Raw genomic sequence first — 56,018 nt, 5'->3', positions numbered from 1 at the left:
GCCGACACCGGCGACTACCGGCTGCTCTCGCCGCGGGCCCTCGCGGCGCTGCGCCAGTTGCGCGAGCGCCACCGCTTCATGAAGGGACTCTTCGGCTGGATCGGGTTCAACCGGGTTTCGCTGCCCTACGAGCGCAACGCGCGGCTGGCGGGGCGCACGAAGTTCGGCTTCTGGCGTCTGTGGAACTTCGCGCTCGAAGGGGTGACCAGCTTCTCGACGGCCCCATTGCGGTTGGCCACCTACGTCGGCGTGTTCACCGCGCTCGGGGCCTTCGCGTTCGCCCTGTGGGTCATCGCCAAGGCGATGCTGTTCGGCGACCGCGTGGCCGGATGGCCGACGATGATGGCGGTGATCCTGTTCCTGGGCGGAGTGCAGTTGGTCGCGCTGGGCGTGATCGGCGAATACCTGGGCCGGCTGTACGAGGAGTCCAAGCAGCGGCCGCTGTACTTCGTCCGAGACTGGCACCCCGCCGGCCAGGGCGCGCCGGTGGGCGCGCCCGCGGCGGACGCGTCCCGCATCGCCGGCGCCTGAACCCTCACTTCGCGTATTCGCCGCCGCAGCCGCTGTCCTCGCCGCCGCCCAGTTCCAGGGTCGCCAGCAGCGCGGCCGGCGGCGCGATCGAGCCCAGCGCCAGCGCGACGGCGCCGCGCAGGCCCAGCCGCGCCATGTCGGGACGGAAGCTCGGGTCGGCGAACGTGCCGCCGATGACCAGCGGCGAGCGCAGCGCGAGGATGCTGCGGTCCTTGGGCCGCGGACGCAGCTCCATGTCCAGCGCCTCCTCGCCCAGGTCGATGCGGCCGCTGCCGACGATGATCGTGTCGCTGGTGTCGAATGCGAGCGCACGGCTTTCCATGACGCCCTTCTGCACGCCGAAATCGGCGAACGCGCAGCGCACCGGGATCTGCTTGTCCTTGCCGATCAGGTACTTGAGGGTCTCGTAGATGTCGATGCCGGCCAGCTCGACGAGCATGTTGCTGACGCGCCCCGCCCCCATGCCGACGGCGATGTCGCCGTTGGCGCTGCCGAGCATCGCGGCGACCGAGTTGCCGGTGCCGGCCAGGTTGAAGTCGCCGCCGATCTTGCCGACGGCCTGGTTGGCGAGCGCGGTGTCGGGGAACAGGCCGCCCAGGTCGACGCGGCGGATGCTGGCCTGCAGGCGGGTATCGATCGTGTCGTTGCGCGCGTCCATCCGGATCGTGGAGCGGATGTTGCCGCCGGCGACGCCGAAGTTCAGCGGGTCGAGGCGCAGCAGCCCGGCCTCGAGCTTGAGGTGGGCGTCCATGTCGTCGATCGGCAGCTTCGGCGCGTTGATGCGATGCGCGCGCAGGCGCACGTCCGCATCCATCGCCCGCAGCTTGCCCAGTTCGTAGGGCGTGTCGGGAATCACCTTGCCCTTCGCGGCCAGCGCCTGCTCGCGCTGCACGAGTTCGGGATCCAGCGGCTCGCCGTCTTCCGCGTCCGGGGTGCCGCCGACGAAGCCGGCCAGATCGTCGAAGTCCAGGCGCTTGGAGACCAGGTCGGCCTTCAGGAACGGCCGGTCGCCGCCGACGGTGATCGCGGCCGAGCCGCCCAGATCGCTCTGGCCGACCTTGCCGGTGAAGCCGTCGTAATGCCAGGTCTGGCCGTCCCGGGTCAGGCGCCCGTCGAGCGCGTAGGGCGGAGTGTCGGGCATCGCGACGCCGACCAGCGGATAGAGGTGTTCGAGGTTCTGGCCCGACAGCGCGAACTGCAGGTCGAAGTCGCGCAGCTCCAGCGGCGCGGTGATGCTGCCGCGCACATGCGCGCGCGTCGTGCCCGCGGCGGCGCGCATGTCGAGGTGGTAGGGCTTGTCCTCGTCCTGCAGCGCCAGCGGGGACTCGGCCACGCCCTCGAGCGTGAACCGGTTGCCGCTCCACTGGCCGTCGCCCTCGATGCCGATCGCGGGCGCCGCATCGGCGCCCGCACGCGATTCGCGACTGGCCAGGCGTACGTCGATGCGGGTCCGGCCCGGCGCGTCGACGAAGCGAAGACGCCCGTCGTCGACCCACAGGCGCCGGATCTGCATCGGTTCGCCATCGCCGCCACCCAGGCCGAAATCCCAGTTGCCGCTGCCGCCTTCGGGGTTGGTTTCCAGCAGGAGCACCGGCTGGGCGAGGCGGATCTCCGGCAGGCGGACCTTGCCGCGTAGCAGCGGAAACACCTCGACCTGGATCTCGAGCCGGTCGGCCGCGGCCATGGTGCGTTCTTCGGCCCAGTCGGCGTTGGCGAACCGCAGCGCGTCGGCGCGAACCGTGGTGACCCGGCCCAGGTCGACGTCGAGATCGCCGCCGATCTGCAATGTGCGGCCGGTCTGCGCCTTGACGATGCGCTCGACCGGGCCCTTGAACCAGTTCCAGTCCCACAGCAGGATCAGCAGCAGCAACAGCACCGCCAGGACCGCCAGCACGATGCGCACCGGGTGGCCGGCGAACGCGCCGCGCAGGCGGTCTGCAGGCGGGCGCCGCGTCGGCGACGTGGCAGTGGGCGTGGAATCGGTCATCGCGGTGGGTCCTTTTTACGCGGCACCATCCCGCCGGATCGATCAAGCCCGGGTGAATCCGTTGTCGTGCGTTCAGTCCGTGACGCGCGCGGCGCGGCGCCGCTTCAGGGCGACGGCACGACCTGCGCCAGTACCGCGACGTAGTGGCACACGCTGCCGGCGATGCAGAACAGGTGCCAGATCGCATGCGCGTACGGAATCGAGTCGCGCATGTAGAAGAACGTGCCGAGCGTGTAGAAGACGCCGCCGGCAACGATCCAGCTCAGGGTCCAGGTGTCGAGCGCGGCGGCGACCGGCCCGATCGCGATCACCACCAGCCAGCCCATCGCCACGTAGATCGCGGTCGACAGCCCACGGAAGCGGCCGGTGTAGAACAGCTTGAAGACCACGCCGGCCAGCGCCAGCGTCCAGATCGTGCCGAACAGCCACCAGCCGAGCGTGCCGCGCAGCCCGATCAGCGTGAACGGCGTGTAGGTGCCGGCGATCAGCAGATAGATCGCGCAGTGGTCGAACACCTTCAGCCGGCCCTTGAGGACCGGGTGGTGGACGGCGTGGTACAGCGTGGAGGCCAGGTAGAGCAGCAGCAGCGTGACGCCGAAGACGATCGAGGCGCCGAGCTGCCAGCCGTTGCCGAACAGCGCGGCCAGCGTGATCAGCACCGCGCCGGCGGCCAGCGCGGCGGTGGCGCCCAGGCCATGGGTCAGCGCGCTCGCGAATTCCTCGCGCTTCTCGCGCAGCGAAAGGGCAGGGGTGGTCATGACGTGCGTCCGACGGGGGAGGGACCGGCCGGATTATGACCCCGCGCCGCGGTCCTGTCAGACCGCGACGCGGCGGCGCCCGTCAGGCGGCCGGCATCGCGTGCGCGTGCTCGCGCGTGGCCAGGAACTCGACGCCGGGCGCGCGTTCCTCGGCCAGCTGCAGGTTCACCCGGGTCGGCGCGAGGTAGACCAGCTGGTCGGCGGCGTCGATGGCGAGGTTGCCTGCATGCTTGTCGCGGAAGTCCTCGAGCTTCTTCGCGTCCGCGCAGCGGATCCACCGCGCGGTCGAGACCTGGACCGGCTCGAAGATCGCGTCGACGCCGTATTCGTCCTTGAGCCGGTAGGCCACCACGTCGAACTGCAGCACGCCGACGGCGCCCAGGATCAGGTCGTTGCTCATCATCGGCTTGAAGAACTGCGTCGCGCCCTCCTCGCTGAGCTGCGCCAGGCCCTTCTGCAGCTGCTTGAGCTTGAGCGGATCGCGCAGGCGCGCGCGGCGGAACAGCTCGGGCGCGAAGTTGGGGATGCCGGTGAAGGCGATCGGCTCGCCTTCGGTGAAGGTGTCGCCGATCGAGATCGTGCCGTGGTTGTGGATGCCGATCACGTCGCCCGGGTAGGCCTCGGCGGCGATCTCGCGGTCGCTGGCCATGAAGGTCAGCGCGTTGGCGAGCTTGAGCTCCTTGCCGCTGCGCGGGTGGAAGGCCTTCATGCCGGCGGCGAAGCGTCCCGAGCACACGCGCATGAACGCCACGCGGTCGCGGTGCTGCGGGTCCATGTTCGCCTGGATCTTGAACACGAAGCCGGTCAGCTTGTCCTCCTGCGGCGCCACGACGCGGGTCGTCGTCGCGCGCGGCTGCGGCGGCGGCGCGTGTTCGACGAAGAAGTCGAGCAGCGGCTGCACGCCGAAGTTGTTGACGCCCGAGCCGAAGAACACCGGCGTCTGCCGGCCCGCGCGGTAGGCCTGGAGATCGAACGGATGGCTGGCGCCCTGCACCAGCTCCAGCTCGTCGCGCAGGTCGGCGAGCATCTTCTCGCCGATCCGCCCGGCGAGGCCGGGCGCGTCGAGCGAGGGGAAGATCGTCGAGTCCTGACGGGTGAAGTTGCGCCCCTGCTCGTAGATGTGCACTTCACCGGTGAGCAGGTGCACGACGCCCTTCAGGCGCTGGCCCATGCCGATCGGCCATGTCACCGGTGCGCACTGGATGCCGAGCACGCGCTCGACCTCGTCGAGCAGTTCGACCGGGTCCTTGCCCTCTCGGTCGAGCTTGTTGATGAAGGTCATGATCGGCGTGTCGCGCATGCGGCACACCTCCATCAGCTTGATCGTGCGTTCCTCGACGCCCTTGGCGACGTCGATGACCATCAGCGCCGAGTCGACCGCGGTGAGCACCCGGTAGGTGTCCTCGCCGAAGTCGGCATGGCCGGGCGTGTCGAGCAGGTTGACGATGCGGCCCTCGTAGGGGAACTGCATCACCGAACTGGTGACCGAGATGCCGCGCTCCTTCTCCAGCGCCATCCAGTCGGAGGTCGCATGGCGGGCGGCCTTGCGGCCCTTGACCGAACCGGCCATCTGGATCGCGCCGCCGAACAGCAGCAGTTTCTCGGTGAGGGTGGTCTTGCCGGCGTCCGGGTGCGAGATGATCGCGAAGGTACGGCGGCGGGCGGCTTCGGTGGCGACGTCGGGCATGCGGGCGGCGCACGCGCGCGCGTGCGGTCTCGAGGTGTCGGGAAGCCGGCGATTATACGCGGCGGGCCGGGTCAGTCCGGCCCGGGCTCGGCGAAGCGCAGCACACCGCCGGGGCCGAACATGCGGAACGGCAGCGATTCCAGGCGCAGGCCGCGGTTGGCCTGGACCGCGAAGTGCAGGTGCGGGCCGGTGCTGGCGCCGGTGTCGCCCGAGAAGCCGAGGATGTCGCCGCGGCGCACGCGCTCGCCCGGCGCGACGATCACGCCGCCGCGCTGCAGGTGCGCGTACAGCGCCATCGTGCCGTCGTCGTGCAGCACCCGGACGAAATTCGCGCGGGCCGGGTCGTCGGTCGCCGCGGCCGTGCGCGCATTGCCCCAGACGTCGGCCTCGACCTGCATGACGACGCCGTCGCGCGCCGCCAGCACCGGCGTGCCCTCGTCCACCGCGAAGTCCACGGCATACCGGTGTTCGTCGTGGCGGTGGCTGAAGCCGCCCCCGAAGCCCTGGGCGATCCGAACCGGAGCGCCGCGCAGCGGATAGGCGTACTCGACGTCGCGCGGACGCGCGCCGGGGTGTCCGGGCACGGCGCGCAGCGCCAGCGCGGCCGCGCCGCCGGTGGCATCGGGCAGCCAGGCGACGACGGTGCGGCCATGGGCGGGCACGGTCGCGCGCGCCGGGAGCGGCGGATCGCTGCCCACCGTCGGGCCGTCGGCGGTCAGCAACACCTCGACCGGGCCGGCCAGCGTGTTCTCGGCGACGATGCCGACGCGCCCTGCGGCGGGCTGCCGGCGCAGGCGGACGACCGGCGTCGTCGCCGAGCCGTGGGCGGTCGCTGGCGCGGGCGCCGGCCATGCGCCGGTCGACGGCGTCTGGCCCGCGGCTGCGGGCGGCAGCGCGAGCAGCAGGCCGGCGATCGTGGCCAGGGTGGCCCGGCAGGCCGCGTTGCGGTGGACAGCGCGGCCCGCCGGGGACGGGAGCGGGCGGAGGCGCTGCGATCGGCGGGGCATGCCCTGGATTATGCGGGCGGTCGCGCGGCGGCGCGTCGCTCGCCCCGTGGTCTCGACGCCCGATCGGCCTTGTTGCGGATATCCATCGCTGCATCCGGATGAAGCGATTGACATCGTGCGCAGGCGCTGGCAACCTGCGCGACATCCATCGAGACCGGCGGAGGGACAGGCCCTTTGATGCCGGGGCAACCTGATGGGATCCGCGCACCGTGCGGACCCCCGTCGCGGTGCCAAGTCCTGCGGGGACCTGCGCGTCCACCGGAAGATGGTCATGCGTCGCTTCGGCATCGGGGCGGCGCATCCGCCGAATCGGCGGCTTCCGGCATCCCCCGCAAGACGCGATGGTCCGTTCCCACCTGGACATCGCCATGAGTCTTGTCGACACCGCTCCCCGTCATTCCGACGCCGGCCACGACCCGGCCTTCGTTTCCGCACCGGCACCGACATCCGTCGTGATCGGCGACCGCGCGTCGCGCGGTCGCATCGACGTCGCGCTGCCGATGCGCCACGCGGGCCTGCGGCATGTCGGCCTGCGCTACGAGCTGCGCGGGACCCCCGGCGCGCCGGTGGTGTTCGTCGCCGGCGGGATCTCCGCGCACCGCCACGTCGCTTCGAGCGCGTCGTATCCCGAGCCGGGCTGGGCCGAGGCGCTCGTCGGCGACGGCCGCGCGCTCGACCCGGCGCGCTCGCAGCTGCTGGCCTTCGACTTCGTCGGCGCCGACGGCGCGCTCGACGCGCCGATCGACACCGCCGACCAGGCCGACGCGGTCGCCGCGCTGCTCGACGCGCTCGACATCCCGGTGCTGCACGCCTTCGTCGGCTACTCCTACGGCGCACTGGTCGGGCTACAGTTCGCGGTGCGGCACGGCGGTCGCGTCCGGCGGCTGGTCGCGGTCAGCGGCGCGCATCGCGCGCATCCCTACGCCGCGGCCTGGCGCGCACTGCAACGGCAGACCGTCGCGCTGGGGCAGTTGCAGTGCGCCGATGCGCAGGGCCTGTCGCTGGCGCGGCAGTTCGCGATGCTCAGCTATCGCACGCCCGAGGAGTTCGCCGAACGCTTCGATGCCGCGCCCGAGGTCGTCAACGGCCGCGTACGCGTGGCGGCCGAGGACTATCTCGACGCCGCCGGCGCGCGCTACGTCGCCCGCACGCCGGTCGCCGCGTGGCTGCGGCTGTCGGAATCGATCGACCTGCACCGCATCGCGCCGGCGCAGGTCCGGGTGCCGACCACGGTCGTCGCGGTCGAGGGCGACCGGATCGTGCCGCTGGCCGACGCGGTGACGCTGCTCGAGGGCCTCGGCCCGAACGGCCGGCTGCGCGTGCTGCGCTCGCCCTACGGCCACGACGCCTTCCTCAAGGAAACCGACCGCATCGACGCCATCCTGGCCGTCGCGCTGCGCGACACCGACCACGGAGATCCCGCATGAGCATCCAGAGCCCGTCCTTCGACCCGGCCGCGTGCCGTCCGGGCACGCGCGCGGTGCGCGCCGGCATCGACCGCGACCCGGCCTACGGCGCGGTGACGCCGCCGATCGTGCTGTCGAGCAACTTCAGCTTCGAGGGCTTCGAGCGCAAGCGCGAGTACGACTACACGCGCAGCGGCAATCCCACCCGCGATCTGCTCGGCGAGGCGCTGGCCGGGCTCGAGGGCGGTGCCGGTGCGGTGGTCACGCCGACCGGCATGGCCGCGATCACGCTGGTGCTCAACGCCCTGCTGCAGCCCGGCGACCGGCTGGTCGTGCCGCACGACGCCTACGGCGGCAGTTGGCGGCTGTTCGACGCGCTGGCGCGCAAGGGCCATTTCGAATTGGTCACCGCCGACCTCACCGACCCGCGCTCGCTGGCCGACGCGCTCGCGCGCGGGCCGAAGCTGGTGCTGATCGAGACCCCGTCCAACCCGCTGCTGCGCATCACCGATCTGCGCTTCGTCATCGAGGCCGCGCAGCGCGCCGGTGCGCTGACGGTGGTCGACAACACCTTCCTGTCGCCCGCGCTGCAGCGGCCGATCGCGTTCGGCGCCGACGTGGTGCTGCACTCGACGACCAAGTACATCAACGGCCACAGCGACGTCGTCGGCGGCGCGGTCGTCGCGCGCGATGCCGAGGTGCACGCGCAACTGGCGTGGTGGGCGAACGCGCTGGGCATCACCGGCTCGCCGTTCGACAGCTTCCTGACCCTGCGCGGACTGCGGACGCTCGACGCGCGCCTGCGCGTCCACCAGGAGAACACCGCGGGCATCGTCGATCTGCTGGACGCGCATCCGGCCGTGGCGCGGGTGCACTACCCGGGCCTGGCCTCACACCCCGGCCACGCGGTCGCCGCGCGGCAGCAGTCGGGCTTCGGCGCGATGCTGTCGTTCGAGCTCGCCGGCCGCGACCCGCGCGCGGCGGTGCGCGCGTTCGTCGAGGGCCTGCAGTACTTCACGCTGGCCGAGTCGCTGGGCGGCGTGGAAAGCCTGGTCGCGCATCCGGCGACGATGACGCATGCCGCGATGCGCGCCGAGGCGCGCGCGGCGGCCGGCATTTCCGACGGGCTGCTGCGGTTGTCGGTCGGGATCGAGGCGCTCGACGACCTGGTCGCCGACCTGCGCGCGGCGCTCGAGCGCGCGGCGGACGTGGCGGGTGAGACGCCCGCGATCCGCGCCGGAGCCGACGCATGAGCGCGGTCGTGGCCCTGCGCCGTGCGCGTCGGCCGCAGCCGCAGCCCACCCGGCTCGCGTTGCTGGGCACCGGCACCGTCGGCAGCGCCTTCGTCGGGCGCTACCAGCGCCTGGCCGCACAGGGCGTGGCGTTGCCGGCGGTGTCGTGGATCTGCAACTCGCGCACGCAGATCGCCTGCGACGGCGACCCGGCCGCAGTGCTCGACCAGGTACGCGCGGCGGCGATCCGGCGCGCCGGCTTCCCGCCGTGGGCCGAGGGCGAGAGCCCGCGGCCGGGCGACATCGTGGTCGACGCGACCGCCAGCGAGACCGTCGCCGACTGGCACCCCGAATGGCTCGCGCGCGGGATCCACGTGGTCACCGCCAACAAACTGGGCACCGGCGGCGAGCTCGGCCGCGCGCAGGCGATCGCCGAGGCGGGGGGCGCCGAGGGCGGCGGACGCTACGGCGACAGCGCGACGGTCGGCGCGGGCCTGCCGTTGCTGCGCAGCCTGCGCGCGCTGGTCGCCGGCGGCGACCGCATCCATGCGGTCGAGGGCGTGCTGTCGGGCTCGCTGGCCTGGCTGTTCTCGCATTACGACGGCAGTCGCCCGTTCTCGGCCCTGGTGCGCGAGGCCCGGGCCGCGGGCTTCACCGAACCCGATCCGCGCGTCGACCTGTCGGGCGAGGACGTGCGTCGCAAGCTGCTGATCCTGGCCCGCGCGGCGGGCCTGCCGCTGTCCGCGCACCAGGTCGCGGTCGAATCCCTGGTTCCGGCCGCCCTGGCCGGCTGCGGCGCCGAGGAAGTCGATACGGGGCTCGGCGGACTCGATGCGGCGCTTGCGGCGCGCTGGGCCGCGGCATCGGCCGAGGGTCTGCGGCTGCGCTTCGTGGGCCGCTTCGACGCGCTCGGCGGGGCCAGCGTCGGCCTGCGCGCGCTGCCGGCGCATCATCCGCTGTGCGCCGGAGGCGATACCGACAACCGCGTCGCGATCCACAGCGACCGCTATCTCGAGCAGCCGCTGGTCGTCCAGGGGCCGGGTGCGGGGGCCGAGGTCACCGCGGCCGCGCTGCTCGACGACGTGCTGGGCTGCGTGCAGCGCTGAGCTGCGGGGCTGGGGCGAACCCTAGATGGGGTCCGCCCCGATGGCGCGGAGCCGGACCGCGCGCTGGAATGGCGTCATTCAGTTTCCATTCCAACAACAGGGGTCTCCGCCATGTCCGATCCGTCCTTGAGCCTGTCCGTCTCGCTGAACATCAGTGGCCAGCTGCCGTCGGTGCAGAGCTCGGCCAGCACCCAGCGCACCGGCGACGGGCGCGTGCAGTTCGAGAACGACAACTACCGCATCACCGCCGGCGACAACGACGAGGTGATCGTGTTCAACAAGAACACCGGCGAGAACTACCGGATCTGGGGCGATCCCCACGTCGAGATCGACGGCAAGCACGCGTTCGACTTCTGGGGCCAGACCACGTTCCAGCTCGACGACGGCACCAAGGTCACGATCGAGACGACGCCGTGGGACAAGGGCGGCAACGGCGCGACGGTGGCCTCGGTGGTGACCATCACCGACGGCGACTACGGCGTGCAGATCTCCGGTGTCGACAGCAACACCCACGGCGACCTGTCGTTCCAGGAGTTCGCCGGCGGCGGCCGCGTGCTGGACGCGGCGGTGCGCGACGGCAACGTGCTGCTGGAGAACGAGAACGGCAGCGGCTTCATCGCCGTCGACCAGAACGGCAACATCCAGAACGTCGACCAGGCCTTCATCAACGCGACCGACGAGCTGAAGAACGGCGGCCCGGATTTCCTGGCGCACTTCGCCGAGATCTTCTCGTTCTTCACCGGCCTGATGTCGATCAGCTTCGACGGCGGCCTGTCGCTGGGCAGCGACAACCCGAACCGGGCCCCCGAGCCGGTGGCCCAGCCGATGCCCTGGCAGTTCAGCCTGACGCTGTCGATCCGCGCCTGATCGGCGTATGTCCCGGGACGGCGTGCCGCGACCGCGGCGCGCCGTTTCTTCGCCGGTATCGGCGTACGGCGCTGATGGCCGTCACCGAGACGGCCTCATCCTCGATAGGCGAAGGGGTCGAGCAGCGGCACGCCCAAGGGGCGGAAATCCTTGAGATTCCGCGTGACGACGGTGAGCCCGTGGACGAGGGCGGTCGCGCCGATCAATCCGTCCTCGAGATGATGATCGGAACGGCCGTGCATCAGCCGTGCCCATTGTCGGAAGACCGCGGCATCGGCAGGCAGCACGGCATACGAGCCGGCCAGTTCGTCGAGCCAGGCCTGGATGTCCGATGCCTTGCCCGGATCGAGGTCGCGGTTGATCTCGATGCCGGCCTGGATTTCTCCGATCGTCACTGCCGACAGGTAAAGCCCGCTCTCGGGTGCCTGCTCGATCCAGGCCCGCACGCCGCGGTGCGGCCTGTTCTTGCGCAACTCCGAAACGACGTTCGTGTCCAGCAGGAACATGCCGGTCAGTCGAGTGCCTCGGGGTCGTGCCGCCGCAGACGGCCGCGCCGGGGCAGGATCACGCCGTCCGGCCCATCGGGCGCCTGCAGCAGCGCCTTCAGGCTCCGCGGCCGCTGCTGCAACCGTTGCCACTGTTCCATCGGAACGACGACTGCCGTCGGCCTGCCGTGGCTGACGATCTGCGGGCCATCCTCCACAGTGACGCGCAGAAGTTCGCTGAAGCGCGCCTTCGCTTCCTGGACCTGCCAGGTCTTCATGACATGCTCCGTATCCAGTCTGGTCTGAATTCCGTTCCGGAACCGGGCCCGGGTCAACTCAGCACTCGATGACGTTCACCGCCAGGCCGCCGCGCGAGGTCTCCTTGTACTTGTCGCGCATGTCGCGACCGGTCTCGCGCATCGTGCGGATGACCTTGTCGAGGCTGACCTTGTGCTTGCCGTCGCCGCGGAAGGCCATGCGCGAGGCGTTGATCGCCTTGACCGCGCCCATCGCGTTGCGCTCGATGCACGGGATCTGCACCAGTCCGCCGATCGGGTCGCAGGTCAGGCCCAGGTTGTGCTCCATGCCGATCTCGGCGGCGTTCTCGATCTGGCTGGGCGTGCCGCCGAGCGCGGCGGTCAGGCCGGCCGCGGCCATCGAGCAGGCGACGCCGACCTCGCCCTGGCAGCCGACCTCGGCGCCGGAGATCGAGGCGTTCTCCTTGTACAGGATGCCCACGGCCGCCGCGGTCAGCAGGAAGTCGAACACCCCCTGCTCGTTCGCGTTGGGGATGAAGCGGTCGTAGTAGTGCAGCACCGCGGGCAGGATGCCCGCCGCGCCGTTGGTCGGCGCGGTGACCACGCGGCCGCCGGCGGCGTTCTCCTCGTTGACCGCCAGCGCGTAGAGGTTGACCCAGTCGAGCACGGTCAGCGGGTCGCGCATCGCCGCCTCGGGCTTGGCGGCCAGTTCGGCGTGCAGCGCCGGCGCGCGGCGCGCCACGTGCAGGCCGCCGGGCAGCGTGCCGCCCTCGCGGATGCCGCGCGCCACGCACGACTGCATCGCCGCCCACAGCTCGCGCAGCCCGCCGAGGATCTCGGCCTCGCTGCGCCAGACCTTCTCGTTCTCCAGCATCAGCCGGGCGATGCCCAGCCCGCTGTCCTGCGCCTGGCGGATCAGTTCGTCGCCGCTGGCGAACGGGTAGGGGACCTGGGTGGTGTCGGCGACGATGCGGTCCTCGGCCGCCTCGTCCTGGTTGACGACGAAACCGCCGCCGACCGAGTAGTAGTCGCGCGTGGCGATGACCGCGTCATCGGCCGCGTAGGCGGTGAAGCGCATGCCGTTGGTGTGGAACGGCAGCTTCTGGCGCTTGTTCATGACCAGGTCGCGCTTCTCGTCGAAGCCGATCTCGTGCGTGCCGCCCAGGCGCAGGCGGCGCTCGCCGCGGATGCGCGCCAGCGCGTCGGGGATGATGTCCGGGTCGATGCGGTTGGGCATGTGGCCTTCCAGGCCCATCATCAGCGCCTTGTCGGTGCCGTGGCCGCGACCGGTCAGCGCCAGCGACCCGAACACCTCCGCGCGCACGCGCACGACCTCGTGCAGGCGGCCGGGCTCGGCGAGCCAGCGCGCGACGAAGCGCGCACCGGCGCGCATCGGCCCGACCGTGTGCGAGGAACTCGGCCCGATGCCGATCTTGTAGAGGTCGAAGGTGCTGACGGCCATCGCGCTATTCTACGGGCCGCTCCCCGTCCCACGCCTGACGCGACGCCGCATGACAGCCTCCGTCCTGATCCTGTACCAGCGCGACGACTGCCACCTGTGCGACCTCGCCCTCGACGTGCTGGCGCAGGCGCGGGCGCCCGCGTTCGACAGCGTGTTCATCGACGGCGACGACACCCTCGAAGCGCGTTACGGCATCCGCGTGCCGGTGCTGCGCGACGCCGCGCTCGGGGTCGAGCTGGACTGGCCGTTCGACGCCGCGGCGGTCGGCCGGCTGCTGGGCGCGCGAGCGCAGGACTGACCTGCGGAGCGGACCCCGCGCCGCGGCCTGCGCCGACGTCGCCGGGCGGGTCCGGCGACGCGCGCCCGATGCGTCAGTCCGCCGGCCTGAGGTACACCCGCGTGGCGACCGCGATCTCGTCGGGGATCGTGCCGGTGTCGGCCCACTCGCCGCCGCCGACGCCGAAGTCCAGCCGGCGCACGGTCGCGTTGCCCGACAGCAGCGGCCGCGCGCCCGGGGTCCAGGTGAAGGTCAGCGTGACCGGCTTGCGCACGCCGCGCAGTTCCAGTTCGCCGTCGGCGGCGTAACGGCCCTCGCCGAGGTCGCGGAACCGGGTCGCGGTGTACGTGGCCTGGGCGAAGCGGGCGGCGTCGAAGAACGACGGGCCGCGCATCTCCCCGTCGTAGTCGTCGTTGCGGGTGGTCGCGGTCGCGATCGGGATCGTCACCGCGAGCCGCGCGCCCGACAGGTCGGCCGGATCGAACGCGAACGTGGTGCGGAAGCCGGGGAATGTGCCGCTGAAGACCTCGCCCTGATATTTGCCGGCGAAGGCCAGCGACGAGCCGGCGGCCTGGACGTAGTCGGCGGCGGAGGCGGACAGCGGCAGCGCGGCGGCGAGCGCGGCGGCGATCAGGAAACGCGGGGCGTGCGGCATGGGGTCAGTCCTGGAGGGGCGTCGGGGAGGCGGAACGCGGCCGGCGGCGCGGCAGCATCCGCGTCAGCGTGGCGTCGCGCAGGAACACGTGGTGGTAGAGCGCGGCGGCGACGTGCAGCAGGGCCAGACCGACCAGCGCCCAGAACAGCACCTCGTGCGCCTGGCCGGCGGCGTTTCGCAGCTCCTGGCTGCGCGCGACCAGCGCGGGCAGGTTGAACAGGCCGAACCACTGCAGCGGATAGCCGGCGGCCGAGTTGAACGTCCAGCCGCTGAGCGGGATCGCCAGCAGCAGCGCGTACAGCAGCCAGTGCGTGAGCGCGGCGATGCGGTCCTGCCAGCGCGGGGTGCCGGGCACCGGCGGCGGCGCACCCGCGAACAGCCGCCAGCCCAGGCGCAGGATCGCCAGCGCCAGGATCGTCAGCCCCAGCGACTTGTGCAGCGCGTAGACCTGCACCTTGGCCGGACTGGCGCGCATGTCGCCCATCAGCAGGCCGATCAGGCCGGTGGCCAGGATCAGCAGCACGACGGCCCAGTGCAGCAACTGGCTGACCGGACCCCAGCGGTCGACGTTCCTCAGGGTCATCGCGGGCCGCCTGTGTCGCGCGCGTCGGCCTCGGCGCCGGCGCCCTGCGCCTCCGCCTCCAGGTCGGTGTCCGCGTCGTCGCGCCCGGCGCCACGGTCGCGCACCGCCTCGAGCTCGATCCGCAGGCCGACGGCATCGCCGATCATCGACGGCCAGGCGTCGATGCCGAAGTCCGCGCGCGAGAGCTGCGTGGTCGCCGAGAAGCCGACCATGCGCCGGAACGGCGGCATCGGATGGCGGCGGGCGGCGTTGAACGTCGCGTCGAGCGCGATCTCGCGGGCGACCCCGCGCAGCGTCAGCGTGCCGTGGACGATCGCGCGGTGCGCGTCGATCGGCTCGATACGGGTGGAGACGAACGTCGCCATCGGGTGGCGCTCGGCATCGAGCAGGTTGCGCGCGCGGGTCGCGCTGTTCCACCTGTCGTCGCCGAAGCCGACGCGCTCGACCGGGATCGAGACCTCGACCCGCGCGCTCGACCAGTCCGCGGGATCGAAGACCAGCGTTCCGGTGCTGCCCGACACCGTGCCGATCGCCTTCGACAGCCCGGCGTGATCGATCTCCAGCATCACCCGCGTGTGGACCGGGTCGAGCGCGTAGTGCACAGGCCGCGCGGCCGCCGGCGCGCAGGCCAGCGCCAGCAGCAGGCAGGGGACGAGCAGGCGGCGCGGCAGTCGCATCGTCGTGGTGGTCCGGTCGCCGCGGGGCGGCATGCGGGGATTCTAGGCACGAAACGCGCCGGCGCGCAGCCGCGGGCCGGCTTGCATCCGGGACGATGCGTTGCGAGCATCGACCGCCGCGGGCACGCCGCGCGGAAAGGGATGTCGGGCCTATGTGGAAACGTGTCGCCGCTCTGGCGCTGATCTGGATGCTCGCCTGCAGCGGTCTGGCCGCCACGCCGGAAATGCCGCGCCTGCGCGTGCTCGGCGTCGCCGACGGCCTGCCCACGTCCGACGTCACCGGCATCGCACAGGACAGCGACGGGTTCGTGTGGATCGCCACGGCCGACGGCCTGGCCCGCTACGACGGCGACGGCTTCATCGTCTGGCAGCACGATCCCGAGGCTGCCGACGCGTTCCCGGGCAACCATCTGCAGGCGCTGCACGTCGATCACGAGGACCGGGTGTGGGTGGCGGCGCAGGAGGGCGGGGTCGCGGTCATGGAACGCGACCGCGCCGGCTTCCGGCCCTACCGCATCGACGCCTATCCCGACGCGCGGCTGGGCGATGTGTGGGACTTCGCCAGCCGGCCGGGCGAGATCTGGATGGGCCTGGGCACGGACGGCGTCTACGGCCTGCGCGCCGACGGCAGCCTCGTGCACCTGCGCCACGATCCCGACGACCCGCGCACGCTGCCCAGCGACAACGTCGTGAGCCTGTCGTTCGATGCCGACGGCACGCTGTGGATCGCGACGATGGCCGGCCTGGCCCGCTACGACGGCCGGCGCGTGTGGCGCGAGCCGCTGCCCGGCGGCGACATTCCGCTGACGGTGACCGACGTGCAGGCGATGGGCGACGAGGTCTGGGCCTCGAGCGCGCGCGGGCTGTTCGTGCGGACGCGCGACGGCCAGTGGCACTGGCGCCCGTGGTCGGGCATGTTCGCCCGGCCCAACAACGTGCTGTCGATGCTCGCCGACCCGCGCGGCGGCTACTGGCTGGGCACCCGCCGCGGCCTGTGGCGGCTGTCGGAGGACGGCATCCCGACGCCGGTGCCGGTCGGGCGCGACGCGTCGCGACCGTTCCCGGCACGCGCGATGTTCCTGCAGTCCGATGGTGCGCTGTGGGCCTCCGCACCCGGCGAGGGGGTCGGCTTCCTGCGCTCGGACTGGCGCCACGTGGCCGAACTGGTGCGCGGCGAGCGCGGGCTGCAGGGCCACGGCTACGCGACGATCGCGCCGGCCAACGACGGCGGACTGTGGCTGGGCTCGGAGACCGGCGTCGTCGAGCACGTCGACCAGGCGCTGCAGGTCTCCCGGCTCGACGGCGCGGCGCGGGCGCGCCTGGCCAACCAGCGCATCCTCGGCATGGCCGAGACCCGCAGCGGCGTGCTGTGGATCGGCCATGTTGGCGGCCTGTTCCGCCACGGGCGCGACGGCACGCTGAGCGAGTGGGTCGGCGAGCCGGGCACCTCGGTGGCGCACGGGGTGGGCTACAACATCGTCCGCGCCGCGCCCGACGGCACGCTGTGGACCGGCAGCATGGGCGGGTTCGGCGTCGAGCACCGCGACGGCGAGACCGGGCGCCTGCTGTGGCAGGCTGGCGACGACCCGCTGGTCCACGAGGGCGTCTACGGCTTCGACGTGGCGCCCGACAACACCGCATGGGCGGCGTCGGTGCCGGGACTGGGCTACTTCGATGCGCAGGCGCGCCGGTTCGTGATCGTCAGCGGCGAGCAGCCCTACTACGCGGTCGCCGCGCAGGGCGAGGACACCGTCTGGGCGGCCGGCCGCGACGGGCTCGAGCGGTGGCGCCGCCAGGACGGCGCATGGGCGCGGCAGGAGCGGATCGGCCCGCGCGAGGGGTTGCCGGCAGTGATGCCGATGGGGCTGGCGGTGGACGTGCGCGGCCGGGTCTGGGTCTCGACCCGGCGCGGCCTCTACCGCTGGGACCCGCAGGACCGGCGGATGCGCCGCTACGGCAGCGAACACGGCCTGTCGTCGCAGGAGATGCTGTTCCGCTCGATCGCGGTCAGCCGGGGCGGGCTGCTCGCGGCCGGCACGGCGGTCGATTCGGTGGCGATTATCAACACCGCGTCCGAGGAAACCGGGCGCGCCGAGGAGCCGAAGCTGCGCGTGCTCGGGCTGGAGGTCCGCCGCGACGGCCTGTGGCACCGGCTCGACGACGCGCGACCGGAGCTGTTCCCCGACGATCGCGAGTTCCGCGTCTCGGCCCGGCTGCTGGCCTACGACGACCCGGGATCGAATCGCTACTGGACCTGGCTCGACGGCCTGGACACCGGCTGGGTCGACCAGGGCGCGAGCGGCGACCGCGTGTTCTCCGGCCTGCGCGCCGGCAGCTACGTGCTGCGCATCCGCGCCAGCGACGCCTACGGCAACGCGGCGCCGATGCACGAGCTGCGGTTCCGCGTGCTGCCGCCGTGGTGGCGGACCTGGTGGGCGCTGACGGCGCTGGCCGGCGTCGTGGTGCTGCTGTCGGTGTGGGGCGCGCTGGCCTACCGCCGTCGCGTGCGCCGCCGCGCGGAACTGCAGCTGGCCGAGCGCCAGCGCGAGCTCGCCGAGCAGGCGTCGCTGGCCAAGAGCCGCTTCCTGGCCACGCTCGGCCACGAGGTGCGCACACCGATGACCGGCGTGCTGGGCATGAGCGAATTGCTGCTCGACACGCCGCTCGACGACCGGCAGCGCGGCTACACCGAATCGATCCGGCGCGCAGGCGACCACCTGATGCGGCTGGTCAACGACGCGCTCGACCTGGCGCGGATCGAGGCCGGCAAGCTCGAGCTCGACCCGCAGCCGTTCGACCTGCATGCGCTGATCCAGGACATCGTGTCGCTGTGCGCGCCGATGGCCCGGCACAAGGCGCTGGGCTTCGACGTCGCGTTCGGCGACGGCGTGCCGGCGTGGGTGCACGGCGACGCGGTGCGGGTGCGGCAGATCCTGCTGAACCTGATCGGCAACGCGATCAAGTTCACCGACAGCGGCCAGGTCGGGCTGCGCATCGCGGGCGCGCCCGACGGGCTCACGTTCCAGATCAGCGACACCGGGCCCGGCCTCAGCGCCGAGCAGCGCCGGCGGCTGTTCCGGCGCTTCGAGCAGGCCGAGGGCGCCCGGACCGCGGCGCGCTACGGCGGCAGCGGGCTGGGCCTGGCGATCAGCCAGGAACTGTCGCTGGCGATGGGCGGCCGGATCGAGGTCGACAGCACGCCGGGCGAAGGCACCCGCTTCACGGTCGCGCTGCCGCTGGCCGAGGTCGTCACCCCGCCCCGGCGCACGCGCTTCGACGGGCACGAGCGCATCACCGCGGCCGTCGGGCTGGTGGTCCTGCTGGTCGAGGACGACCAGACCGTCGCCGACGTGATCCGCGGCCTGCTCGAGTCGCAGGGCCATCAGGTGGCGCATGCGATGCACGGCCTGGCCGCGCTGACCGAGGTCGGCACGCGCGAGTTCGACATCGCGCTGCTGGACCTGGACCTGCCGGGCATCGACGGCCTGACGCTGGCCGGCATGCTGCGCGGACAAGGCTTCGACCGGCCGCTGGTCGCGGTGACCGCGCGTGCCGACGCCGAGGCCGAGCCGGCGGCGCGCGCGGCCGGCTTCGACGGGTTCCTCCGCAAGCCGCTGACCGGCGAGATGCTGGCCGACGCGCTGGCCCACAGCTGGCGTCCCGTCCACCAGGGCGGCGGGCTTGGCGACGGGCCGGACTGAGCGGAAGGGGCGCGGCGGCTTGGCACCGCGTGCACGGCGGCCGAACCAGACTGCCGGCATGGCCGCCTCGCACCCGTCTCCCGCCGCCCGCACCGCGCAGCGGCGGCCCGACGACCTGATCCAGCTGCGCCCCGAAGGCCTGTACTGCCCGGCGGGCGACTTCCACATCGATCCGTGGCGGCCGGTGCCGCGTGCGGTGATCACCCACGGCCACGGCGACCATGCGCGCACCGGCATGGGCGCCTACCACACCACGCGCGCCGGGCTGCCGATCCTCGAATGGCGCCTGGGCGAGCAGATCTACGCCGCGCACGAGTACGGCGAGCCGTTCGGGATGGGCGCGGCGACCGTTTCGCTGCATCCGGCCGGCCACGTGCTCGGCTCGGCCCAGGTGCGCGTGGAGGTCGACGGCGAGGTCTGGGTGGCGTCGGGCGACTACAAGCGCCAGCACGACCCGACCTGCGCGCCGTTCGAGGTCGTGCGCTGCGACACCTTCATCACCGAGGCCACGTTCGGCCTGCCGGTCTACCGCTGGCCCGACACCGCGGAGGTCGCGCGCGAGATCGAACAGTGGCGCGCGCAGTGCGAGGCGCGCGGCGAGGCGGCGGTGCTGTTCTGCTACGCGCTGGGCAAGGCGCAGCGCGTGCTGGCCGAGCTGGCGGCGCATACCGACCGGCCGGCGCTGCTGCACGGCGCGGTCGCAGCCGGCGTGGAGGTCTACCGGCGCGCCGGCATCGCGATGCTCGACACGCGGCCGGTCGCCGAGACCGACCGCGGCGCGGACTTCGCCGGCCAGCTGGTCATCGCGCCGCCGTCTGCGGCCGGCAGCGCGTGGATGCGCCGGTTCCGCCGCGCGCAGCAGGGCTTCGCGTCGGGCTGGATGCGCATCCGCGGCAACCGCCGCCGACGCAACTACGACCGTGGCTTCATCGTCTCCGACCACGCCGACTGGCCCGACCTGATGCGGACCGTCCGCGAGACCGGCGCCACGCGCGTGATCGCGACCCACGGCAACACCGATGCGATCATCCGCGCACTGCGCGAGGACGGCATCGCGGCCGAGGCGTTCCGCACCGATTTCGGGGGCGAGGAATGACCGGCCGGCACCCGGGGACGCGCGCATGAGGCGCTTCGCCCGCCTGTACCGGGAACTCGACCGCAGCACCGCCACGCTCGACAAGCGCGCGGCGCTGGTGGCCTATTTCCGCGACGCGCCGCCGCACGACGCGGCCTGGGCGTTGTTCCTGCTGGCCGGCGGCAAGGTCGCCGGCGCGGGCCGCCGCATCGCCAACACCCGCGAGCTGCGCGAGTGGATCGCTGAGGCCGCGCAGCTGCCCGACTGGCTGGTCGACGACAGCTACGACCAGGTCGGCGACCTGGCCGAGACGCTCGCGCTGCTGCTCGACGACCCGGCCGTGCCGGCCGAGGACGCGTCGCTGGCGGAGTGGATCGAACGGCGGCTGATCCCGGTCGCCAATCGCGATCCCGCGGTCCGCCGGGCGCTGGTGGTCGAGGCCTGGGCCTCGCTGTGCTTCGACGAGCGCCTGGTGTTCAACAAGCTGCTGACCGGCGCGCTGCGCGTGGGCGTGTCCCAGCGGCTGGTGCAGCAGGCGTTGGCGGAGATGAGCGGCCTGGACATCGCGCGCATCGCCCAGCGCATGCTCGGCAGCTGGACGCCGAGCGCGGCCTTCCTGCGCGACCTGCTCTCGCCCGACGAACTGCCCGGCGACCGTCGCCAGCCGTATCCGTTCTTCCTGGCCTCGCCGCTGGAGCAGGCGCTGCGGCCTGCGGCAGCGGGCGAGGACGCCGCCGGGCCCGCCGACGCGGGCGCGGATGGTGAGGACGGCATGGACGCTTCGGCGCCCGCGCTCGCCAACGATCCCGATGCGGTCGCCCGCGCGCTCGGCCCGATCGACGACTGGCTGCTGGAATGGAAGTGGGACGGCATCCGCCTGCAGCTGATCCGGCGCGGCGCGGACATCGCGCTGTGGTCGCGTGGCGAAGAACGCCTCGACGGCCGCTTCCCGGAGATCGAGGCCGCGGCGTTGACGCTGCCGCGCGACTGCGTGTTCGACGGCGAGTTGCTGGCCTGGCGGCCGGGCGATCCCGCGCCGATGCCTTTCACCGCGCTGCAGACCCGCATCCAGCGTCGCAAGCCGGGCCCCAAGACGCTCGCCGACACCCCGGTGCGCGTGCAGGTCTACGACCTGCTCGAGCTCGACGGCGAGGACTGGCGCGACCGGCCGCAGGCCGAGCGGCGCGCGATGCTCGAGACGCTGGTCGCCGAGCACGAGGACCCGCGCATCGTGCTCTCCCCGCGCGTGGACGCCGCCGACTGGGCGCAGGCGGCCGCACTGCGCGCCGATGCCCGCGCGCGCGGCGTCGAGGGCCTGATGCTCAAGCGCGCCGATGCCCGCTACCAGGTCGGCCGGCGGCGCGGCGACTGGTGGAAATGGAAGATCGACCCGCTGACCATCGACGCGGTGCTGATCTACGCCCAGGCCGGCCACGGCCGGCGCAGCACGCTCTACACCGACTATACGTTCGCGCTGTGGGACGGCGATGCACTGGTGCCGGTCGCCAAGGCCTACTCCGGACTCGACGACCGCGAGATCCTCGCGCTCGACAAGTGGATCCGCGCGCACACCCTCGAGCGCTTCGGCCCGGTGCGCTCGGTCACCGCGCACCACGTGTTCGAACTGGGCTTCGAGGCGGTCAACCGTTCGAGCCGGCACAAGTCCGGCATCGCCGTGCGCTTCCCGAGGATCCTGCGCTGGCGCCGCGACAAGGCGATCGCCGACGCCGACCGGCTCGAGACGCTGCAGGCGCTCGCGCGGTGAGGGCAGAGAGCCCCGTAGGAGCGCGCTCGCGCGCGATCGGGTGTTGCGCGTGAATGCCCATCGCGCGCAAGCGCGCTCCTACAGAGCGGGGGGCATGACCCGCCACGGGGCCCGGTCATGATCGCGATGGCGCCCGGCGATGACGCACCACGCGATCCGGCCATGACGCGCCTGCGCGGTCCCGACGCGCCGCTGCGCGCGTGGTTCGCTGCGCAGGGTTGGCGCCCCGCGCCGTTCCAGCGCGAGGTCTGGCGCCGGTATCTCGCCGGCGAGTCCGGCCTGCTGCAGACGCCGACCGGCAGCGGCAAGACGCTGGCCGCGTTCGGGGGCCCGCTGCTCGAAGCGCTCGCCGAGCGTAGAAGCGCGCTCGCGCGCGATCGGGCCGTGGCGACCAGCCCCCGTCGCGCGCAGGCGCGCGTCCACGATGGGCAGGTGCACGCGGATGTCGATCATGCGCAGGCGCACGCCCCCGACGGGTCGAAGACGCCGCGTCGTACTTCGGGGCGGACCCTGCAACTGCTGTGGATCACCCCGCTGCGCGCGCTCGCCGTCGACACCGTGCGCGCGTTGCGTGCGCCGATCGAGGCGCTCGGGCTGGACTGGACCGTTGCGATGCGCACCGGCGACGCCAGCGCGCGCGACCGGCGCCTGGCACGCAGCGGCCAGGTCGAGGTGCTGGTGACCACGCCTGAATCGCTGTCGCTGCTGCTGTCCTACGCCGACACCGCGCCGCTGCTGGCGTCGGTGCGCTGCGTGGTCGTCGACGAATGGCACGAGCTGCTCGGCAACAAGCGCGGCGTGCTGCTGCAGCTGGCGCTGGCGCGACTGCGCCGGCTCAATCCGGCGCTGCGCATCTGGGGCGTGTCGGCGACGCTCGGCAACCTCGACCAGGCACGCGACGCGTTGCTGCCGCACTGCCCGCAGGCGCAGGTGGTCGCGGGCGTCGCGCCCAAGCGCTTCACGCTCGACACGCTGCTGCCCGGCGAGGACGAGCGCTTCCCGTGGGCCGGCCACCTGGGGATGGCGCAGCTGCCGCGCGTGCTCGAACGCCTGATGGCCGAGCGCACCAGCCTGCTGTTCGCCAACACCCGCTCGCAGGCCGAACTGTGGCACCGCGCGCTGTCGGCGGTGTGGCCCGAGGCGCCCGAGACGCTGGCGCTGCATCATGGCTCGCTCGACCCCAAGCTGCGCGCGGCCGCCGAGCAGGGGCTGCGCGAGGGCAGCGTGCGCTGCGTCGTCGCGACGTCCAGTCTCGACCTCGGCGTCGACTTCCCCGCCGTCGACCAGGTCCTGCAGATCGGCAGCCCGAAAGGCGTGTCGCGGCTGCTGCAGCGCGCCGGACGTGCGCGCCACCGCCCGGGCGAGGCCGGCCACGTGGTCTGCGTGCCGGCGCACGCGCTGGAGCTGGTGGAGTACGCCGCGGCCCGCGCCGCGGTCGCCGCCGGCATGATCGAATCCCGGCCGCCGCCGGTGCTCAGTCTCGACGTGCTGGCCCAGCACTGCGTGACGCTGGCGCTGGGCGGCGGGTTCGACGCCGACGCGCTGTTCGACGAGGTCCGCGGCACGCACGCCTTCCGCACGCTGGACCCGCTGGCCTGGCGCGCGGTGCTCGACTTCATCGTCCAGGGCGGCGCGGCGCTGGCGCACTATCCGGACTTCCGGCGCGTGGTGCGCGGCGATGACGGCGTGTACCGCGTCGAGGACCGGCGCATCGCGCTGCGCCACCGGCTGTCGATCGGGACGATCGCCAGCGACGAGGCGGTGCGCGTGAAGCTGCTGCGTGGCGGCGGCCTGGGCTCGGTCGAGGAAAGCTTCGTCGGGCGGCTGCGGCCGCGCGACCGGTTCCAGTTCGCCGGCCGCACGCTGGAGCTGGTGCGGCTCGAGGACATGACCGCCTACGTGCGCGTCGCCAAGGCCGGCAGCGGCACGGTGCCCAAGTGGCAGGGCGGGCGCATGTCGCTGTCGGGCACGCTGGCGCACGAGGTCGAGCGCCTGTTCGCCGGCCCGCGCGATGCGCCCGGGCTGCGCGCGATCGGGCGGCTGCTCGACCTGCAGCAACGGTTGTCGGCGCTGCCCGCGCCCGGCCGCCTGCTGGTGGAATGGATCCGCGCGCGCGGCGCCCGGCACCTGTTCGTGTTTCCGTTCGCCGGGCGGCAGGTGCACGAGGGCTTGGCCGCCTTGCTGGCGCTGCGCTGGGGCCGCCTGCGCGCCAACAGCTTCTCGTTCGCCGCCAACGACTACGGGCTGGTGCTGTCGCCGGCGCAGGACGTCGAGCTCGATGCGCTCGATGTCGAGGCGATGCTCTCGCCCGATTCGCTGATCGACGACCTGCGCGAGAGCCTGAACCTGGCCGAGCTCGCGCGCCGCCAGTTCCGCGACATCGCGCGCGTCGCCGGCCTGCTGCCGCCGTCGCTGCCGGGGCGGGCGCCGCGCTCGATGCGCCAGCTGCAGGCCTCCAGCGGCCTGCTGTTCGACGTGCTGCGCCGGCACGACCCGGACCACATGCTGCTGGCGCTGGCCGAGCGCGAGGTGTTCGCCGCGCAGCTGGACGTGGTGCAGCTGCGCACCACGCTCGAGGACTGCAGCGCCCGCTCGCTCGACCTGCATCCGCTGCGGACGTTCACCCCGCTGTCGTTCCCGCTGTGGGCCGAATCGATGCGCGGCCAGCTCAGTACCGAGGACTGGCGCACGCGCGTGCAACGTGCCGCCGCGCAGCTGGAGCGGCGCAACCGTGGCTGACGGCGCACTGGAGATCGCGGTCGCCGGCGAGTCGCTGCGGCTGCACCCCGGGCGCGCGCTGTCGTGGCCGCGGCTGCGCACGCTGGTGGTCGCCGACGTGCACCTGGGCAAGGCACATCATTTCCGCCAGGCCGGCATCGCGTTGCCGCGCGGCGGCACCGAGCACGATCTCGCGCGGCTCGATGCGCTGGTCGAGGCCAGTGGTGCGACGCGGCTGCTGGTGCTGGGCGACCTGCTGCACGCCGGTGCGCGCGACGCGCCGTGGCGCGCGGCCTGGCAGGCATGGCGGGCGCGTCACGTCGCGATTTCGGTCGAGCTGGTCGGCGGCAACCACGACCGTGCGCTGCGTGCCGCGCCCGAACTGGCCCGTACGCTGGGTCTGCGCCTGCACGGCGCGCTGCTGCACGAGCCGCCGTTCGTGTTCGTGCACGACGTCGACGATGCCGTCGCCGCCGATGCCGCGGGCTACCGGCTCGGCGGCCACCTGCATCCGGTCGTGCGCCTGCCGGGCCTGCCGCGTCTGCCGGCGTTCGTGTTCGCGCGCGATGCCGGGCTGCTGCCGGCGTTCACCGCCTTCGCCGGCGGCCTGCCGGTCGCGCCGTCGCCGGGCGTGCGCCTGTGCGCCTGCGCACCCGGGGCGGTCGTGGCCTTGCCGGCGCCGGCTTGACGAAGTCGGTGCGTGGGCTGGCATGATGACGGGCCCACCGGACCGGACGTCCGGCGGGAGCGGCCAGCGCGGGGAGCGCCGGCCGACCGGACACAGGAGTGCTTCGCCGACATGCCCGAATTCGTGGCCACCGCGCTCGGATACCCCACGCTGGTCTACAGCGTGCTGCTGGGCGTGTGCGCGATCTACTGGCTGCTCGCCGCGCTGGGGCTGGTGGACATCGGCGGCATCGACCTCGATGTCGATCTGGACCTGCCCGACGGCGCGGACGCGCACGGGCTGGCCGGCGTGCTCGGGCGGCTGGGGCTGGACCGGCTGCCGCTGATGCTGGTGCTCACGCTGGTGGTGTTCTTCGGCTGGTTCTGCACCTACTTCGTCCATCTGTTCCTGCTTCCGCCGTCGTGGGGCTGGCTGCGCTGGACGCTGGGCACGCTGGTCGCGGTGCTGGCGCTGGTGCCTGCCGCGCTGCTGACCACCGTCGCGCTGCGGCCGTTGCGGCGCTGGCTGCTGACGCTGCAGCCCGCCGAGCCACCGTCGCTGCTGGGGCGGGTCGCGGTGGTGCGCACGCCGACGGTGTCGGCGACCGCCGGCATGGCCGACGTCGACGACGGGGGCGCCGGACTCGTGCTGCAGGTGCGCGCCGACGGCGCGCACGTCCTCAACCGCGGCGAGCGCGTGGTGCTCGTCGAGTTCGACGCCGCCGGGCATTGCTACCGGGTCGTGCCCGAAGCCGATTACCGTCACATCTGAACCGTACGGTCCGCGGGACGCGGGCCCCAAGCGAAGGAGAAACCCCCGATGAGTGTCGCCACGCTCGCCCCGTTCCTGATCGGCCTCGGCATCGTCGTGGTCGTGCTGCTCGGCGCGGCCGGCCTGTTCAAGGCCTTCTACAAGAAGGTCGACCAGGGCACCGCGCTGATCGTCAACGACATGAGCGCGCAGCCCAAGGTGCGCTTCACCGGCGCGCTGATCATCCCGGTGCTCTATCGCGCCGAACTGATGAAGATCAGCCTGATCACGCTGCAGATCGACCGTCGCGGCAAGGAAGGGCTGATCTGCCGCGACAACATGCGGGCCGACATCGCGGTGGCGTTCTACCTGCGCGTCAACGAGACCCAGGCCGACGTGCTGCGCGTGGCCAAGGCGCTCGGCGCCGACCGGGCCTCGGACAAGCACGCGGTCGACGAGCTGTTCAACGCCAAGTTCTCCGAGGCGCTCAAGACCGTCGGCAAGAAGTTCGACTTCACCGACCTGTTCGAGAAGCGCCAGGAGTTCCGCGACGAGATCATCGCGGTCATCGGCAACGACCTCAACGGCTACGTGCTCGAGGACGTGGCGATCGACTACCTCGAGCAGACGCCCAAGAGCGTGCTCGATCCGCACAACATCCTCGACGCCGAGGGCATCCGCAAGATCACCGAGCTGACCGCTTCGCAGAACGTGGTCACCAACGAGCTCGAGCAGAACGAACGGCTGGCGATCACCAAGAAGAACGTCGAGACGCGCGAGGCGACGCTGTCGCTCGAGCGCCAGCAGGCCGAGGCCGAGGCGCGCCAGCAGCGCGAGATCGAGACGATCCGCGCGCGCGAGGAGGCCGAGACCGCGAAGGTGCAGGAGGAGCAGCGCCAGATCGCCGAGAACGCGCGCATCGAGGCCCAGCAACTGATCGACATCCGCGAGGAGAACCGCTTGCGCGAGGTCGAGGTGGCGACGCAGAACCGCCAGCGCGCGGTCGCGATCGAGGCCGAGCGCGTCGAGCGCGCGCGCCAGCTCGAGCAGGTCACGACCGACCGCGAGGTGCAGCTGCAGGGCGTGGAGCGCGACAAGGTCGTCGAGCAGGGCCGGATGGACGTGGCCAACATCACCCGCGAGCGCATCGCGATCGACAAGACCGTCGCGCAGGAGGAGGAGCGGATCAAGGAAGTGCGCGAGGTCTCCGAGGCCGACCGCCTCAAGCAGGTCACGATCCTCGATGCCGAGGCCAAGGCACAGGAAGCGCTGGTGCGTCAGGTCAAGGAGGCCGAGGCGCGCGAGACCGCCGCCCGCCACAAGGCGGTCGAGGTCACCACGCTCGCGCAGGCCGACTTCGAGGCCGCCGGCAAGCAGGCCGAGGCCAAGAAGCTGCTGGCCGAGGGCGTGCGCGCCGAACGCGCCGCGCCGGGCCTGGCCGAGGCGCAGGTGCAGGAGGCCGGTGCGGTCGCGATCGAGAAGGTCGGCGTCGCCGAGGCGCGCGTCATCGAGGCCAAGGCCGATGCCAACCTCCGGCAGGGCACCGCCGAGGCCAAGGTGCTGGCCGAGACGCTGTCGGCGCAGGCCCAGGGCGAGTCGCAGATGGGACGCGCGAAGGCCGAGGCAGTCGAGTCGATCGGCAGCGCCGAGGCGACCGTGGTGCAGAAGAAGCTGTCGGCCGAGGCCGAGGGCCTGACGCAGAAGTTCCAGGCGATCGACGCGCTCAGCGACACCGCGCGCGGCCACGAGGAGTTCCGCATGGCGCTCGACACCGGCCTTCGGCAGGCGCTGGCGTCGATCGAGGCGGGCAAGGACATCTCGCGCGAGAACGCCGAGGTCATCGCCAGCGCGCTGCGCAACGCCGACATCGACCTGGTCGGCGGCGACGGCGGCATGTTCGAGAACCTGGTCAAGGCGGTGTCGCTGGGCCGGTCGATCGAGGGCCTGGCCGGCAAGAGTCCGATCGTCCAGGACCTGATGCAGCGTTACCTGGGCGTCGCCGCCAACGGCGCCGACACCGACCGCCGCGCGCTCGTCGAGGACGGCGCGGCCTGAGCGGCGCGCGCGCGCCTCGCAGCGCGTCGACGCGACCCCGAGGCGGTCGCCGGTCCGGCCGGCGACGCGCCGCGATCTACCGGGCACGCCCCAGCGCGTGCCCGCTCCAGCGCAGGATGAGCCGCCGATGTCAGAACCCACGCCCGACGCCGCGCAGCAGACGCCCACGACGGCCAGCCACGTCGACGAGGCGGTCGCCCAGGGCGGCGCCTACGAGGTGCTGCGGCGGCGGCTGGCCGAGCAGGGCGCGCGCCTGCGCGCGCTGGCCGAGGCGCTCAACGCGCGCCGGCTGCAGGAGTTCGGCGACAGCCGCATGGAGGTCGTCGGACGCTTCCGCATCCGCACCGAGAACAACTGCGTCGGCCGCGACATCGTCCAGGTGCTCGGCGACCACCTGCTGTTCGGCTACAACGTCTACATCGGCCTGCGTACCCAGACCCGCGTCGAGGACGTCTTCGCGCTCTACCGCCTGACCGAGGAGGCCGACGGCTACGACGTGGTGCCGGTCGATCCTGCCGGCAGCTTCCTCGGCGACGCCGGCTTCGTCCGCGACTTCGGCGAGCTCTACGCCTACTACAAGCACGCCCGGCTGCTGCAGCTGATCGTGCGCGAGGGCCGGCTGCTGGCCGCGTTCCAGATCGGCGAGCGCAGCACCGACGTGCGCGTGTTCCGGTGGCAGATCGCCAACACCGGCGAACTGACTTACCTGGATTCGCGCGGCGAGCGCGACATCGCGCTGCCGCCGCCGTTCGACTTCGAGTGGACCCGCGCGACGCGCGAACTGGCGGTCGATGGGCGCCACCCGCACCTCAACATCCTCGACACGATCTTCGTCGAGACCACCGGGGGCGACCTGACCGTCAAGGTCGAGAACAACACCCAGACCGGGCAGGGGATCTACGCCGAGGCGGTCGAGGACCGCACGCAGTCGATCGACGATGCGACGTTCGACTTCGCGAAGGTCGGCTCGCTGATCCTGCTCAAGGTGCTGCCCTACCGCGAGCAGGCCTGGCGGGGGCTGATCTACAACACGCTGACCGGCACGATCGTGCGCAACGACGCCATCGTCCAGGCCTGCGTGCAACTGCCCGAGGACCACGGGATCATCTTCCCCGGCGGCTACTACCTGCAGAGCGGCGAGCACAAGGCCTTCGACGCGCAGATGGACGGCATGCAGTTCAAGCGCGCGATCCGCTCGCCCAACGGCGAGGACGTCATGTACGTCTTCTACGACCGCGAGGCCGGGCGCTCGGCGCTGTTCGTCTACAACACGATCCAGCGCGCGCTGCAGAACCCGGTGTTCGGCCACGGCTACGCGATCCTGGCGGACGGGCGCATGGTCTTGTTCCACGCCGAGGGCGAGGCGCCGACCCGGATCCATCCGATGCAGGTCTGGCAGACGCCGTTCACCAGCGACGAGTTCGCCGCGCGCGCGCCGACCGGCAACAGCTTCATGGGCCGCATCGGCAACCCCGAGCTGGTGCGGGGCATCTCCAACCTGTTCGATCTCGCCCGCGAGATCGACGGCCGCGAGGTCTCGGTCCAGCGCTACCAGCTGCTGGTGCACAACGCCCGGCGCATGTTCGACGCCCACCACTGGCTCGAGCACGAGGCGAGCGAAGGCGCCGGGCCGCTGCTGCACGAGATCGCCGCGACCGGCGAATCGGTGCTCGACGAGTACGAGAAGGTCGAGGGCATCCGGCAGCAGTCCGACCACGCGATGCGCGAGGCCGAGGCCGAGCACCGCGCGTTGCTCGGACGGCTGCAGACCGACGACTGGGACCGGGTCGAGGACTTCGTCGAGGCGCTCGGCGCGATCGGGCGGCTGCGTGGCCACCTGCTGACGATCCGCGACCTGCGCTACATCGACACCGCCGCGATCGACCGCATGGGCGAGGCGCTGCAGGCGGCCCAGGACCGCGTCGGCGCCGCGACCGGCGCGTTCCTCGCCGGCGAGACCGCGCTGCAGCCGCTGGCCGAGCGCCTGCAGGCGCTTGACGGCGAGGCGCAGGCTGCGCAGACCGCGCGGGCGCTCGCCGAACGCATCGATGCGATGCAGGCGCTGGCCGCCGACCTGGACATGCTCTCGGAGCTGATGGCCACGCTGAAGGTCGACGACGCGACCGAGCGCACGCGCGTGGTCGAGGCGATCTCCGGGCTCTACGCCCGGCTCAACCAGTCGCGCGCGCGCGCCGACCAGCGGCGGCGCAGCCTGGGCTCGGCGGAGGCCGTCGCCCAGTTCGGCGCGCAGTTCGCGCTGTTCGGCCAGTCGATCGCCGGCGCGCTGGCGCTGGCGACCGATCCCGAACGCGCCGACGAGCAGCTGTCGCGACTGACCGTGCAGTTGGAGGAACTGGAGAGCCAGTTCGGCGAGCACGAGCAGTTCCTGGCCGACATCCTCGCCAAGCGCGAGGAACTGGTGGAGACGTTCGAGGCGCACCGGCAGGCGCTGCTCGACGATCGCCAGCGCAAGGCCCAGGCGGTGTTCGACGCCGCGACGCGCATCCTCGACGGGCTGCCGCGGCGCACCGAGCGTTTCGCGAGCCCCGACGAGCTCAATGCGTTCTTCGCCGGCGATGCGCTGATCCTCAAGCTGCGCGAACTCGCCGACCGGTTGCGCGGCTACCGCGACAGCGTCAAGGCCGACGACGTCGAAGCGCGCCTGAAGGGGGTGCGCGACGAGGCGGTGCGCAGCCTGCGCGACCGCAGCGACCTGTTCGAGGGCGGCGGCCAGGTGATCCGGCTCGGGCCGCGGCACCGCTTCAGCGTCAACGTCCAGCCGCTGGACCTGACGATCCTGCCGCGCGGCGACGGCCTGGCCGTGCACCTGACCGGCACCGACTTCTACGAGGCGATCCACGACGCCGAGCTCGATGCGCTGCGCGCGTACTGGCAGGTGACGCTGGATTCGGAATCGCCGTCGATCGCGCGCAGCGAGTATCTCGCCGGGTTGGTGCTCGATGCCGCGATCGCCGGACGCGAGGACCTGCGCCTGGCCGGGCTCGCCGCGCAGGCCGGCGACCCCGACGCGCTCGAGCGCACGGTGCGGGCCTTCGCCGCGCCGTGCTACCGCGAGGGCTACGAGAAGGGCATCCATGACCACGATGCGGCGCTGATCCTGCGTGCGCTGCTGCCGCTCTATGTCGCCGCCGGCCCGCTGGTGCACCCGCCGGCCGCGCGTGCGCTGGCGATGCTGTTCTGGACGCGCGAGGGCGGCGACGGCGATGCCGCGCAGTGGCCGGTGCGCACCACCGGCGCGCTGGCGATCGAGCGCCTGTTCGGCTCCACCAACGGCCTGGACGCGCTGCGCGCGGAGATCGCCGAGGCGCTGTCGGGTTTCCTCTCGCGCCACGCGTTGCCGCTCGATCCCGCATCGGCCGTGGACGCGGCGGCGTACCTCGTCGACGAACTGCGCGACGGCGATCCGACGTTCGGCATCAGCCACTACGCCCGCCGGCTCGTCGACGCCCTGCGGCAGGCGCTCGACGGGGCCGACCTGGGCGCGGGCTTCGACGCATCGCTGCAGCGCCTGGCCGAGCGGCCGTCCGCGCAGTGGGCGCTCGCGGCGCAGTGGCTGCACGGCCTGTGCGGCGATCCGGTGCACGCGCCGCTGGCCGGCTACGTGCCCGAGGCGATCGTGCTGCTGCTGGCCGGCCGCACGCTGCGCCACCGGGTGCGCGAGGTCACGCTGATCGCCGAGGTCGAGGGGCTGCTCGGCGAGCACCCGCGCATCGACGGCGGCCGCCTGCGCGTGTCGGTGGACGATTTCCTGTCGCGCCTGCGGACGCACCGCGAGATATTCGTGCCGGCGTTCCACCGCTACCAGGCCGTGCGCCAGCGCATCGCCGCGCGCGAACGCGACGCGCTGCGGCTGTCGGAGTTCAAGGCGCGGCCACTGACCTCGTTCGTGCGCAACCGGCTGATCGACGAGGTCTACCTGCCGCTGATCGGCGACAACCTCGCCAAGCAGATGGGCACCGTCGGCGAGGACAAGCGCAGCGACCTGATGGGCTTGCTGATGATGATCTCGCCGCCCGGCTACGGAAAGACCACGCTGATGGAGTACGTGGCCAGCCGGCTGGGCCTGGTCTTCATGAAGATCAACGGCCCGGCGCTCGGCCACGAGGTGCGCTCGCTCGACCCGGACCAGGCGCCGGACGCGACCTCGCGCCAGGAGCTGCACAAGCTCAACCTCGCGCTGGAGATGGGCAGCAACACGATGCTGTACGTCGACGACATCCAGCACACGCACCCCGAGTTCCTGCAGAAGTTCATCTCGCTGTGCGACGGCACGCGTCGCATCGAGGGCGTGTGGCAGGGCCGCACGAAGACCTACGACATGCGCGGCAGGAAGTTCTGCGTGGTCATGGCCGGCAATCCGTACACCGAGTCGGGCGAGGTGTTCAAGATCCCCGACATGCTCGCCAACCGCGCCGACATCTACAACCTGGGCGACGTCCTCGGCGGCATGGAGGACGCGTTCAGGCTCAGCTACATCGAAAACAGCCTGACCTCCAACCCGGTGCTCGCGCCGCTGGCCACGCGCGAGATGGCCGACCTGTACCTGCTCGCCGATCGCGCCGCGGGCAAGGAAGTCTCGACCAACGATCTGTCGCACGCCTACAGCGGGGCGGAGGTCAACGAGATCGTCGCCACGCTGCAGCGGCTGATGCAGGTGCGCGACGTGGTCTACCGGGTCAACCAGCAGTACATCGCCAGCGCAGCCCAGGCCGACCGCTACCGCACCGAGCCGGCGTTCCGGCTGCAGGGCAGCTACCGCAACATGAACAAGCTGGCCGAGAAGATCTCGCCGGTGATGAACGCCGCCGAGCTGCAGCAGCTGATCGCCGACCACTACCTGGGCGAGGCGCAACTGCTGACCACCGGCGCCGAGGAGAACCTGCTGAAGCTGGCCGAGCTGCGCGGCACCCTGACCGACGCCCAGGCCGCGCGCTGGGCGCAGATCAAGCGCGACTTCCTGCGCGACAAGGCGATGGGCGGCGAGGATGCCGACACCGGCGCGCGCGTGGTCGCGCAGCTGGCCGACATCGCCCAGGGCCTGCAGGCGATGGGCGGCGGCGAGCCGCCGCCGGCGCCGCCGCAGGCACCGTGGCAGGACATCCTGGGTGCGCTGCAGCGCATCGCCGGCCGCGAAGCGGACGCGCGAAGCGATCCGGCCGAAGCCTGGCCGGCGGCGATGCGTGCGGCGGTCGAACCGCTGATCGAGCGGGTCGGCGAGTCGCTGGCCGGCCAGGCCGGGCTCAATGCCGCGCTCGCGCAACTGGTCGAACTGCTGCGGCTGCGCGCGGCGGCGAACGACGCCGCGCCCGCCGCGGCCCGCGCGCGGCGCGAGCGCACGCCCGCCGAGCGCCGGCTCGACGAGGCGCTCGACCAACTGGGCCTGCTCGACGGGCGCCGGGACGCGCCGCAGGAATGAGCCCGCACGCGCCGCACGACGTGCCGGACCCGGGCGCGGGCCGTGTCGGGGCCGCGATGGCGCACGGCGCGGCTGCGCTCGCGGCGCTCGACGCGATCGACGTCGCGGCGGCGCTGGACGCCGGTGCCGCCGCCATGCTCGTCGAGCGCCTGCGCGCGGTGCATCTGGCGATGCGGGCGGACGATCCCCGCGCCCTGCGCCGCAAGGCCGGCCTGCTCGGACGCCTGTTCGGGCGCGATCTCGCGCTGCAGGCCGAGGCCGACGCGCTCGCCGCGCGCCTGGGCGTGCTGTTGCGCGATGCCGATCGCGCCGCCGATGCGCTGGCCGCGCACGTCGACGGCCAACGCGCCTGCCTCGACCGGCTCGAGGCCGCGCTGGACGCCTTGCGTCGGGCGGCCGCGGACCACCGCCCGCCAGTCGACGACGACGACGCCGTGCGGTTGGCGCGCGAGCGGCGCCTGCAGCACCTGCTGGACGTGGACGCGGCGCATGCGCTGGGCGCGCGCCAGCTCGCGCTGCTGCACGCGCAGGGCCTGGCCCTGCTGGCCCGCTACCGCAACATCCGCGACGTGCTGGTGCCGGCCTGGCGCCAGCGCGCGCTCGGCGCGGGCACCGTCGACGGCGTCGCGCAGGCCGCGGCCGCGTCGGCGATCGAGGCCGACATCGCCGCCGAACTGGCCGGCATGGCCGCTACACTCGACCCACGGCGGCCCGACCGGTCCGCCGACCAGGAGACCGCCGCATGAGCCAGGACACCCCCGACCACGCCCTCGTGCCCGCCGCCGGCGCGCTCGACGACGCCGCGCTGCAGGCCCTGGGCCTGACCGCGGACGACCGCAGCGAGATCGCCGCCGCGGGCAAGGCGCTCGAGGACATCTCGCCCGGCAACCTGCACGTGTTCGGCCGGGAGGCCGCCGGCAAGACCGCCGCGTTCTCCAGCCAGTTGCTGGACCAGGTGCGCAACGGCGACCTCGACGCGTCCGGCGACAAGCTCGGCGAGGTCGTGCGCATCGCGCGCGCGCTCGACCTGGGCAGCGTGGCCGGCCGTTCGAAGCTGCCGGTGATCGGCCCGCTGATCGACCGGCTGCGCGGCTCGCGCGACGAACTGGTGCAGAAGTTCAGCACCACCAACCAGCAGATCGAGCGGCTGATGCAGGACATCGGCCGCCAGCAGGACGGCCAGCACCGGCGCGTCTCCGAGTTCGACCGCATGTTCGACATCGTCGTCGAGGAGCGCCGCGCGCTGGGCGTGCACGTCGCGGCGGGCCGCCAGCGGCTGGCCGAGCTGGCCGAGGACCTGCGTGCGCTCGACGGCCTCGACGATCCGCAGTCGCGCACGCGGCGCGCGGAGATCGACAACGCCGTCCGCCTGCTCGACAAGCGCGTCGGCGACCTGGCGGTGATGCAGCACGCCGCCGAGCAGTCGCTGCCGATGATCCGGCTGATCCAGGCCAACGCGATCCAGCTGATCGAGAAGTTCAACACGGTGCGCAACGTCACGATCCCGTCGTGGAAGCGGCAGTTCGCGATCCAGCTGTCGCTGGGCGAGCAGAAGAACGCGGTCGCGCTGTCGAACGCGATCGACGACGCCACCAACGAGCTGATGCGCCGCAACGCCGACCTGCTGCGCGAGACCTCGGTCGAGACCGCGCGCGCGAACCAGCGCGCGGTGATCGACATCGCGACGCTGCGCCATGTCCACGACCAGCTGATCCACACCGTCGAGGAAGTCCGGCAGGTGCATCGCGAGGGCATCGAGCAGCGCCGGCAGGCCGAGGGCGAGCTGGCGCGACTGCGCGAGGACGTCCAGAAGCAGCTGGCCAGGCCCGCGCTGGAGAGCTGAGGCACGTTCCGTGTCGGCGTGCGTTTGCGCGGCAGGATTTCCTGGTGACGCTATCGCGCGCGAGCGCGCTCCTACAGGGAGTTCGCGCCGGCTGACGGCTTCGCCGTAGGAGCGCGCTCGCGCGCGAGGGCTTTCCCGGGATCGCCGGTTCTCACGCGAGCGCGTCGCAGGCGGGACCTCGGGGGCCCGCCTGCAGCCGCCGTCAGCGCGCGCTGTAGGTGTGCACCTCGTCGACGAGCACGGCGACGTGGTCCGGGTTCATGTCCGGCGACATGCCGTGGCCGAGGTTGAAGACGTGGCCGTCGCGCGAGCCGTGGTTGCCGGCGGCGTAGCTGTCGAGCGCGCGCCGGACCTCACGGCGGATCGCGTCGGGCGTGCCGTACAGCGTCGCCGGATCGAGGTTGCCCTGCAGCGCGACGCGGCCGCCGGTGCGGCGCGCGGCATCGCCGAGCTCGATCAGCCAGTCCACGCCGACGCCGTCGGCGCCGGTCTGCGCGAGATCCTCGAGATAGGCCGCGGTGCCCTTGCCGAACAGGATCAGCGGCGCGCGGTCGGTGCCGTCGCCGCGCTCGAGTGCCTGCGCGATGCGCGCCAGGTACGGCAGCGAGAACTCGCGGTACATCGCCGGCGACAGCACGCCGCCCCAGGTGTCGAACACCTGCAGCGCCTGCGCGCCCGCGGCGCGCTGCGCGGCCAGGTACGCGATCACCGCGTCGGTATTCACCGACAGCAGCGCGTGCAGCGCCTGCGGGTCGTTGAGCGCCATCGCCTTGATGCGTGCGAAGTCCTTGCTGCCGCCGCCCTCGACCATGTAGCAGGCCAGCGTCCACGGGCTGCCGGAGAAGCCGATCAGCGGCACCGCGCCGTCGAGCTCGCGGCGGATCAGCCGCACCGCGTCCATCACGTAGCGCAGCTCGGTCTCCATGTCCGGCACGCCGAGCCGGGCGATCGCCGCGGCGTCGCGCACCGGGTGACGAAACTTCGGGCCCTCGCCCTCGACGAAGTACAACTCCAGGCCCATCGCGTCGGGGATGGTCAGGATGTCGGAGAACAGGATCGCCGCATCGAGCGGGAAGCGCCGCAGCGGCTGCAGCGTGACCTCGCAGGCGATCTCCGGCTGCTTGGCCATGCCCAGGAAGCTGCCGGCCTGGCGGCGGGTCTCGCGGTACTCGGGCAGGTAGCGCCCGGCCTGACGCATCAGCCAGACCGGCGTGCGGTCCACGGGTTCGCGGCGCAGCGCGCGCAGGAAGCGGTCGTTCTTCAGGGGTGCGGACAAGGCGATCTTCCTTCTCGGTGCGTCGGCGTTCGCCGCGCGGGCATCAGGGGGACGGCGGCATCTGCGCCGCCTGCGTCCGGACCAGCTGGAAACCACGCCGGAGCTGCGCGTCGCGCGCCCGTTCGAGCGCGCCGATCGCGCTGGGTTCGTCGGCGTACTGCTGGCTGCGCAGCTGGCTGCGACCGCCGATCTGGCCCGACTCGCGCACGAGCGTCCAGCCGCCGAGCAGGTCGGGCTGCAGCATCAGCTGGACGAAACGCGCGGCCTCGTGGCCCTGGGCCGGTTGTTGCAGCAGCAGTCGCATGGGGCGGCATTGTACGGGCAGGTGCGTGTGGCGGGTGGGCGCGCGGCGTCGACGGCGCATCGGCATCGCGTCGCCTAGCATCGGGCGTGTCTTCCTTCGGACGGGCCCGTGCGATGCGCAATCTCGACCTGAGTTCGTGGAACGCCGCGCTCTCGACGCTGTTCGGCCTGGTGCTGGTGTCGCTGGTGGTCGTGGGCATCCGCCTACTGGTCATGCAGACGATCCAGCGCCGGCGCGAGCGCGAGAACCGGCAGATCAACGAGCGGCTCAAGACGCTGATCGCCGCCTACAAGACGCTCGGCGGTTCGTTCACCGGCGAGTTGTCGGTCGATCCGACCCACCTGCGGCAGCTGCGCCTGCGCGCGCGCGACGCGGCTGCCGGCGCGTCCGGCGACGAGGCCGCGCAGGGCGAGGGGACGGGCTCGGAGCGGTCGCGGCGCATCCGCGACGCGGTCGAGGCGGCGCTGTCGGACGTGATCCTGCTGGGCACCGAGGACCAGGTGCGGCTGGCCGCCCGTGCGGCCAGCGACATGGTCGCCGGCCGCGCCGTACACACCGCCGCGCTGGTGGTGTCGCTGCGCGCCTTCATCCGCCAGGCGCTCGACCTCGACCCGGTGCCCGACGGGCTCGCGATCCCCGGCCAGGGCCCGCTGCGCACCGAGGGCGGCGGCCGGCGCGCGGGCGGCGAGGGCGGCCGGGGCGGTGGCGGTGGAGGCGGCGCGGGGGGCGGCGGCATGGGCGCCGGCATGGGCATGGGTGCGGGCGCGGGATTCGGTGCCGGCCTGGGCGCCTCGGGCCACGACGCCGAGCCGCGCTAGCGTCCGGCGCTGCGGAGGCGCGTGCGTCAGCCCGCGCGCAGCACGCCGATCACCGCGCTCTCGGGCACGTCGGCCAGGACCTCCGCGCGTCCCGGGCCGCGCCAGACCACGAAGCGCAGGCCGCCGGCCTGGGCCTTCTTGTCGAGCCGCATGTGCGCCAGCAGGCGCTCGGGATCGAGGCCCTCCGGCAGTGCGACCGGCAGTTCGAGCCGCGTCAGCAGCGCGACCAGGCGCGCCGTGTCGTCGGCCCGCGACAGGCCCAGCGCCTCGGACAGGCGCGCGGCGAGCACCATGCCGACGGCGACCGCCTCGCCGTGGTTGAGCCCGTCGTAGCCCTGCTCGGTCTCGATCGCGTGGCCGAACGTGTGGCCGAGGTTGAGCAGCGCGCGTTCGCCGTGCTCGAACGGGTCGCGCGCGACGATCGCCGTCTTGTGCGCGCAACTGCGCGCGACCGCCTCGGCCAGCGCGGCCTCGTCCATGGCGAGCAGCGCCGCGGCGTGCGCGTCGAGCCAGTCGAGGAACGGTGCGTCGGCGATCGCGCCGTACTTCACCACCTCGGCCAGGCCGGCGCGCAGCTCGCGCGCGGGCAGCGTGCGCAGCGCCGCGGTGTCGGCGATCACCGCGCAGGGCGGATGGAACGCGCCGACCAGGTTCTTGCCCTGCGGCAGGTCGACCGCGGTCTTGCCGCCGACCGACGAATCGACCATCGCCAGCAATGTCGTCGGCAGCTGCACGCAGTCGATGCCGCGCATCCAGCACGCGGCGGCGAAGCCGGCCAGGTCGCCGATGACGCCGCCGCCCAGCGCGAACAGCGTCGCGTCGCGGCGCAGCCGCGCCTGCGCCAGCGCGTCGACGACCTGGGCGAAGTGGGCCAGGGTCTTCGCCGACTCGCCGGCCGGCCGCACGTGCCGGTGCACGCGCAGGCCGGGCCGCGCGGCCTGCAGCGCGTCGGCGACCCGGTCGGCGTAGAGCGGGGCGACGTGGCGGTCGCTGATCAGCATCGCCTCGCCGCCGCGCACGTGCCGCGCGAGCAGCGCGCCGTCGTCGAGCAGCGCCGGACCGATGTGGATGGCATAGGGACGGTCGCCGGACACGGCGACCTCGCGATGGGTAGGGGACATGGACGGACTTCTCATCGTGCGCCGCGAGCGGCGCAGGGGTGGGGGAGGACGGGGCGCGCGTTCACGCGGGGGCCGCGACGTGCGGCGCGCCCGGCGGTCGCCAGTGGGTCTCGACCAGGTGGCCGAGCGCGGCGGCGGCCTCGGGGCAGCCATAGGCGCCGGTGTCGAAGCGCAGGTGCGCGACCTCGGCGTACAGCGGCGCCCGCGCCTGCGCCAGGCGATGCAGCACGCCGGCCCGGTCGTCGCCGGCGATCAGCGGCCGCGCCCGGTCGCGGGCGAGCCGGGCGAGCTGGGTCTCGACGTCGGCGTGCATGTGGACGACGAACCCGCGCGCGCGCATGCGCCGGCGGTTGTCGGCATCGAGCACCGCGCCGCCGCCGGTCGCGACGATCCGGCGCTCGCCCTCGAGGACCGCCGCCAGCGCCGCCTGCTCGCGCGCGCGGAAGCCCGCCTCGCCCTCGCAGTCGAAGATCGTGGCGATCGTCGCACCGGTCCGGACCTCGATCTCGTGGTCGACGTCGACGAACGCCAGTCCGAACCGGGCCGCCAGGCGGCGGCCGATCGAGGACTTGCCGGCGCCCATCGGACCGACGAGCACGAGGTTGGGGGCGGAATGCATGGCCGAATCCTAGCAGCGGCGCGCACGGCGCCGGCGCGCGCTGTGCGCCGGCTCACCGTAGGGCGATCGGTCGGCGCTGCGCGTCCAGCGAGATCACCACGTCGGCCAGCGCCGGCAACGTTCGCAACGCCTGCCGGCTGACGCGCTCGTAGTGCTGCACGAAGCGCCCGACCTGCGCGCGGGTCATGCCGCCGCCGGGCGCGCCTGCCCGCAGGGCCTGCTCCTGCTGCCAGCGCCAGGCCGGCACCACGTCGAAGCCCGGCGGCTGCAGGAACAGCAGCCGGTCCACGCGTCGCCACAGCGCGGGGTAGTCGCGTTCGAGCGCGGCGTTGCACCAGCGGCGCCAGGTGCCGTCCGGGTCCTCGTCGCGTTCGAGCGCGTTGATCGGCGTGGTCAGCGCGGCCGCCGGCTCGGGTCTCGCGCCCAGGCACCAGCCCTCGAAGATCGTCAGCGCGACCGGACCGGCGACCGGTCCGTCGGCGGCCGGCCGCCGGGTGTCGGTGCGCTTGTCGAAGCGGGGCAGCCGCGCCGTGCCGCCGGCGCGCAGCGTGTCGAGCAGCGCGCAGCCCAGCGCGACCTCGTGCGTCCCCGGCGGGCCGCGCGTGGCCAGCAGCGGGTGCACGGTGCGCGCCAGCGTCCGGCGCGCATCGCGGTCGAGGTAGAGGTCGTCGAGCGAGAGCGTCGCGACCGGCAGGCCGCGCGCGGCGGCGGCATCGGCGAGCTGCGCGGCCAGCGTCGACTTGCCGGTGCCCTGCAGCCCGCTGATGCCGAGCACGCGTGCGGCGTGGCCCAGGGCATCGTCGAGCACGCCGGCGACGAGCGCCGCGGGCCACTGCGCGGGTGGGGAATCGGCCATCGCGCCACGATACCCCGAGCCCGTGCCCGTCCGCGGCGACCGCGCCGGCCGGGGTTCGACATCGCGGCGCGGCGGCGCGATGATCGGGGCATGACCACGCCCTGCGCCGCATTGCTGACCGAAGCTCTGTCCACGTTCGCCGCGTTGTTCGAGGAGGCCGGCGCGGCCGGCGAGCCCGACCGCACCGCGATGACCGTGGCCACCGCCGCCCTCGACGGGCGCCCGTCGGCACGCATCGTGCTGCTCAAGGCCTGGGACGAGCGCGGCTTCGTGTTCTACACCCATCTCGACGGCCGCAAGGGCCGCGAACTGCAGGACAACCCGCAGGCGGCGCTGCTGTTCCACTGGCCGCGCGTGCGCCATGGCGTGCAGGTGCGGATCGAGGGGCCGGTGGTGATCGTCGAGGACGACGAGGCCGACGCCTACTTCGCCTCGCGGCCGCGCGGCAGCCAGCTCGGCGCGTGGGCGTCGCGGCAGTCGGAGGAACTCGACGGGCGCGCCACGTTCGAACAGCGGCTCGACGAGGTCGCGCGCGAGTTCGACGGCCGCGACGTGCCGCGCCCGCCGCGCTGGTCGGGGCTGCGCGTGCGTCCCGACCGCATGGAGTTCTGGTACGGCGCCGACTACCGGCTGCACGAGCGCTGGCTCTATGTGTGCGATGCCACCGGGGCGTGCCGCAAGCGGATGCTGTACCCGTAGACCTCGCATCCGAGGGCGTCCCGCGACGGTCCGGAGACGGAACGCTGCTTTGCGCGGCCGTCATCCCGCCGCGCCGGCACGCGACCTAGCATGGCGGTCCCCCACCCTTCGAGATTCCCCATGCAGCGCATCGCCATCCTCGGCGCGACCGGCCGGGCCGGGTCGCGCATCGCACGCGAGCTGCTCGCGCGCGGGCACCGCGTCACCGGCATCGCCCGCAACACCGCCGACGTCCCGCCGCAGGCGGGCCTGACCCTGCAGTCCGCCGACGCCTCGCGCAGCGAGTCGCTCGCGCCGCTGCTGGCCGGCCACGACGCGGTGGTCAGCGCCACCCGCTTCGACGGCGGCCCGACCGCGCAGGTCGTCGTGGACGCGGTCCGCGCGGCCCGCGTGCCCCGGCTGCTGGTCGTCGGCGGCGCCGGCAGCCTGGAGGTCGCGCCGGGCGTGGCGCTGATCGACACCCCCGATTTCCCCGAGGCCTACCGCGCCGAGGCCGGCGCCGGGCGCACGTTCCTGCAGGCACTGCGCGAGGTCGAGGACCTGGACTGGACCTTCGTTTCGCCCGCCGCGGTGTTCGAGCCCGGCGAGCGCACCGGCGTGTTCCGTGTCGGCAGCGACAGCCTGCCGGTCGATGCGCAGGGCCGCAGTGCGATCTCGATGGAGGACTACGCCATCGCCTTCGCCGACGAGATCGAGCGCCCCGCGCACCCGCGCGGGCGCATCAGCGTCGGCTACTGAGGCATCACCCGGCGTCGCGGCACGACTGCGGCGCCCGGGCGCCGCGCGGCTGGCGTCAGCGCGGGATTTCGCGGCTGAAGCGCAGTGTGGTGCGGGCACCGTCCGCACCCGCGACGCCGATCTCCAGCCGCAGTGTGTCGGGGCCGGTCGCATGCGCGGTCGCGACGTGGTCGACGTGGCCGTCGACGGTCACCGGCGCGAAGTCCAGCGTCTGGCGCACGCCGCGCAAGTCGCGGGCGTGGCCGGAGACGGTCACCGCCGGTGCGGTGTCGCCGGCGCGGACGCTGACCAGCACCAGCACCCGGTCGTCGGCGCGGTCGATGCCGTACTGGCGCGCCGCGGCTTCGCCGATGCGCGCGGTCGGCACGACGCTGGCCTCGACCTCGGCGGTGCCGAGCAGCGCGCGTTCGGGCATCGCGACGGCGCCGTCGTCACCGCCGGCGGGCGGCGCGGCCGGGCCGGCGCCGCAGGCGGCGAGCGCCAGCGCCATCGCGGCCGCGAGCGGCAGGCGGCGCTCAGTCATTGGCGGCCGACAGTTCGGCGCCGCGGCGCGCGGCGCTGGCGATCGCCTCGGCGACCAGCGCGCGCAGGCCGCCGGCTTCGAAGGTCTCGATCGCCGCCTGCGTGGTGCCGCCGGGCGAGGTCACGCGCCGGCGCAGCGCCTCCGGGGCCTCGTCGCCCTCGACGAGCATGCGCGCCGCACCGAGCACGGTCTGCAGCACCAGCGTGCGCGCGTCGGCGGCCGGCAGGCCCTGGGCGACGGCCGCCGCCTCCATCGCCTCGGCGAGCAGGAAGATGTAGGCCGGGCCGCTGCCCGAGACCGCGGTGACCGCGTCCATGCGCGCCTCCTCGTCGATCCAGACCGTCGGGCCGGCGCTGCGCAGCAGCGCATCGGCGCGCGCACGTCCGGCCGCATCGACGCGTGCGTTCGCGAACAGCCCGGTCACGCCGGCGCCGAGCAGCGCGGGGGTGTTGGGCATCGTGCGCACGACCGCGACGTCGCCGCCGAGCCAGCGTTCGATCTGCGCGGCGGTGATGCCGGCCGCGATCGACAGCACCAGCGGCCGTGCCTGCGCCGCGCGTGGCGCCAGGGCCTCGCAGACACCGCGCAGCACCTGGGGCTTGGTCGCCAGCACCCAGGTCCCGGCGCCGTCGACGGCCGCGTCGGCGGTCTCGAACGTCGCCACCCCGAAGTCGCGCGCGAGCGCGTCCCGAGCCGGGGCGTTGGGATCGGCGACGCGGACCGTGTGCGGGTCGGCGCCGCGCGACAGCAGGCCACCGATCAGGCTGCGCGCCATGTTGCCGCCGCCGATGAAGGCGGTCGCGGCATCGGAAGGAGAAGCGTGGGGCATGGGCGGTCCGGATCGGTGGAAAGGGGGCGGTGCCGACGGCCGCGCCGGCGCGGCATGGGGCGCCGGCGTCGGGCGCGCGACGGCGGGTCTATACTGCCGCCGGACACCGGGAGGCGCCAGCCGCCGCCGGCCTGCGGCGCCGCCGGACCACCACGAGGGACTTCATGGACATCGCCGAACTGCTGGCGTTCTCGGTCAAGAACAAGGCCTCCGACCTGCACCTGTCGGCTGGCCTGCCGCCGATGATCCGCGTCGACGGCGACGTGCGGCGCATCAACATTCCCGCGCTCGACCACAAGCAGGTCCACGCGCTGATCTACGACATCATGTCGGACAAGCAGCGGCGCGACTACGAGGAGTTCCTCGAGGTCGACTTCTCGTTCGAGATTCCCGGGCTGGCGCGCTTCCGCGTCAACGCGTTCAACCAGAACCGCGGCGCCGGCGCGGTGTTCCGCACGATCCCGTCCGAGGTGCTGACGCTCGAGGACCTGAACTGCCCGCCGATCTTCCGCCAACTGATCGACCAGCCGCAGGGACTGATCCTGGTGACCGGGCCGACCGGCTCGGGCAAGTCGACCACGCTGGCGGCGATGCTCGACCACATCAACAAGAACGAATACGCGCACATCCTCTCGGTCGAGGATCCGATCGAGTTCGTGCATACCTCGCACAAGTGCCTGGTCAACCAGCGCGAGGTCCACCGCGACACCCACGGCTTCAACGAGGCGCTGCGCTCGGCGCTGCGCGAGGACCCGGACTACATCCTCGTCGGCGAGCTGCGCGACCTGGAGACGATCCGCCTGGCGCTGACCGCCGCCGAGACCGGCCACCTGGTGTTCGGCACGCTGCACACCAGTTCGGCCGCCAAGACCATCGACCGCATCATCGACGTGTTCCCGGCCGGGGAGAAGGCGATGGTGCGCTCGATGCTGTCCGAAAGCTTGCGCGCGGTGATCTCCCAGGCGCTGCTCAAGAAGGTCGGCGGCGGCCGCACCGCGGCGTGGGAAATCATGGTCGGCACGCCGGCGATCCGGAACCTGATCCGCGAGGACAAGGTCGCGCAGATGTACTCGGCGATCCAGACCGGCCAGCAGTCGGGCATGATGACCCTCGACCAGCACCTCCAGGACCTCGTCAAGCGCGGCGTCGTCGCCCGCGCGCAGGCGAAGGAATACGCGAAGGACAAGCGACTTTTCGAATGATCGAAAAGTCGCCGGGATTCGGAATTCGGGATTAGGGATTCGGTACAGGGCCAGGGTTCGCGATCGGAACGGATGCGCCATGGCGAATCCCGCCTCCCCAATCCCGAATCCCGGCTCCGAAGGAGCATTCGTGAGCAGCCTCGACTTCACCTCGTTCCTCAAGCTGATGGCCCACCAGCGGGCGTCGGACCTGTTCATCACCGCCGGGCTGCCGCCGTCGATCAAGGTGCACGGCAAGATCTCGCCGGTCACGCAGACGCCGCTCACGCCGCAGCAGGCGCGCGACATGGTGCTCAACGTGATGACGCCGCCGCAGCGCGAGGAGTTCGAGCGCACGCACGAGTGCAACTTCGCGATCGGCGTCTCGGGCGTGGGCCGGTTCCGCATCTCGTGCTTCTACCAGCGCAACCAGGTCGGCATGGTGCTGCGCCGGATCGAGACCCACATCCCGACGATCGAGGAACTGAACCTGCCGCCGGTGGTCAAGACGCTGGCGATGACCAAGCGCGGCATCGTGATCATGGTCGGCGCCACCGGCGCCGGCAAGTCGACGTCGCTGGCCGCGATGATCGGCTACCGCAACCAGAACTCGACCGGGCACATCATCACGATCGAGGACCCGATCGAGTTCGTGCACCGGCACGCCGGCTGCATCATCACCCAGCGCGAGGTCGGCATCGACACCGACAGCTGGGAGGCCGCGCTGAAGAACACGCTGCGCCAGGCGCCGGACGTGATCATGATCGGCGAGGTGCGCACGCGCGAGGGCATGAACCACGCGATCGCGTTCGCCGAGACCGGACACCTGGTGCTGTGCACGCTGCACGCCAACAACGCCAACCAGGCGATGGACCGGATCATCAACTTCTTCCCCGAGGACCGGCGCGGCCAGCTGCTGATGGACCTGTCGCTCAACCTCAAGGGCGTCATCGCCCAGCAGCTGATCCCCACGCCCGACGGCAAGGGCCGGCGCGCTGCGATGGAGATCCTGCTCGGCACGCCGCTGGTGCAGGACTACATCCGCGACGGCGAGATCCACAAGCTCAAGGAGATCATGAAGGACTCGACCAACCTGGGCATGAAGACCTTCGACCAGTCGCTGTTCGAGCTCTACCAGGCCGGCGAGATCTCCTACGAGGACGCGCTGCGCTACGCCGATTCGGCCAACGAGGTGCGGCTGCGCATCAAGCTCGCCCAGGGCGGCGACGCGCGCACGCTGGCGCAGGGGCTGGACGGGGTGGAGGTCGCCGAGGCGCGCTGACGCCGCTGCCGGCGACGCGGCGCTTGATCGGCACCCGCGCCGCCGTCGAGAATCCGCGGCGCGGCGGCCATCCGCGCGCCCTCCGATCCGTGTCCCTTCACAAGGAAGCCCCATGCATCACTTCGTTCCCCGCTGCGTCCTGGCCGTCTCGCTGCTGGCCGCGGCCGTCTCCGCCGCGCACGCGCAGAGCGCGCTCGACCGCCTCAAGGGCCTGGGCGGCGGCCGGGCGCAGACCGCGCTGGACGTCGGCAGCGACGTCGTCAAGGGCCTGACGCTCAACGACGCCGACATCGCCACGCTCGGCGCCGAGGCCGCGGCCGCCTACGACGCCGAGAACCTCGTCGCGCCCGACAGCGACCCCTACGCGCAGCGGCTGGCCAAGCTGGTCGCCGGCTGGGAGAACGACGCCGGGCTGGACCTCAACTTCAAGGTCTACCGCACGCCGGAGATCAACGCCTTCGCGCTGCCCGACGGCTCGGTCCGGGTGTTCAGCGGGCTGATGGACAAGATGGACGACGACGAACTGCGCTTCGTCATCGGCCACGAGATCGGCCACGTCAAGCATGGCCACAGCAAGGCGCGCTTCCGCACCGCCTATCTCGCCCAGGCTGCGCGCAAGGGCGTGGCCAGCACCAACAACGCGGCAGGCCGGCTGGCCTCGTCGGAGCTCGGCGGCGTGGTCGAGGAGGTGGTCAAGGCGCAGCATTCGCAGTCCAACGAACTCGAGTCCGACGGCTACGGCCTGGGGCTGCTGCAGCGCGGGGGCTTCAACGCGCAGGCGGCCGTGACCGCGCTGCAGAAGCTCGACGACGGCGGCCCGAAGGCCGACATGCTGTCCAGCCATCCCGATCCGGCCCGGCGCGCACAGCGCATCCAGGCGCAGATCCGCTGATCGCCCGGCGTGTCCCCGCGCGTGCGGGGGCGCGCCGCGAAACGCTGCGTTGTCGCGATGCGTCGCGCGCTGCGCGTATCGTGGCCCCGCCTTGTCGCCAGTTTGACCCCCGCCGGGGGACAATGGCGCATTCATCCAGAGGAGTTCCGCTGATGGCCTACACCCTTCCCGAACTTGGCTACGCCTACGACGCGCTCGAGCCGCACATCGACGCCAAGACGATGGAGATCCATCACACCAAGCACCACCAGACCTACATCAACAACGCCAACGCGGCGCTGGAAGGCACCGAGTGGGCCGACCGCCCGGTCGAGGAGCTGGTGGCCAACCTCGACAAGCTGCCCGAGGACAAGCGCGGCCCGCTGCGCAACAACGCCGGCGGCCACGCCAATCACTCGCTGTTCTGGACGGTGATGTCGCCCGACGGCGGCGGCGCGCCGGTCGGCGATGTCGCCAAGCACATCGACAGCGACCTCGGCGGCTTCGACGCGTTCAAGGAGGCCTTCACGAAGGCCGCGATCAGCCGCTTCGGCAGCGGCTGGGCCTGGCTGTCGGTCGACAAGGCCGGCACGCTGAAGGTCGAGAGCAGCGCCAACCAGGACAACCCGCTGATGCAGGGCGTGGGCTCGGGCAACACCCCGATCCTCGGCCTGGACGTCTGGGAGCACGCGTACTACCTCAAGTACCAGAACCGTCGCCCCGACTACATCGCCGCGTTCTACAACGTCGTCGACTGGAACGAGGTCGAGCGCCGCTACCAGGCGGCGGTCAAGGGCTGAGCCCGCACCGCCCCGTGTCGCAAACGTTCCGGCCGCGCAAGCGGCCGGAATGCGTTCGGGCCGATGCATCTTCCCGTCGGACGGGACGTTCCCCGTCGTAGGCGCGCGCGAGCGCGCTCCTACAGGGGGGCACGGGCTGGGACCGCGGTCCGCGCGGCGTCGTCAGCACGCGGCCTGCCGTGCCCGCGCGATGTCGTCCATCACCGGGCAATCCGGCCGGTGCGCGCCGGGCAGGTAGCCCAGGCTCATCAAGAATTCGCCGGTGATCTCGCCGCCGGTGAAGCGGAACGTGCGCTTGAACAGCTTCACCCACGAGGCCTTGTCGCGCGGGCGGCCATCCTCGTGCGCATGCGCGTCCAGCCACGCCGCGAAGCCGCCATGGGTGTCGCGCATGCGCTGCACGACCCGGGCGTTGTGGATCGCCGCGTCGATCTTGAGCCGGTTGCGGATGATTGCCGCGTCGGCCATCAGCCGGGCGCGGTCGGCATCGCCGTAGCCGGCGACGGCGTCGACGTCGAAGCCGTCGTAGGCGGCGCGGAAGCCCGCACGCTTGCGCAGCACCGTCTCCCAGCTCAGGCCGGCCTGGTTGATCTCCAGCAGCAGGCGCTCGAACAGCACCGCCTCCTCGCGTTGCGGGAAGCCGTACTCGGTGGCGTGGTAGGGCCCGTGCAGCGGATGGCCGGGCGCGGAGTCGCAGTAGCCGCTCATGCGCGAAGGATAGGCAGGCCGGCGGCCCGGCGCCAGGCGGAACGGGGCCGCTTGCGCCCTTCACACGGGCCGCGCGACCATGCGCCATCGCCCAGCAGGAACCGTCGATGGAAATCGCTCACCGCCGCGTCGCCACGGTCCACTTCACGCTGTCGGATCCGTCCGGCGCGCAGATCGCCACCACCCGGGGGCACGACCCGCTGGTCTACATGCACGGCAGCGGGTCGATCATCCGCGGCCTGGAGGAGGCGCTGGAAGGCCGCAGCGCAGGCGACGCGTTCACGGTGGACATCCCGCCCGAGGCGGGCTTCGGTCCGCGACACGACGGCCTGGTGCAGCGGTTGCCGCGCAGCGTGTTCACCGGCAGCGTCGTGCCGGCGGTCGGCGAGAAGCTGCGCGCGCAGACCGAGAAAGGGCCGCTGGACGTCACCGTGACCGCGCTCGATGCCGACAGCATCACCGTGGACGGCAACAATCCGCTGGCCGGGCGCACGCTGCGCGCCGAGGTCGAGGTCGTCGGCGTGCGCGTGGCGACGCCGCAGGAGATCCAGTTCGGCCTGTGACGGCGTGCGGCCGGCTCAGCCCGGCCGTGCCCCGCCACGTCGGCGCAGGCGCCCGGCCAGTGCCTGCGCGTCGAACGGCGCGTGCACCTTGGCGTCGTTGTCGAAGTAGCAGTAGACGTCGCGCCCGCCTGGCGCGCGCGGCGCCCGAGACGCGCTGCGCGCGGCATCGCGCGGCTCGCCGCCGGCGGCCCAGCGGGCGATCCTGCGCGCCCAACGGTCCAGCGCGGCCTTGCCGTAGCCGCTGGTGTACAGCTCGGTGTCGCCGTGCAGCCGGATGTAGACGAAGTCGGCGGTGACGTCCTCGGTGACCGGGTGGCGCCCCGCGCTGTCGGACACCACCAGACCGACGCCGTGCGCGCGCAGCATCGCGACGAATTCCGGGGTCTGGAAGCTGGCGTGGCGGACTTCGAGCGCGTGCCGGATCGGCCGCTCGCGCAGCCGCGGCAGTGCGCTGCGGCCCTTCATCAGCGCCGGCTCGCGCCGCCGCGCCAGCGCCAAGGCCGCCCCGGTGTCGCGTGGCAGCAGCCGAAGGAACGCGCCGATGCGCGCCGGGTCGAACGCGAGCTGGGGCGGCAGCTGCCACAGCAGCGGGCCCAGGCGGTCGTCGAGCGCCAGCACGCCGGAGGCGAGGAAGTTCGCCAGCGGCGTCTCCACGTCGCGCAGCCGCTTCATGTGTGTGATCAGGCGCGGTCCCTTCACCGCGAACACGAATCCCGGCGGGGTCGCGTCGCGCCAGGCCCGCCAGCTCCTGGGCGATTGCAGCGAATAGAACGAGCCGTTGATCTCGATCGTGCCGAAGCGCCGCGCCGCGAATGCCAGCTCGTCGCGCTGGACCAGGCCTTCGGGATAGAAGACCCTTCGCCAGGGCGCGTAGCGCCAGCCGGAGATACCGATGCGGATCGTCATGGCGGCAGTCTCGCCGCCGCCGCGGTCGGCGGCCGTGAAACGGCGGCGCGCGACGACCGGGCCGGCCTGCAGCGCCTGCACGCGTCGCCTGCGGTGCGGGCGGCTAGAATGCCGCCATGTCGTTCTTCGCCAATCACATGCTGGTCGCGCTGCCGGCGCTGCAGGATCCCGACTTCGCGCGTTCGGTCGCGCTGATCTGCCAGCACGACGCCGATGGCGCGATGGGCGTGGTCGTCAACCGGGCGTCGGAATACACGCTGGGCGAGGTGTTCGAACAGATGGGCATCGTGCTGGTCGACCAGCGTCTGCGCGACCGCCGCGTGCTCGCCGGCGGCCCGGTGCATCCCGAGCGCGGCTTCGTGCTGCACGATGGCACCGCGCGCTGGGACTCGAGCCTGGCGATCGCCGGCGACCTGAGCGTGACCACCTCGCGCGACGTGCTCGAGGCGATGGCGGTCGGCGAGGGGCCGGACAACGCGATCGTCGCGCTGGGCTGCGCCGGCTGGGGGGCCGGGCAGCTCGAGCAGGAACTGACCCAGCACAGCTGGCTGACCGTGCCCGCCGACGCGCCGCTGCTGTTCGACACGCCGCTGGACGCGCGCTGGCAGGCGGCCGCGGGCCGCATCGGCGTCGACATGACGCTGGTCGTCAGCCACGGCGGCCGGGCGTGAGCGACGCCGTGCCCGGCCCGTCGGCCACGGCGATCCGCCGCGACGGCACGGTGCTCGGTTTCGACGTCGGCACACGGCGCATCGGCGTCGCCGTGGGCAGCGCGTTCGGCCACGGTGCGCGGGCGCTCGCGGTCGTCGACGTGCACGGCGGGCAGATCGACTGGCCGGCGATCGCGCGGCTGCACAAGGAGTGGCGCCCCGACGGCATGATCGTAGGCGACCCGCTGACGCTCGACGGCGGCGACCAGCCCGCCCGGGTGCGCGCGCATGCGTTCGCGCGCGAACTCGTCGCCCGCTTCCGGCTGCCGGTGGTACTGGTCGACGAACGCGCCAGTTCGATCGAGGCCGCGCGCCGTTTCGCGGCCGATCGCGCCGAAGGCCGGCGCCGCCGCCGCGACGCGGCCGCCCTCGACGCGGTGGCCGCCGCGGTCATCGTCGAGCGCTGGCTCGCCGCGCCGGACGACGCCACGCCGGTCTGAGGCCGCCGGGTCTTCGCCCGTGCAGGTTTCCGCGCGGCACCCCCGTAGGAGCGCGCTCGCGCGCGAAGAGGCGCCCCCGGGAAAGCGTTCGCGCGCGGGCGCGCTCCTACAGGAAACGCGCGCTGCATGGCGCCGAAGGTGAGGGCGAGTCCAGCTCCGGGCGCTACCCGCGCGAGGGCCGGGTGCGGGACAATCGGGACTCCGCCGCTGCCCGCCATCGCGATGACCCCGACCGCCTCTTCCGTGCAGTTCGACGCCGACGGCCGCCTGCGCCACCTGCTGACCCTCGACGGCCTGCCGCGCGCGACGCTCGAGGCGCTGCTCGACCGCGCCCAGGCGATCCTCGACGGCGACGAGACCAACGCACGACTGGCCGGCGTCGCAGTCTGCACGCTGTTCTTCGAACCCTCGACGCGGACCCGGCTGAGCTTCCAGCGCGCGACGCAGCGGCTCGGCGCCGACGTGCTCGGCTTCGACGCGTCGACCTCGTCGACCACCAAGGGCGAGACCGCGCTCGACACCTTCCGCAACATCGAAGCGATGGGCGTGCGCGGCTTCGTCGTGCGCCACAGCGCCGACGGCGCGGTCGCTGCGCTGGCGCAGGCGGCCGCGCCGGGCACCGCCCTGCTCAACGCCGGCGACGGGCGCAGCGCGCACCCGACCCAGGGCCTGCTCGACATGCTGACGTTGCGCCAGGCGAAGGGCACGGACTTTTCGCGCCTGCGCGTGGCGATCGTCGGCGACGTGAAGCATTCGCGCGTCGCGCGCAGCGACCTGCAGGCGCTGCGCACGCTCGGTGCCGGCGAGATCCGGGTCTGCGGGCCGGCCGCGCTGCTGCCCGACACCGACACGCTGGCCGGTTGCGCGGTCTCGCACGACCTCGACGCCGCGATCGAGGGCGTCGACGCGGTGATGATGCTGCGGCTGCAGCGCGAGCGCATGGAGGAGGGACTCGTGGGCTCGCTCGACGACTACCACCGCGACTACGGGCTCGACGCCCGGCGGCTGCGGCGGGCCGCGCCCGACGCCATCGTGCTGCATCCCGGCCCGATGAACCGCGGCGTGGAGATCGCCGACGACGTCGCCGACGGCCCGCAGTCGCTGGTGCTGCGCCAGGTCCGCAACGGCGTCGCGGCGCGCATGGCGGCGCTGGAACGGCTGCTGGCCTGAGCCGGGCCGGGCGCCGGCGGTCCCGGTGCCCCGAATCCGGTATCGTGCCCCGCTTTCGCCCGATGCCGGCCCCGATGCAGCCTTCCCGCATGCCCAATCCCGACACCGCACGGCCGGCCGCCGCGTCCGCGCACGCGCTCAAGCCGCGCCAACTGGTGATGATGGGCCTGGGCAGCGCGATCGGCGCCGGCCTGTTCCTGGGCTCGGGCGTCGGCATCCAGGCCGCCGGTCCGGCCGTACTGCTGTCCTACCTGATCGCCGGCGCGCTGGTGATCGTGGTCATGCATGCGCTCGGCGAGATGGCCGCGGCCAAGCCGGCCAGCGGTGCGTTCTCCGTCTACGCCGAGGATGCGATGGGCGCGACCGCCGGCGCGACGGTCGGCTGGCTGTGGTGGCTGCAGGTGGTGATCGTCATCGCCGCCGAGGCGGTCGGCGCGGCCGGCCTGCTGGCGACGCTGTGGCCCGGCGCCTCGGTGCCCGGGCTGGCGCTGGCGTTCATGGCCGCGTTCACCGCGATCAACCTGCTGGGCGTGCGCCATTTCGGCGAGTTCGAGTTCTGGTTCGCGATCCTCAAGGTCGTCGCGATCCTGGCCTTCATCGCGGTCGGCGTCGCGTTGCTGATGGGCTGGCTGCCCGGCGTCGCGTCGCCGGGACTGGCACGTGTGTACGCCGACGGCGGCTTCGCCCCGAACGGGCTGATGGGCGTCGGCGCGGCGCTGCTGGTGGTGGTGTTCGCGTTCGGCGGCACCGAGATCGTCGCCGTCGCCGCCGCCGAGACCGACGATCCGGCGCGCAGCCTGGCGCGCGCGATCCGCACCGTCGCCTGGCGCATCCTGGTGTTCTACCTGGGCTCGATCGCGGTGATCGTCGCGGTGGTGCCCTGGGACAGCCCGGCGCTGGCCTCGCCGTTCGCGGCCGTGCTGGAGGTGGCGCGCATCCCCGGCGCGGCGGCTGCGATCACGCTGGTCGCGGTGATCGCGCTGCTGTCGGCGCTCAACGCCAACCTCTACGGTGCGTCGCGGATGATCTGGTCGCTGGCCCGGCGCGGCGAGGCGCCGGCGGTGCTCGGCCGCAGCGACCGTCGGCTGGTGCCGGTCGCCGCGGTGCTGGCCAGCGTCGCGTTCGGCTTCGCTGCGGCGGGGCTCGAGCTGCTGTACCCGCAGCGGGTGCTGCCGGTGCTGCTCAACATCGTCGGCGCGACCTGCCTGCTGGTCTGGACGATCGCGTTGGTCTCGCAGCTGATCCTGCGCCGGCGCGCCGACCGCGCCGGCACGGCGCTGCCCTACCGCATGCGCGCCTTCCCGCTGCCGACGCTGGGCGCGCTGGCGATCCTGGGGCTGATCTTCGCGCTGCTGGTCGCGTCCCCCGACACCCGCGCGCAGTTCCTGTCGATGGTGCTGCTGGCCGCGGTCGTCGCCGCGCTCGGCGCGGTGGCGCGTCGCCTGCGCGGCGGCGTCCGTCGCGTCCCGTAGCGCCCGCGTCCCTCAGCGCCGCTGCGCGAACAGCCAGTCCCACAGCGCCCGCGTGCGGTAGGCCGCATCCCAGCTGTTGTGGTTGGCGTCCGGGAACTCGGTGTAGCGCACGTCCGCGCCGACGCGCTGCAGCGCCGCGTGCATGCGTTGCGACTGCACGGGCGGCACCACGTCGTCGCGGGCGCCGTGGAACAGCCAGCTCGGGACCTCGCGCAGCTGCTGCGCCGCCGCATCGAAGGGGTCCTCGGCATCGCGCGTGGATTCGACCTGCAGGCTGTCGAGGTCCGGACGCGTACCGGGCGGGGTGATGCCGCCGCAGACGGGCACCAGCGCGGCGAACCGGCCCGGTTCGCGCAGCGCCAGCGACCAGGTGCCGTAGCCGCCACGGGACATGCCGGTCAGCGACGTGCGGCGCGGATCGCCGTCGAACTCGGCGCTCGCGGCATCGAGCGCGGCCAGCGCCATCGTCGCGACGTCGCCTTCCCACGACGCGCCCTCGGGCGACTGCGGGAACACGACCAGCGCCGGGAAGTCCGCCGCGTGCGCGCGCACGTACGGCCCCAGGCCGGCCTGGGTCTGTTTGTCGCCGTCGCTGCCGCGCTCGCCCGAGCCGTGCAGGAACAGCACCACCGGCAGCGGCCGCGGCAGCGATGCCGACGGCACGAACACCTGGTAGACGACGCGGCGCCCATCGAGCTCGACCTCGCGGCGCACGAAGCCGCCGGGGGCGTCGCCGGGCGGCAGGGAGCGGCAGCCGGCGAGCCAGGCCGCGCCGCCGGCACCGGCGAGCGCGAGGCCGCGCAGCAGGCGGCGGCGGGCGGCGGAGTCGGGAGGCAGGGGCATGGACATCTCCAGGGCAGGGCGCGCTCAGCGAGCGGTCGAGAGGACGAGGGCGAAGGCGAGCAGGTGCAGCGCGACCATCGCCCGGAAGGCGACACGGTAGCCGGGCTTGGCACTCTTGTGCCGCAGCAGGCGCTGCCCGAGCCATGCGGCCGGCCAGCCGCCGAGCAGTTCGAACAGGTGCAGCCGGGCCTCGGGCGTGCGCCGTCGGCCGGCCTGCGCGGCGCGCTTGTCGATCGCGTACGCCGCGAACGTGACCAGGTTGAGGACCGCGAGCGCCGGCGCCAGTGCGACGGGCAGCCGGCCGGTGGCAAGTCCCCAGGCCAGGGCGGCGGCCCACGCTGCGATCAGCGACGACATCGCCAGCAGGCCCCCGCGACCCGGGGCGCGGGCGGGAATCGGCGCATGGCGCGCCTGCCGGGTGCGCGCGGCCGCTAGCGAGACGCGCACGACCTGGCGGGCGCGCCAGCGGCCATCGGCCTGGCGCGAACGCGTGTAGCGCACGACCTCGCCGACCTCCGGCCGTCGACCGCCCTGGTCGTAGTCGCGGATGTGGAAGAACGCGCGCGGACCGTCCGCGGGATCGAGCGGCTCGACGAAGCCGTAGCCGCGCGCGTCGTCCCAGTTGGCGATCCGTCCCGGTTGCGTGACTTCGGACACGGCCGGCGTCCCTCAGCGCAGCATGATCGCAGTGGCCAGGCCGAGGAAACTGAAGAAGCCCATGATGTCGGTCACCGCGGTGACCACGACCGTGCCGGCGACCGCCGGATCGACGCGCATGCGCTTGAGCAGCAGCGGCAGCAGCACGCCGGCCGTCGCCGCCGAGCAGAAGTTGATGACCAACGCGGTGAAGATCACCATCGACAGCACCCAGTCGTGGAACCAGACCAGCGCCACGAGCGCGACCAGCGTGCCGATCAGCACGCCGTTGATCAACGCCACGCGCAGTTCCTTCCACATCAGGATGCGCGCGTTGCTGGCGCCGACCTGGCCCAGCGCCAGGCCACGCACCATCAGCGTGAGCACCTGGACCGCGGCGTTGCCGCCGATGCCGGCGACGATCGGCATCAGCACCGCGAGCGCGACGACCTGCTCGATCGTCGCCTCGAAGCGGCCGATGACGAACGCGGCCATGAACGCGGTCAGCAGGTTGATGCCCAGCCACACGACGCGGCCGCGCACCGCGCGCCGGATCGGCGAGAACAGGTCCTCGTCCTCGTCCAGGCCGGCCGCGCCCAGCGCCTGGTGCTCGGCCTGCTCGCGAATGATGTCGACGACGTCGTCGACGGTGATGCGGCCCAGCAGCACGTTGCCGTCGTCGACCACCGGCGCGGACACCCAGTCGTTGTCGGAGAACTGGCGCGCGACCTGGTCGGCCGATTCGTCGACGTGGATCGAGTCGAGCTCGTCGTCGATCAGCCGGTTGATCGGCGTGCCGGGGTCGCGGGTCACCAGGTCCTGCAGCGCGACCCAGCCGATCAGCTGGTGGCGGCGGTTGACGACGTACAGGTGGTCGGTGTGATCGGGCAGTTCGCCGCGCAGGCGCAGGAACCGCAGCACCACGTCGACGGTGGTGTCGGCGCGCACCGTCACCACGTCGGGGTTCATCAGGCGGCCGGCGGTGTCCTCCGGATACGAGAGCACCTGCTCCAGCCGCTCGCGGTTCTCGCGGTCCATCGAACGCAGCAGCGTGTCGATGACCGCGTCGGGCAGGTCCTCGACGAGATCGGCGAGGTCGTCGATGTCGAGGTCCTCGACCGCGGCGACCAGCTCGTCGGGATCCATGTCCGCGATCAGGCTCTCGCGGACCTCGTCGCCGACGTGCACCAGCACCTCGCCGTCGTCGTCGGCATCGACCAGGCCCCAGACCACGATGCGCTTGTCGTGCGGCAGCGACTCGAGCAGGTTGCCGATCTCGGCCGGTGCCAGCGTGTTGACCATGCGCCGCACCGGCCCCAGCCGCCCGCTGTCGAGGGCGTCGGAGAGCAGGCGCAGCTGGCGCGCGGTCTTGTCGTGGCGGACGGCTTCGGCCATGGACGGCTCCGTTGCGCGTCGCGACGGACGGCGGCGCGACAGGTCAGATGTGCATCCGGCCATTATCCGCGCTGCGCTGCGGAATAGGAACGGTCGAGCGGCGGGAAGACGCCGGCGACCTCACGCCACAGTCATGCCGGCCCGGGACGGATCGTTCGCCGGTCGTCGCGCCGCGACGGAACCTGCGGGGCGCGGCGGCCGGGCGGTGATCAGGGCAAATGCGACCAGCGACGCCGGCGTTGCCCGCTCGCAGCTCGCAGGTCGCGCGCC

50 protein-coding genes and 1 riboswitch (1 of these 51 running past the window's edge) are annotated in these 56,018 nt (G+C 72.9%); of the genes, 28 read left to right on the top strand and 22 right to left on the bottom strand.

The genetic code is table 11. The features are described 5' to 3' along the window. A protein-coding gene (locus WQ56_RS14155) for a glycosyltransferase family 2 protein (RefSeq protein WP_047137805.1) crosses the window boundary here: on the top strand, positions 1 to 531 show its 3' portion. Its footprint begins 468 nt before the window's first position; the window shows 531 of its 999 coding nt (coding positions 469-999); its start codon lies off the left edge, out of view; its stop codon occupies positions 529 to 531. A 4-nt stretch (positions 532 to 535) separates the two neighbouring features. Here the strand turns inward: WQ56_RS14155 and WQ56_RS14150 are convergent, their stop codons facing one another. From WQ56_RS14150 to WQ56_RS14135, 4 genes are all read right to left on the bottom strand, one after another. Next, positions 536 to 2,518 (bottom strand): AsmA family protein, encoded by a 1,983-nt coding sequence (locus WQ56_RS14150; RefSeq protein ID WP_082132426.1) that lies wholly within the window; start codon positions 2,516 to 2,518, stop codon positions 536 to 538. Positions 2,519 to 2,622: 104 nt separating this feature from the next. After that, a complete protein-coding gene (locus WQ56_RS14145; RefSeq protein ID WP_047137775.1) occupies positions 2,623 to 3,276 on the bottom strand; it encodes a hemolysin III family protein in 654 nt (217 codons plus the stop codon). A gap of 82 nt (positions 3,277 to 3,358) precedes the next feature. Further along, positions 3,359 to 4,963 carry a peptide chain release factor 3 gene (locus WQ56_RS14140; RefSeq protein WP_047137774.1) on the bottom strand — a complete coding sequence of 535 codons (1,605 nt, stop codon included), beginning with the start codon at positions 4,961 to 4,963 and terminating at the stop codon, positions 3,359 to 3,361. Between the two features lie 71 nt (positions 4,964 to 5,034). Continuing rightward, entirely contained in the window at positions 5,035 to 5,970 is a 936-nt protein-coding gene (locus WQ56_RS14135) for a M23 family metallopeptidase (RefSeq protein ID WP_052773019.1), read from the bottom strand. Between the two features lie 142 nt (positions 5,971 to 6,112). Then, positions 6,113 to 6,242, top strand: a riboswitch (SAM riboswitch). 96 nt (positions 6,243 to 6,338) lie between these two features. On the opposite strand from WQ56_RS14135, the gene WQ56_RS14130 reads away from it, so the two are divergent. From WQ56_RS14130 to WQ56_RS14115, 4 genes are all read left to right on the top strand, one after another. After that, entirely contained in the window at positions 6,339 to 7,397 is a 1,059-nt protein-coding gene (locus WQ56_RS14130; protein WP_047137802.1) for a homoserine O-succinyltransferase, read from the top strand. Next, a complete protein-coding gene (locus WQ56_RS14125) occupies positions 7,394 to 8,629 on the top strand; it encodes an O-succinylhomoserine (thiol)-lyase (protein WP_047137773.1) in 1,236 nt (411 codons plus the stop codon). The genes WQ56_RS14130 and WQ56_RS14125 overlap by 4 nt, the downstream gene beginning before the upstream one ends. Next, on the top strand, positions 8,626 to 9,714 hold the full coding sequence (locus WQ56_RS14120; protein WP_047137772.1) for a homoserine dehydrogenase: 1,089 nt from the start codon (positions 8,626 to 8,628) through the stop codon (positions 9,712 to 9,714). The genes WQ56_RS14125 and WQ56_RS14120 overlap by 4 nt, the downstream gene beginning before the upstream one ends. A gap of 111 nt (positions 9,715 to 9,825) precedes the next feature. After that, a complete protein-coding gene (locus WQ56_RS14115; protein WP_052773018.1) occupies positions 9,826 to 10,581 on the top strand; it encodes a DUF1521 domain-containing protein in 756 nt (251 codons plus the stop codon). 95 nt (positions 10,582 to 10,676) lie between these two features. On the opposite strand, the gene WQ56_RS14110 is transcribed toward WQ56_RS14115, so the two are convergent. From WQ56_RS14110 to WQ56_RS14100, 3 genes are read right to left on the bottom strand one after another with little or no spacing between them, the layout of a single operon-like run. After that, positions 10,677 to 11,087: a type II toxin-antitoxin system VapC family toxin gene (locus WQ56_RS14110; protein WP_047137771.1), complete on the bottom strand. Its 411-nt coding sequence runs from the start codon at positions 11,085 to 11,087 to the stop codon at positions 10,677 to 10,679. A 5-nt stretch (positions 11,088 to 11,092) separates the two neighbouring features. Next, positions 11,093 to 11,344 carry a type II toxin-antitoxin system Phd/YefM family antitoxin gene (locus WQ56_RS14105; RefSeq protein WP_047137770.1) on the bottom strand — a complete coding sequence of 84 codons (252 nt, stop codon included), beginning with the start codon at positions 11,342 to 11,344 and terminating at the stop codon, positions 11,093 to 11,095. 58 nt (positions 11,345 to 11,402) lie between these two features. After that, on the bottom strand, positions 11,403 to 12,785 hold the full coding sequence (locus WQ56_RS14100; protein WP_047137769.1) for an L-serine ammonia-lyase: 1,383 nt from the start codon (positions 12,783 to 12,785) through the stop codon (positions 11,403 to 11,405). Positions 12,786 to 12,834: 49 nt separating this feature from the next. Between WQ56_RS14100 and WQ56_RS14095 the strand changes: the two genes are divergently transcribed. After that, complete coding sequence (locus WQ56_RS14095) at positions 12,835 to 13,083, top strand: glutaredoxin family protein (RefSeq protein ID WP_047137800.1); 249 nt, start codon at positions 12,835 to 12,837, stop codon at positions 13,081 to 13,083. Positions 13,084 to 13,156: 73 nt separating this feature from the next. On the opposite strand, the gene WQ56_RS14090 is transcribed toward WQ56_RS14095, so the two are convergent. The 3 genes from WQ56_RS14090 to WQ56_RS14080 are packed head-to-tail and all read right to left on the bottom strand — an operon-like array spanning position 13,157 to position 14,977. Further along, the gene (locus tag WQ56_RS14090) at positions 13,157 to 13,717 is read right to left on the bottom strand and encodes a YceI family protein (protein WP_047137768.1); all 561 of its coding nucleotides are present in this window, start codon (positions 13,715 to 13,717) and stop codon (positions 13,157 to 13,159) included. Between the two features lie 4 nt (positions 13,718 to 13,721). After that, positions 13,722 to 14,300 (bottom strand): cytochrome b, encoded by a 579-nt coding sequence (locus tag WQ56_RS14085; RefSeq protein WP_047137767.1) that lies wholly within the window; start codon positions 14,298 to 14,300, stop codon positions 13,722 to 13,724. After that, a complete protein-coding gene (locus WQ56_RS14080) occupies positions 14,297 to 14,977 on the bottom strand; it encodes a YceI family protein (protein WP_047137799.1) in 681 nt (226 codons plus the stop codon). Before WQ56_RS14080 ends, WQ56_RS14085 begins: the two co-directional genes overlap by 4 nt. A gap of 152 nt (positions 14,978 to 15,129) precedes the next feature. Between WQ56_RS14080 and WQ56_RS14075 the strand changes: the two genes are divergently transcribed. From WQ56_RS14075 to WQ56_RS14030, 10 genes are all read left to right on the top strand, one after another. After that, positions 15,130 to 18,678, top strand: a complete 3,549-nt coding sequence (locus tag WQ56_RS14075; protein WP_047137766.1) for an ATP-binding protein — start codon at positions 15,130 to 15,132, stop codon at positions 18,676 to 18,678. Positions 18,679 to 18,736: 58 nt separating this feature from the next. After that, a complete protein-coding gene (locus tag WQ56_RS14070; RefSeq protein ID WP_047137765.1) occupies positions 18,737 to 19,774 on the top strand; it encodes a ligase-associated DNA damage response exonuclease in 1,038 nt (345 codons plus the stop codon). Positions 19,775 to 19,799: 25 nt separating this feature from the next. Next, a complete protein-coding gene (locus tag WQ56_RS19110; protein ID WP_047137764.1) occupies positions 19,800 to 21,518 on the top strand; it encodes a cisplatin damage response ATP-dependent DNA ligase in 1,719 nt (572 codons plus the stop codon). A gap of 162 nt (positions 21,519 to 21,680) precedes the next feature. Next, positions 21,681 to 24,257 carry a ligase-associated DNA damage response DEXH box helicase gene (locus WQ56_RS14060; RefSeq protein ID WP_047137798.1) on the top strand — a complete coding sequence of 859 codons (2,577 nt, stop codon included), beginning with the start codon at positions 21,681 to 21,683 and terminating at the stop codon, positions 24,255 to 24,257. Further along, positions 24,250 to 24,924 carry a ligase-associated DNA damage response endonuclease PdeM gene (gene pdeM / locus WQ56_RS14055; RefSeq protein WP_047137797.1) on the top strand — a complete coding sequence of 225 codons (675 nt, stop codon included), beginning with the start codon at positions 24,250 to 24,252 and terminating at the stop codon, positions 24,922 to 24,924. Before WQ56_RS14060 ends, pdeM begins: the two co-directional genes overlap by 8 nt. A gap of 111 nt (positions 24,925 to 25,035) precedes the next feature. Beyond that, entirely contained in the window at positions 25,036 to 25,674 is a 639-nt protein-coding gene (locus WQ56_RS14050) for an OB-fold-containig protein (RefSeq protein WP_047137763.1), read from the top strand. A gap of 48 nt (positions 25,675 to 25,722) precedes the next feature. Beyond that, complete coding sequence (locus WQ56_RS14045; RefSeq protein ID WP_047137762.1) at positions 25,723 to 27,708, top strand: hypothetical protein; 1,986 nt, start codon at positions 25,723 to 25,725, stop codon at positions 27,706 to 27,708. 127 nt (positions 27,709 to 27,835) lie between these two features. Beyond that, positions 27,836 to 33,145, top strand: a complete 5,310-nt coding sequence (locus WQ56_RS14040) for a DNA repair ATPase (RefSeq protein WP_047137761.1) — start codon at positions 27,836 to 27,838, stop codon at positions 33,143 to 33,145. Continuing rightward, entirely contained in the window at positions 33,142 to 33,891 is a 750-nt protein-coding gene (locus WQ56_RS14035; RefSeq protein WP_047137760.1) for a hypothetical protein, read from the top strand. The genes WQ56_RS14040 and WQ56_RS14035 overlap by 4 nt, the downstream gene beginning before the upstream one ends. Continuing rightward, entirely contained in the window at positions 33,888 to 34,988 is a 1,101-nt protein-coding gene (locus tag WQ56_RS14030) for a toxic anion resistance protein (RefSeq protein ID WP_052773017.1), read from the top strand. Before WQ56_RS14035 ends, WQ56_RS14030 begins: the two co-directional genes overlap by 4 nt. Positions 34,989 to 35,190: 202 nt before the next feature. Here WQ56_RS14030 and hemE read toward each other — a convergent pair whose 3' ends face one another. Together hemE and WQ56_RS14020 are read right to left on the bottom strand one after the other, a co-directional pair. Further along, complete coding sequence (gene hemE / locus WQ56_RS14025; protein ID WP_047137759.1) at positions 35,191 to 36,264, bottom strand: uroporphyrinogen decarboxylase; 1,074 nt, start codon at positions 36,262 to 36,264, stop codon at positions 35,191 to 35,193. 43 nt (positions 36,265 to 36,307) lie between these two features. After that, positions 36,308 to 36,568: a WGR domain-containing protein gene (locus tag WQ56_RS14020; RefSeq protein WP_047137758.1), complete on the bottom strand. Its 261-nt coding sequence runs from the start codon at positions 36,566 to 36,568 to the stop codon at positions 36,308 to 36,310. Positions 36,569 to 36,681: 113 nt separating this feature from the next. On the opposite strand from WQ56_RS14020, the gene WQ56_RS14015 reads away from it, so the two are divergent. After that, a complete protein-coding gene (locus WQ56_RS14015; RefSeq protein WP_047137757.1) occupies positions 36,682 to 37,386 on the top strand; it encodes a hypothetical protein in 705 nt (234 codons plus the stop codon). Between the two features lie 26 nt (positions 37,387 to 37,412). On the opposite strand, the gene aroB is transcribed toward WQ56_RS14015, so the two are convergent. The 3 genes from aroB to WQ56_RS14000 form a co-directional block, all read right to left on the bottom strand. Beyond that, entirely contained in the window at positions 37,413 to 38,507 is a 1,095-nt protein-coding gene (aroB, locus tag WQ56_RS14010; protein ID WP_047137756.1) for a 3-dehydroquinate synthase, read from the bottom strand. A 61-nt stretch (positions 38,508 to 38,568) separates the two neighbouring features. Beyond that, entirely contained in the window at positions 38,569 to 39,126 is a 558-nt protein-coding gene (locus WQ56_RS14005) for a shikimate kinase (protein WP_047137755.1), read from the bottom strand. A gap of 52 nt (positions 39,127 to 39,178) precedes the next feature. Next, positions 39,179 to 39,982 (bottom strand): kinase, encoded by an 804-nt coding sequence (locus WQ56_RS14000; RefSeq protein WP_047137754.1) that lies wholly within the window; start codon positions 39,980 to 39,982, stop codon positions 39,179 to 39,181. A gap of 90 nt (positions 39,983 to 40,072) precedes the next feature. Between WQ56_RS14000 and pdxH the strand changes: the two genes are divergently transcribed. Together pdxH and WQ56_RS13990 are read left to right on the top strand one after the other, a co-directional pair. Then, positions 40,073 to 40,681, top strand: coding sequence for a pyridoxamine 5'-phosphate oxidase (pdxH, locus tag WQ56_RS13995; RefSeq protein ID WP_047137753.1), 609 nt, complete (start codon positions 40,073 to 40,075; stop codon positions 40,679 to 40,681). Between the two features lie 120 nt (positions 40,682 to 40,801). Beyond that, positions 40,802 to 41,419 carry an NAD(P)-dependent oxidoreductase gene (locus WQ56_RS13990; protein WP_047137752.1) on the top strand — a complete coding sequence of 206 codons (618 nt, stop codon included), beginning with the start codon at positions 40,802 to 40,804 and terminating at the stop codon, positions 41,417 to 41,419. A 55-nt stretch (positions 41,420 to 41,474) separates the two neighbouring features. Here WQ56_RS13990 and WQ56_RS13985 read toward each other — a convergent pair whose 3' ends face one another. Both WQ56_RS13985 and proC read right to left on the bottom strand, forming a co-directional pair. After that, positions 41,475 to 41,942 carry a DUF4426 domain-containing protein gene (locus WQ56_RS13985; RefSeq protein ID WP_156170550.1) on the bottom strand — a complete coding sequence of 156 codons (468 nt, stop codon included), beginning with the start codon at positions 41,940 to 41,942 and terminating at the stop codon, positions 41,475 to 41,477. Further along, positions 41,935 to 42,771 (bottom strand): pyrroline-5-carboxylate reductase, encoded by an 837-nt coding sequence (gene proC / locus WQ56_RS13980; RefSeq protein ID WP_047137750.1) that lies wholly within the window; start codon positions 42,769 to 42,771, stop codon positions 41,935 to 41,937. The genes WQ56_RS13985 and proC overlap by 8 nt, the downstream gene beginning before the upstream one ends. Positions 42,772 to 42,935: 164 nt before the next feature. On the opposite strand from proC, the gene WQ56_RS13975 reads away from it, so the two are divergent. The 4 genes from WQ56_RS13975 (at position 42,936) to WQ56_RS13960 (ending at position 46,905) form a co-directional block, all read left to right on the top strand. After that, entirely contained in the window at positions 42,936 to 43,973 is a 1,038-nt protein-coding gene (locus WQ56_RS13975) for a type IV pilus twitching motility protein PilT (protein WP_047137749.1), read from the top strand. A gap of 130 nt (positions 43,974 to 44,103) precedes the next feature. Then, positions 44,104 to 45,234, top strand: coding sequence for a PilT/PilU family type 4a pilus ATPase (locus WQ56_RS13970; protein WP_047137748.1), 1,131 nt, complete (start codon positions 44,104 to 44,106; stop codon positions 45,232 to 45,234). Positions 45,235 to 45,346: 112 nt separating this feature from the next. After that, positions 45,347 to 46,126, top strand: coding sequence for a M48 family metallopeptidase (locus WQ56_RS13965; RefSeq protein ID WP_052773016.1), 780 nt, complete (start codon positions 45,347 to 45,349; stop codon positions 46,124 to 46,126). Positions 46,127 to 46,278: 152 nt separating this feature from the next. Continuing rightward, positions 46,279 to 46,905, top strand: a complete 627-nt coding sequence (locus tag WQ56_RS13960) for a superoxide dismutase (RefSeq protein WP_047137747.1) — start codon at positions 46,279 to 46,281, stop codon at positions 46,903 to 46,905. A 162-nt stretch (positions 46,906 to 47,067) separates the two neighbouring features. On the opposite strand, the gene WQ56_RS13955 is transcribed toward WQ56_RS13960, so the two are convergent. Further along, the gene (locus WQ56_RS13955) at positions 47,068 to 47,613 is read right to left on the bottom strand and encodes a DNA-3-methyladenine glycosylase I (protein WP_047137746.1); all 546 of its coding nucleotides are present in this window, start codon (positions 47,611 to 47,613) and stop codon (positions 47,068 to 47,070) included. 107 nt (positions 47,614 to 47,720) lie between these two features. Here WQ56_RS13955 and WQ56_RS13950 point away from each other — a divergent pair, with 107 nt between their 5' ends. Next, positions 47,721 to 48,176, top strand: coding sequence for a peptidylprolyl isomerase (locus tag WQ56_RS13950; protein WP_047137745.1), 456 nt, complete (start codon positions 47,721 to 47,723; stop codon positions 48,174 to 48,176). Between the two features lie 15 nt (positions 48,177 to 48,191). On the opposite strand, the gene WQ56_RS13945 is transcribed toward WQ56_RS13950, so the two are convergent. Beyond that, positions 48,192 to 49,082, bottom strand: a complete 891-nt coding sequence (locus WQ56_RS13945) for a DUF72 domain-containing protein (RefSeq protein ID WP_047137794.1) — start codon at positions 49,080 to 49,082, stop codon at positions 48,192 to 48,194. Between the two features lie 116 nt (positions 49,083 to 49,198). Between WQ56_RS13945 and WQ56_RS13940 the strand changes: the two genes are divergently transcribed. From WQ56_RS13940 to WQ56_RS13925, 4 genes are all read left to right on the top strand, one after another. Next, positions 49,199 to 49,753: a YqgE/AlgH family protein gene (locus WQ56_RS13940; RefSeq protein WP_047137744.1), complete on the top strand. Its 555-nt coding sequence runs from the start codon at positions 49,199 to 49,201 to the stop codon at positions 49,751 to 49,753. Continuing rightward, positions 49,750 to 50,232 carry a Holliday junction resolvase RuvX gene (ruvX, locus tag WQ56_RS13935; protein ID WP_082132424.1) on the top strand — a complete coding sequence of 161 codons (483 nt, stop codon included), beginning with the start codon at positions 49,750 to 49,752 and terminating at the stop codon, positions 50,230 to 50,232. Before WQ56_RS13940 ends, ruvX begins: the two co-directional genes overlap by 4 nt. Before the next feature lie 222 nt (positions 50,233 to 50,454). Next, positions 50,455 to 51,402 (top strand): aspartate carbamoyltransferase catalytic subunit, encoded by a 948-nt coding sequence (locus WQ56_RS13930; protein WP_047137743.1) that lies wholly within the window; start codon positions 50,455 to 50,457, stop codon positions 51,400 to 51,402. Positions 51,403 to 51,491: 89 nt separating this feature from the next. Next, on the top strand, positions 51,492 to 52,874 hold the full coding sequence (locus WQ56_RS13925) for an amino acid permease (RefSeq protein ID WP_047137742.1): 1,383 nt from the start codon (positions 51,492 to 51,494) through the stop codon (positions 52,872 to 52,874). A 12-nt stretch (positions 52,875 to 52,886) separates the two neighbouring features. Here WQ56_RS13925 and WQ56_RS13920 read toward each other — a convergent pair whose 3' ends face one another. From WQ56_RS13920 to mgtE, 3 genes are read right to left on the bottom strand one after another with little or no spacing between them, the layout of a single operon-like run. After that, the gene (locus tag WQ56_RS13920) at positions 52,887 to 53,717 is read right to left on the bottom strand and encodes a prolyl oligopeptidase family serine peptidase (RefSeq protein WP_156170549.1); all 831 of its coding nucleotides are present in this window, start codon (positions 53,715 to 53,717) and stop codon (positions 52,887 to 52,889) included. A gap of 24 nt (positions 53,718 to 53,741) precedes the next feature. After that, on the bottom strand, positions 53,742 to 54,374 hold the full coding sequence (locus WQ56_RS13915; RefSeq protein ID WP_047137741.1) for a DUF1294 domain-containing protein: 633 nt from the start codon (positions 54,372 to 54,374) through the stop codon (positions 53,742 to 53,744). A gap of 12 nt (positions 54,375 to 54,386) precedes the next feature. Continuing rightward, the gene (mgtE, locus tag WQ56_RS13910) at positions 54,387 to 55,748 is read right to left on the bottom strand and encodes a magnesium transporter (protein ID WP_047137740.1); all 1,362 of its coding nucleotides are present in this window, start codon (positions 55,746 to 55,748) and stop codon (positions 54,387 to 54,389) included. Positions 55,749 to 56,018 lie beyond the last annotated feature (270 nt).

This window comes from Luteimonas sp. FCS-9, assembly GCF_001014645.1.
Taxonomy (GTDB): Bacteria; Pseudomonadota; Gammaproteobacteria; order Xanthomonadales; family Xanthomonadaceae; genus Luteimonas.
The sequence above is the reverse complement of the archived record's forward strand: the minus strand, read 5'-3'. Positions and strand labels throughout refer to the sequence as shown.

Bases quoted from the DNA above. Each gene is read 5' to 3' on its own strand.
- WQ56_RS14150 (WP_082132426.1), bottom strand. From the start codon at position 2,518: ATGACCGATTCCACGCCCACTGCCACGTCGCCGACGCGGCGCCCGCCT.
- WQ56_RS14145 (WP_047137775.1), bottom strand. From the start codon at position 3,276: ATGACCACCCCTGCCCTTTCGCTGCGCGAGAAGCGCGAGGAATTCGCG.
- WQ56_RS14140 (WP_047137774.1), bottom strand. From the start codon at position 4,963: ATGCCCGACGTCGCCACCGAAGCCGCCCGCCGCCGTACCTTCGCGATC.
- WQ56_RS14135 (WP_052773019.1), bottom strand. From the start codon at position 5,970: ATGCCCCGCCGATCGCAGCGCCTCCGCCCGCTCCCGTCCCCGGCGGGC.
- WQ56_RS14130 (WP_047137802.1), top strand. From the start codon at position 6,339: ATGAGTCTTGTCGACACCGCTCCCCGTCATTCCGACGCCGGCCACGAC.
- WQ56_RS14125 (WP_047137773.1), top strand. From the start codon at position 7,394: ATGAGCATCCAGAGCCCGTCCTTCGACCCGGCCGCGTGCCGTCCGGGC.
- WQ56_RS14120 (WP_047137772.1), top strand. From the start codon at position 8,626: ATGAGCGCGGTCGTGGCCCTGCGCCGTGCGCGTCGGCCGCAGCCGCAG.
- WQ56_RS14115 (WP_052773018.1), top strand. From the start codon at position 9,826: ATGTCCGATCCGTCCTTGAGCCTGTCCGTCTCGCTGAACATCAGTGGC.
- WQ56_RS14110 (WP_047137771.1), bottom strand. From the start codon at position 11,087: ATGTTCCTGCTGGACACGAACGTCGTTTCGGAGTTGCGCAAGAACAGG.
- WQ56_RS14105 (WP_047137770.1), bottom strand. From the start codon at position 11,344: ATGAAGACCTGGCAGGTCCAGGAAGCGAAGGCGCGCTTCAGCGAACTT.
- WQ56_RS14100 (WP_047137769.1), bottom strand. From the start codon at position 12,785: ATGGCCGTCAGCACCTTCGACCTCTACAAGATCGGCATCGGGCCGAGT.
- WQ56_RS14095 (WP_047137800.1), top strand. From the start codon at position 12,835: ATGACAGCCTCCGTCCTGATCCTGTACCAGCGCGACGACTGCCACCTG.
- WQ56_RS14090 (WP_047137768.1), bottom strand. From the start codon at position 13,717: ATGCCGCACGCCCCGCGTTTCCTGATCGCCGCCGCGCTCGCCGCCGCG.
- WQ56_RS14085 (WP_047137767.1), bottom strand. From the start codon at position 14,300: ATGACCCTGAGGAACGTCGACCGCTGGGGTCCGGTCAGCCAGTTGCTG.
- WQ56_RS14080 (WP_047137799.1), bottom strand. From the start codon at position 14,977: ATGCGACTGCCGCGCCGCCTGCTCGTCCCCTGCCTGCTGCTGGCGCTG.
- WQ56_RS14075 (WP_047137766.1), top strand. From the start codon at position 15,130: ATGTGGAAACGTGTCGCCGCTCTGGCGCTGATCTGGATGCTCGCCTGC.
- WQ56_RS14070 (WP_047137765.1), top strand. From the start codon at position 18,737: ATGGCCGCCTCGCACCCGTCTCCCGCCGCCCGCACCGCGCAGCGGCGG.
- WQ56_RS19110 (WP_047137764.1), top strand. From the start codon at position 19,800: ATGAGGCGCTTCGCCCGCCTGTACCGGGAACTCGACCGCAGCACCGCC.
- WQ56_RS14060 (WP_047137798.1), top strand. From the start codon at position 21,681: ATGACGCGCCTGCGCGGTCCCGACGCGCCGCTGCGCGCGTGGTTCGCT.
- WQ56_RS14050 (WP_047137763.1), top strand. From the start codon at position 25,036: ATGCCCGAATTCGTGGCCACCGCGCTCGGATACCCCACGCTGGTCTAC.
- WQ56_RS14045 (WP_047137762.1), top strand. From the start codon at position 25,723: ATGAGTGTCGCCACGCTCGCCCCGTTCCTGATCGGCCTCGGCATCGTC.
- WQ56_RS14040 (WP_047137761.1), top strand. From the start codon at position 27,836: ATGTCAGAACCCACGCCCGACGCCGCGCAGCAGACGCCCACGACGGCC.
- WQ56_RS14035 (WP_047137760.1), top strand. From the start codon at position 33,142: ATGAGCCCGCACGCGCCGCACGACGTGCCGGACCCGGGCGCGGGCCGT.
- WQ56_RS14030 (WP_052773017.1), top strand. From the start codon at position 33,888: ATGAGCCAGGACACCCCCGACCACGCCCTCGTGCCCGCCGCCGGCGCG.
- WQ56_RS14020 (WP_047137758.1), bottom strand. From the start codon at position 36,568: ATGCGACTGCTGCTGCAACAACCGGCCCAGGGCCACGAGGCCGCGCGT.
- WQ56_RS14015 (WP_047137757.1), top strand. From the start codon at position 36,682: ATGCGCAATCTCGACCTGAGTTCGTGGAACGCCGCGCTCTCGACGCTG.
- aroB (WP_047137756.1), bottom strand. From the start codon at position 38,507: ATGTCCCCTACCCATCGCGAGGTCGCCGTGTCCGGCGACCGTCCCTAT.
- WQ56_RS14005 (WP_047137755.1), bottom strand. From the start codon at position 39,126: ATGCATTCCGCCCCCAACCTCGTGCTCGTCGGTCCGATGGGCGCCGGC.
- WQ56_RS14000 (WP_047137754.1), bottom strand. From the start codon at position 39,982: ATGGCCGATTCCCCACCCGCGCAGTGGCCCGCGGCGCTCGTCGCCGGC.
- pdxH (WP_047137753.1), top strand. From the start codon at position 40,073: ATGACCACGCCCTGCGCCGCATTGCTGACCGAAGCTCTGTCCACGTTC.
- WQ56_RS13990 (WP_047137752.1), top strand. From the start codon at position 40,802: ATGCAGCGCATCGCCATCCTCGGCGCGACCGGCCGGGCCGGGTCGCGC.
- WQ56_RS13985 (WP_156170550.1), bottom strand. From the start codon at position 41,942: ATGACTGAGCGCCGCCTGCCGCTCGCGGCCGCGATGGCGCTGGCGCTC.
- proC (WP_047137750.1), bottom strand. From the start codon at position 42,771: ATGCCCCACGCTTCTCCTTCCGATGCCGCGACCGCCTTCATCGGCGGC.
- WQ56_RS13975 (WP_047137749.1), top strand. From the start codon at position 42,936: ATGGACATCGCCGAACTGCTGGCGTTCTCGGTCAAGAACAAGGCCTCC.
- WQ56_RS13965 (WP_052773016.1), top strand. From the start codon at position 45,347: ATGCATCACTTCGTTCCCCGCTGCGTCCTGGCCGTCTCGCTGCTGGCC.
- WQ56_RS13960 (WP_047137747.1), top strand. From the start codon at position 46,279: ATGGCCTACACCCTTCCCGAACTTGGCTACGCCTACGACGCGCTCGAG.
- WQ56_RS13955 (WP_047137746.1), bottom strand. From the start codon at position 47,613: ATGAGCGGCTACTGCGACTCCGCGCCCGGCCATCCGCTGCACGGGCCC.
- WQ56_RS13950 (WP_047137745.1), top strand. From the start codon at position 47,721: ATGGAAATCGCTCACCGCCGCGTCGCCACGGTCCACTTCACGCTGTCG.
- WQ56_RS13945 (WP_047137794.1), bottom strand. From the start codon at position 49,082: ATGACGATCCGCATCGGTATCTCCGGCTGGCGCTACGCGCCCTGGCGA.
- WQ56_RS13940 (WP_047137744.1), top strand. From the start codon at position 49,199: ATGTCGTTCTTCGCCAATCACATGCTGGTCGCGCTGCCGGCGCTGCAG.
- WQ56_RS13930 (WP_047137743.1), top strand. From the start codon at position 50,455: ATGACCCCGACCGCCTCTTCCGTGCAGTTCGACGCCGACGGCCGCCTG.
- WQ56_RS13925 (WP_047137742.1), top strand. From the start codon at position 51,492: ATGCCCAATCCCGACACCGCACGGCCGGCCGCCGCGTCCGCGCACGCG.
- WQ56_RS13920 (WP_156170549.1), bottom strand. From the start codon at position 53,717: ATGCCCCTGCCTCCCGACTCCGCCGCCCGCCGCCGCCTGCTGCGCGGC.
- mgtE (WP_047137740.1), bottom strand. From the start codon at position 55,748: ATGGCCGAAGCCGTCCGCCACGACAAGACCGCGCGCCAGCTGCGCCTG.